The following is a 55,783-nucleotide window of genomic DNA, read 5'->3' on the forward strand; positions in this document are numbered from 1 at the left end:
GGACCACGCCATTGTGGCCGGGCGGCCCGCCCTGGACCTGGTGTCCCGCAAATGGGTCACGGACACGTTCATCCCCACGGTGTCCCAGCGGGGTGCGGCGGTGCTGCAGGCCCGCGGTGCGTCCTCCGCCGCATCCGCGGCGAGCGCGACGCTCGATCACGCCCGCGACCTCATGCTCGGTAACCGCCACGGGGACTGGACGTCCATGGCCGTGGTCTCCGACGGTTCCTACGGTGTCCCGGCCGGCCTGGTCAGCTCGTTCCCGGTCACCACGTCCGGGGGCGACTGGTCCGTGGTGCAGGGCCTGGAGATCTCCGAGTTCTCGCGTTCACGCATCGACGCGTCCGTGGCGGAACTCGAGTCCGAGCGCGACGCCGTGCAGCAACTGGGCTTGATCTGAGCCCGGCCCTGACCCGCACCGCCGTGTGCGGGGCGGGTCAGGAGTTCTCGGCCAGGGCGTCGCGGAACGCTTGCTCGGCGGCGTCGGAGAAGGGGACGAAGACGACGGTGTCCACGGAGGTGTCCGCGGCGAGGACCGTGCGCACGGCGATCCGGGCGGCGTCGTCCATGGGCCAGCCGTAGATCCCGGCGGAGACCGCGGGGAAGGCCACGAACACGGCGCCGATCTCGTCCGCCACGCGCAGCGACTCGCGGTAGCACGAGGCCAGGACGTCACTGCGATCGGTCTTCTTCGCGAACACCGGGCCCACCGTGTGGATGACCCACGTGGCGGGCAGATCATACCCCTTGGTCGCCACGGCCCCGCCCGCGGGCAGCCCGTCCGGGAGGGTCGTCTCCCGCAACTGCTTGCACTCGGCGAGCAGCTGTTTCCCGGCGGCGCGGTGGATCGCCCCGTCCACACCGCCTCCGCCCAGGAGCCTGGAGTTGGCCGCGTTGACGATGGCGTCCGCGTGGATTTTCGTGATGTCACCCCTGCGAATCTCGATGTTCATACGGCCACACTAGTCCCGCCCTGTCACCGAACCCCATGGGCCCCTAGGCTGGGAGCATGGCCGATCTCGAACTGTTCGACGATTCAGGGGTCCACACCGTCCTGTGCGTGGTGGCCCACCCGGACGACATGGAGTACGGGGGTTCGGCCGCCGTCGCCCGCTGGACCCGGCGCGGCGCGACGGTGAGCTACCTATTGTTGACCGCCGGGGAGGCGGGGATCCGGGACCGCGATCCGAGCGACGTCGGCCCGTTGCGGCGGGGCGAACAGGAAGCGGCGTGCCGGGCCGTGGGGGTCACCGATCTGCGGGTCCTGGACCTGCCGGACGGGACCCTCCAATACGGACTGGACCTGCGGCGCAGGATCGCGCGGGTGATCCGCGAGGTCCGCCCGGACACCGTGGTCACGATCGACTGGTCCGTGGAGGCCGGGTGGGGTCTCAACCAGGCCGACCACCGCGTGGCCGGGATGGCCGCGCTCGACGCTCTGCGGGACGCCGATAATCCGTGGGTGTTCCGGGAGCTGCTCGAGGACGAGGGGCTCGAGGCGTGGGGCGCCGAACGGTTGCTCGTTACGGGCGCGCAACCCGATCATGCGATCGAACTGTCCGAGGAGGACATCACCGCGGCGGTCGAGTCGCTGCGCTGCCACAAGCAGTACCTCGCCGCGCTGGACGGGCACCCGGATCCGCACGAGATGATCACGGGCATGACCGAAGGCGCCGGGCGCGCCGCGGGTGTGGACCACGCTCTCGGGGTGCGGGTTTTCCCGCTCTGACGTCCTCGGAGTTGTCCGCGGAGACGTCACCAGGGGCGACGGCGCTCGTGCCCCCGCGGGGACGCTGGCATTGGCGCCGTTCGCCTCCCCGCAATGTCTCGTAGCAGTCAGCCCCTCCCCCGGGCGAGCACGTCACGGGAACGGTCTCCCCCAGCGCGATGAGACACACCGCGACCACGTTGGTCCCGGCCACCCCGGTGAAGAACCCGAAGGCCCGGGCGGGGACGTGCAGGTCCTCGAGAACCCGCTGCGGATAGGCGACCACGCGCCACGCGGTGAGGACCACGAGCATCGCCTAGACCGCGAGTGCGAACCCCATGACCACGGTGGCGGGTCCGTGGAATCCCAGGTGGTACGCCCCCACGGAGACGATGACGGAGGCCACGACCACCGCAAAGCACGACCGCGGCAGGCTCGGCACATTGCTCTTCAGCGCACCCAGTGCCCGTCCGGTGATCCCTGCCGTGGCTGTGCCACTCACGCGTCCTCGACCGGGGCCGTGTAGAACCACCGGCCCGCACGCTTGGCGAACCGTGAGTTCTCACGCAGGACGCCCGGGCCGTCGGGACCGCGGTAATTGGTCTCGAACTCGACGGTGCCGACGGCGTCGTCCTCCCCGCCGGCCTCTGTGCGCACGATCGTGAGCCCCGTCCATTCGACCCGGGGATCGCTCGCGGTGTCCGCGGGACGGTTCGCGGGGTGCCACGTGCGGAACAGGTGGTCGTCGTCGCCCGTGGCGAACGCGGTGTAGCGCGAACGCATGAGGGCCTCCGCGGTCACGGGCCACCGCTCGTGACGCACCGCGGGGCCGCAGCACTGTTCGAACGGGGCACCGGCGGGCAGCCCACCGCAGGGACAAACACTCATGCGCGGGAGTTTACCCCCGCGCTGCCCCCACCCCTCGGGGTGCGACGTCGCCCTACCCGGCGCGTGCACGTGGCCTTCGCCGGTCGGGCCGCATGACAGCCGGGCGGTACGTCAGCGGGCGGCACGGGGGCCGCGGGTCCGACGATCGTCGTCGGGCGCATCCCGCGGCCCGCCCCGTGCGGCCATGGCTCCGGCGGTCAGCGACCCGCGATCGAGTACCCCTGGACAGGGCCCTCCGTGTTGGGTTTCCACCCGAGGGCGGGTGCCACGTGCTTGGCGAAGTTCTCGAGGATGCGCAGGTTCAGCTCGGGGCCCAGCTGGCTCGGGATAGTGAGCATGAGGGTGTCGGCGGACATGACGGCGTCGTCGGCGCGCAACTGCTCGATGAGGACGTCCGGCGAATCGGCGTAGGTGCGCCCGAACGTGGAGGTGAACCCGTCGATCACGCCCACCTGGTCGCGGGACTCGCGCGCGCCCATGTAGGAGAAGATCTTGTCCTCGGGGCCCACGATCGGGAACACGCTGCGGCTCACGGACGTGCGCGGCGTACGCGTGTGGCCCGCCTTCGCGAAGGCCTCGCGGTAGCGGCGCAACTGATCCGCCTGTTGCGCGGCGAACGTACCCTCGTTGGCCTCCGTGAGCAGTGTGGAACTCATGAGGTTCACGCCCTGCTCGCCCGCCCACTCGGCGGTCCGGCCCGAACCGGCACCCCACCACACGCGTTCCGCGAGACCCGGTGATTGCGGTTCGATGGCGAGCCGTGCTCCCGCGCCGTACTGGGCGGGATCCGCGTAGGTCATGGGCTCACCCTTGATGGCCCGCAGGAACGTGTCGAAGTGCTCCCGGGCGATGTCCGCACCGCGCGGATCCGTGGAACCCAGGTAGCCGAACGCCTCCCACCCGCGCAGCGCGGGCTCAGGTGAACCGCGGCTCACGCCGAGGGCCACGCGGCCGTCCGCGATGAGGTCCAACTGGGCCGCTTCCTCCGCGAGGTAGAGCGGGTTCTCATAGCGCATGTCGATCACGCCGGTGCCCACCTCGATGTGGCGGGTACGGGCCGCAATGGCGCTCAACAGGGGCATGGGGGACGCGGACTGGCGTGCGAAGTGATGCACGCGGAAGTACGCGCCGTTGACGCCCAGCGCGTCCGCGCCCTCGGCGATCTCGATCGCGTCCTTGAGGGCCTGACGAGCATCCGGGTCCGCGCGTCCACGCCCGGAACCGTAATGACCGAAACTCAGGAATCCGAAAGCCTTCATGACCGGTGCAACTGCGACCCCACCCCTTTTATTTCCGGTGCAACTTCTTCCGCGATGAGCACGACGCCGCTCGGTGTCAATCGCACGCCGGCGTCCGGGCATCCCGTGTCCGCAGGGGTGATTTTCCAGCGGCCCGTGCGCGCGCGGCGTCGTCGCACCCCGGAATCGGCCCCGCGGGGGCAGTTCCCGGGGTCAGGCCTCGCCAGACTCCTCCTCCCCTGAGGCGGGGGCCGCGGCGAGGGCCATGACGTCGTCGAGCATCTCACGCGTGAGCAGGCCCGTGAACGTGTTGCGCTGGCTCACGTGGTAGCACCCCACGAGTCGCACCGTGCGGTCTTCCGGCGTGCGCAACCGTGCCACGGCACCGTGGCCGAACTTCGGGCGCGGTCGGGGCACGTCCCAACCCATGCGCGCCGCGGCGGCCAGGGTCGTCTGCCATGCGATGCCCCCGAGCGCGAGCATGCTCTCGAGATGCGGGAGCAGCGCGATCTCCCGCTCGAACCAACCACTGCACGCCGCCTTCTCGTCGGGTGCGGGCTTGTTGGCGGGCGGCGCGCAGCGCACCGGGGCGATCATCTGCACGCCGCGCAGGGTCTGCCCGTCCCCCGCGGTGCTCACGGTCTCGTTCGCCGCGAACCCCGCGCGGTACAGCGCCGCATAGATCCAGTCCCCGGCACGATCCCCCGTGAACATGCGACCCGTCCGATTGCCGCCGTTCGCCGCGGGCGCGAGACCCACGATCACGAGCCGCGCCATGGGGTCCCCGTAGGACGGCACCGGGCGCCCCCAGTACGGCTCCCCCGCGAACGACGCCCGCTTGTGCTCGGCCACGTCCTCCCGCCACTCGACGAGCCGCTCGCACGTGCGACACACGCTGCACAGGGCGTTGAGCTGCTCGACGTCGCTCGCCCCCGCCGCAAGCTCACGCACCCGGGCGGCGTCGTGGGCCACGGGGGTGTCCGCTCGCGCGGGGTCCTCCGGCCACCCGGTCCCGGGCGGCACCGGGGACGGGAAGAGCCGCCCGGTGAGCGGGTGGGGCAGGAGCGTCTGGGGGTTCTCAGCCATGCGGGTGCCTGTCTCAAGGGTGCGAGTGGGTGTGGAAGGGTGCGGAAATGCGGTGACGTGCGGTGCGGAGCGGCGGGCCGCCCGAGCCGGGCCGCGCCGGTCGGGAGCGCCGTCGTCCGCACGGCCGACACTGTCGTCGGCGGAGTGGGCGACGCCGCCCGGGCCGCGAGCGCCGTCATCCCCGCCCCGAGCGGAACAGGTAGGGAATGACCGAGGCGAGCACGCGACGTCGGGCCCGCGGCTCAGAGCAGGGTGTCCTCCCCGAGCCGGCGCAGGATCTGCCGGCGCCAGCGCTGTGGGAACTCCGGGGCGCGGGTCAGCGCACGGTAGGCGTCCGGGTCCGCCATGCCGGCGTTCATGATGCGCACGACATCGCTCACGGACACCGCGCCCGACGGCCGGCTCGTGAACTCGAACGTGTCCCCCGCGGCCACGTGACCTTCGCGCAGGACCCGCAGGTAGAACCCCGTGCGGCCGGTGTCCTCCATGTCCCGGGGCAGCTGGGCGTCCTGCCACCTGCGGGACACCGTGGCGCACGGCGTGCGGGGCTGGGTCACCTGGACCACCGCGGTGCCCACCCGGTACACGTCCCCCAGGTGGACCTGATCCTCCGTGGCGCCGCGCAACGTGAGGTTCTCGGAGAACGCCCCGGGGCCCAGATCGCGGCCCTCGCGGCGCCACGCGTCGTAGTTCTCATGGGGATAGCAGCACACGGCCTTCTCGGGGCCGCCGTGCACCGGGATGTCCCCCTGCTCGTCGCCGATGAATCCCGTGGCGCTCAGGAACACCCGGTCCGCGCGGGTCTCCTTCTCCGCGGCGGTTTCGAAGACCTTGCCGCCCCAGCGCTGCCGCCGCACCGCGCCGGTGTGCAGTGCGACCACCGCGGCATCCGTGACCGTCAGTTGTGGATTCTCCATGGGTCCTCCTGATCCCGGGGACTGCTCACCGGATGGGGTATGGGCGCCGCTCGCGCGGTCCGGCCGGTCCGCCCGCCTGTCAGTTGCTTCACGACCCGCGGCGTCTCGCGCTGCCGCGTGCTGTTTCGTGCGCCGCGCGTGGCTCGTTGCTCCTTGCTCCTTGCTCCTTGCTCGCTGTGATTCATGCGTGCGCCGGGACACAGTCCGGACAGTACACCCGGGCCCCGGAGGCCGTGCAGTCCTCGCAGCACAGGAACAGCTGCCGGCATGTGGGTTCCGCGCAGTTCACGAACGTGGGTGTCGCCGTGCCGCATTCCTCGCAGCGGCCCAGCGAGCGCGCATCAGGGGAGAATTCCATGTGCATACGCTTGTCGAAGACGTAGAGGGAGCCGTCCCACAGTCCGTGGTCCCCGTACTGCTCGCCGTAGCGCACGATCCCGCCGTCCAGCTGGTACACGTCCCGGAATCCCCGGTTCTTCAGCAGCACGCTCAACACCTCGCAGCGCACTCCCCCGGTGCAGTAGGTCACCACGTGCTTCTCCTTGAGGTGATCGTACTTCCCGGAGTCGAGTTCGCGGATGAAGTCCCGCGTGGTGCCCGTGTCGGGGACGACGGCGTCCCGGAACCTCCCAATCCGCGCCTCCAGCTCGTTGCGACCATCGAAGAACACCACGTTTTCCCCGCCCCGGTCCACGAGCTGGTGCAGTTCGCGGGGTGTCAGGTGGGTGCCACCGCCCTGGACCCCGTGCTCCGTGACCGTGATGACGTCCGGGGCGTGGAAGGACACGAGCTCGGGGCGCACCTTGACGCTCAACCGGGGGAAGTCGTCCCCGCGGCCGTCCGACCACTTGACGTCCGCATCCTTGAACGGGACGTACTCCCGCAGCCCGCGGACGTACCGTTTCACGTCCTGGATGTCCCCGCCCACCGTGGCGTTGATCCCCTGTGCGGAGACGATGATCCGCCCCGTCACATTGCTGCTCCGCGCCAGGTTCAGCTGCCACAACCGCACCGCCTCCGGATCCGGCAAGGGTGTGAAGACGTAGAACAGCACGATCTTGGGGAGGGACATGACTCCAGCGTAGATCCCCGCTCCGACCGAACATCTGTGCCCCGAAAAAGCCGTTCCCGGCCGATCCCGCGGTCGTTCCGGGGCATGTGTGTTGTGGAGTGGGATTGCCGCGGGGGTGTAAGGCGGGGGATGTGGGGCGGGGTGCGGGTGCGCGTGGCCCTCGCTGGATTGGATACAGCCGTGGGGAGGGCCGCACCTGTCACCGACCCGGCGGTGTGGGGCTCACAGGTCCCGCGATCCGTGCTCCGCGCGGTGGACGCCCGACTTGATGAGCCGCCAATGACCCACCGGCGCCGAACCTCCGGCACATCGTTCTAGGGAGCACCATGTCCACCGCGTCCGTTTCCGTCGGCGCCCCCAGCGCTCATCGTGATCTTCTCCCTGCTGGCGGGTCGCAACGCGTCCAAGTTATGGACCAACGAGGCGCCCGCGAAGGACGTCTCCCCCGCCGGCTGACCGTTCCCCGCGTACCGGGACGCAGCGGCGTTGTCCGCCGTTCGCGTGAGCCCCCGGGTCCGGACCTGTCGGCGCGGTCCGCTCCGGTGTCACACCCGACGACGCCGCCGCACCCCTCCCCGCTCGCGACGCACGTGTCTGCCCGTGGCGGGTCTGCGGCGCAACCGTGCCAGCGCCCCGGGGCCGAGGTTCGCGGGGCCGGGCAGGCGCCACCCGAAACGGCGCGCTGCGACGCTGACCACGGCGCTGAGGACGATGGCCCCGGCCATACCGGCGGTCTCGTGACCCAGGCCCGCGAGCAGCGCCATGAGGCCACTCGAGAGCAGGGCGCTCGTGGCGTAGAGGGTGTTCCCGCCGAAGATGGCGGGCAACCGGCCCACGGCGATGTCCCGGATCATCCCCCCGCCCACGGCGGTGACGACCCCCAGCAGGATGGCCGGTGGCCATGCGAGCCCGGCACCCAGGGCCTTGACGGTGCCCGTGGCGGCCCAGCACCCCACCGAGAGACAGTCGGCCACGAACAGGGCGCGCATCGTCCAGCGGTGACCGAAGACCATGAGGTAGGCGATCACCGCGCCGGCGAGCGCGGAGGTGAGGTAGGCGGGGTTGGTCAGCGCCACCGGGAAGCCCTGTTGCAGCAGCGTGTCCCGCAGCATGCCGCCGCCCAGTCCGGAGACGATGGCGAGCACCGTGAATCCCACGAGGTCCATGCGCAATTGGCGGGCCACGACGCCGCCCAGGATCCCGTTGGTCAGCACGCCCAGCAGATCCACGGCGCTGAAGACGGATGCCGCCTCGATGCTCACTGCGTGTTCTCCCGTCGACCCGTTGCGTGAACGGGGACCAGCATAGGGGCCGATCGGCGCACCGGGCGGCAACCGGCACGTCGATCGGTTACGCGGGTGGGAACCCCGGCTGCCCGTGGTGCACCCCGTGGGGGTATCGGTGCACGTCAGAGCGGATCCGAAGATTCACCCGGGAGCAATCCACGGGTCACCCACGGCGCCGATCATGAGGTCATGACTCTTCAGAACGGCCCCTTGAACCGTCGTCAGCTCATGAGCGGGGCCGCCCTGGCCGCCGCCGTGACCGCCGTCCCCTCCGCCGCGCTCGCCCATGACAAGCCCTCTCGCGGGCCGGGGCTCGTGGTCGAGCGCCTCACCCTCCCGAGCGGGGTGGCCAGTGGCGACGTCACCTCCGACTCCGCCGTGCTGTGGGCACGATCCTCCGGCGCGGGGCGCTTGCACGCCGTACTGCGGGCCACCGCGGCGGACGGCACCGTCCTGCGCGGGCGCCACGCCACCAAGCTGCACCTCGTGAGCGGGTGGGCCCACCCCGGGACCGACCACACGGCCAAGATCCTGGCCCGGAAGCTTCCCGCCGGAACCCGCTTCGACGTGACGTACCGTTTCGAGGACGACTCCGGACGCATGGGTGAGCGACTCACGGGGTCGTTCACGACCGCCCCGGAGCGTACGAACCGCCGCGGTCAGTGCGCTCCCCAGTCCTTTGTATGGACCGCTGACACCGCCGGTCAGGGCTACGGCATCAACCCGGAGATCGGAGGCATGCGCGGTTATGCGGCAATGCATGCCACGCGGCCCGATTTCTTCCTGCACTCCGGGGACACGATTTACGCGGACAACCCCCTGGAGCCCACGCGCCAGGTACCGGGTGAACCGCTGTGGCGCAATGAGGTCACGGAGGAGGTCTCCAAGGTCGCCGAGACGCTTGCCGAGTTCCGGGGCCGCCACCGCTACAACATGATGGACACCAACCTGCGGGCCATGTACGCGGAGGTCCCCGTGATCGCGCAGTGGGACGACCACGAGACCACTAACAACTGGTGGCCCGGTGAGGTCCTGGACGACCCGCGGTACACGCAGGTCCGGGACGTGGACACCCTGGCCGCCCGCGGTCGGCAGGCGTGGCAGGAGTACATGCCCATCGCCGACTCCCGCGCACTGCGCCGCGGCACCGGTTTCGAGCCCGCGCGCATCCACCGCAAGATCGCCCGGGGCCCTCATCTGGACGTCTTCGCCCTGGACATGCGCACGTTCAAGAGCGAGAACACCAATGGGCTGGAGTCGCACGAGACGGAGATCCTGGGCGAGGAACAGACCCGGTGGTTGATCCACGAGCTGTGCCGGTCCCGGGCCACGTGGAAGGTCATCGGCAACGACCTCCCCCTGGGTCTGGTGGTCCCGGACGGGAAGGGACAGGAATCCATCTCCAACGCGAACCACGGTGCACCACTGGGCCGTGAGCTGCAGCTGGCCCGCGTGCTCAAGGCGATCAAGGACCACCGGATCAAGAACGTGGTGTTCCTCACCGGGGACGTGCACTACTGCGCAGCCCACCACTACTCCCCGGAGCGGGCCGCGTTCAAGGACTTCACGCCGTTCTGGGAGTTCGTGGCCGGGCCCATCAACGCCGGTTCCTTCGGCCCCAACGAGCTGGACCGCACGTTCGGCCCCCGCGTGGACTTCCAACAGGCCGGTCCGCCCATGGGCTCCCCGCGCTCGGGCGAGCACCAGTACTTCGGACACGTGAACGTCTCGGGGGACGGCAGCGCGTTCACGGTGCGCCTCATCAACGCCAACGGCACCACGGTCTACACCCGCACGCTCACGCCGCAGCGGTGACCGCCGCGTGCGCCCTGCGGCACCCACGAACACCCCGCTGGCGTGGTGTTGCGTGCTCCGCGGATGCGCCAGGATAGGAGCATGAACGACACCCTGCCCGGTTACACCGTCCTGGACGGCCCGCCCACGATCCCGGACTACCTGACGCTGCGCCGTGAGGCGGGGATGAGCCCCAAGACCGAGGAGCAGGCCGCGGCCGGGATCGGCGGCGCGTGGGCGGCGGTCCACGTGATCCACGACGAGTCCGGCGACACCGTGGGCATGGGCCGGGTGATCGGGGACGGCGGGTGGTACTTCCACGTCATCGACATGGCGGTGTTGCCGCCGCACCAGGGCAGGGGTATCGGCTCCGCGGTCCTGCGCGCGCTGCTGGATCGCATCCGCCGCGACGCACCGCCGGGCGTGTACGTGTCCCTCATGGCGGATGAGCCCGGACGTCCGCTGTACGAGCGGCACGGGTTCACGGACCCGGCGCCGCGGACCATCGGGATGAGCCTGTCCTTGGATCGTGGTGCGCATGACTGAGCGTCCCTCCGCTCGGGGAAATCCGGGGTCCGCCCCACAGGACGACGGCGACGCCGCCCCGGGTCACGCCGTTTCAGGTCGCACCGCCCCGCCCCCGTCCGACGACGCCGTCCCACCCCCGTGCGAAGCACCCACCGCACCCCGGTGGGACGCACCGTGCGGGCGGATCATCGGATGGCGGGACGGCCCCGTGGATCGTGCCACCGGGATCCGGTACGCGACCGCGGGGCGCTTCGAACAACCGACGCCCGTAGCGGCGTCGTCCGCCGAAATCCACGCGACGGACCCGGCGCCCGCGTGCCCGCAACCGCCCATGCCGTTCCTGGACGACGTCGTGGGCAGCAACATCGGCGCGCTGCCCCAGGACGAGGACTGCTTGCGCGTGTCCGTCACAGTGCCCGCGAACACGCCGCCGGACGCCGGGCTGCCCGTGATGGTGTGGATCCACGGCGGGTCGTACGCGTCCGGGGCGGGAGACGCGCCGTTCTACGACCCGCGCGCGCTCGTGAGCGAACAGCGCGTGGTCGTGGTGAACGTGACGTACCGACTGGGGCTGCTCGGTTTCCTGGGCGACGGCGCGGACATCCCCGCCAACCTCGGGTTACTGGACATGATCGCCGCCCTGCGCTGGACGCGCGAGAACATCGCCGCGTTCGGCGGCGACCCGGCCAACGTCACGGCGTTCGGTCAGTCCGCGGGCGGGGACGCCGTCGCGCACCTCATGATCGCCGACGGCGCTCGGGGCCTGTTCCGCCGTGCCGTCATCCAGAGCGCGCCGTTCGGCCTATTGGCCGGGCGCGCCAGGATGAGCGAGCTCATGGCCACGACCGCGAGCACGCTGGCCCGGGACGCGTCGCTCGACGACATCCGCTCGATGCAGCAGCGCGTGGCCAAGGCCGCCACGCGGTTCGGACTCAAGGGCCAGATGCCGTTCGGACTGCAGTACGGCCACGACCCGCTGCCGCCGGAATCCGAACTGGACCGGCACTGGCGCGAGGCCGCCCCACACGTGGAGGTCCTCGTGGGCAACACGACCCGCGAAGCCGCGCTGTTCACCGCGCGCATCCCCCCGCTACTCCGGCGGATGAACCACCCCCGCAAATCCCGCGGCGTGGAGCGGATCCTGATCAGCCCGTTCACCCAGCGGCTCTACGGCCGGGGTGCCCGCCGGTTCGCGCAACGCCATGTCCGCTCGGGTGGCACGGGCGCACGCTACGAGTTCTCGTGGGGTGTGGGGCGCAGCCCGATCGCCGCGGCGCACATCTCCGAGCTGCCCCTGCTCTTCCCTGGCCCGGCATGGGAGCGCACCCCCATGGTCGAGGGACACACGTGGGCGGACGTTCTCGCCGACGGCGCTCGCTTGCGTCGCGCGTGGGCGGACTTCGCGCGGGGCGAGCCCGTCACGAGTGATTCCCGCGCGGGGCTGCGGGTATTCCCGCCGGATACGGGTCGTGCCGTCTGAACCGGGTGGCTCGAGAACACGGGTCACTCGACGGCGTCGGGCGTGAACAGGTCCTCGATCCGACATTCGAACACGGCGGCGAGCCGGAACGCCAACGGGAGGCTGGGGTCGAACCGGCCGCGCTCGATCGAGATCACGGTCTGGCGGGAGACGCCCAGCAATTGCGCGAGGTGGGCCTGCGACCACGACCGGTCTCCCCTCCGCTCCGCGATCCGGTTGTCCACTAGGCCCCTCGCCTGTTGAGTACCGCGTAGCGGATGGCGGCATCAGCCATGACGAACACGAGCAACAGCACCAGGAGGGCCGATCCCGCGATCTCGAATTGCGTGAGGGCCAGGACGACGCAGCCCAGCCCAGCCACCACCAGGAAGTCGTGGAAGGCGCCCGAGGCCGCCTTCTCGTACCACTGGCCCTCCACGTTGTCCTCCGCGTGGGGATCGGACTTCACCGTGTACCGGGAGACGAACACGAACCAGGACAGGGCGAACATGGGCCCGGCGGTGCACACCGCGAAGATGACGAACGCCATGATCCGGTTCTCATCGGAGAACCATGCGGCCACGCCACCCAGCGCCGCCGCGGCGAGCGCACCGGTGATGAGCATGGTGACATAGGCGGACGGGGGCGCCTCCATCCGGCGCTCTGCTCGAGTGGTCATGACTGCGATCCCTTCACCCGGTCGGAGCGGGGATACCGTTCCAAATGTCGATGGCTACAGTCAAGTGTGCTTGACACCCGATGTCAAGGGTGTTTGACATCCCGAGGTTCAACGCTTCGAGGGGTGTCCTCCGGGTCGACGGCGATGCCCGCGGCGCGGGCGATGTCACCGTAGATCCGCGCGAGGTCGTCCAGGGAGCTGTGGGCGTTGAGACCGCTGGGGTTGGGTGCCACGAACAGTTCGATGCCCGGCCACGGTGAATCCTGCCGCCCCGTGACGGCCTTGGGGCGGTCGAAGGCCGCGCGGTACGCGGTGATGCCGAGCACCGCGACCACGGCGGGATGCTCCGCGCGGACCAGTCGGTCCAGCCGCTGTGCCCCCTCGTGGAACTCCTCCGCGGTGAGCTCATCCGCCCGCGCAGTGGCCCGGGGACACACGTTGCTGATCCCGATCCCCCGGTCGGTCAGTTGCGCCAGCTCCTCCGGGACGTAGCCGTCGGCGGCGTTGATCAGGGCCGGGGTGATCCCCGCGCGGTGCAGCGCCGGGTAGAACCGGTTACCCGGCCGGGCGAAGTGCGCACCGGTCGCGGCGGTCCACAGCCCCGGGTTGATACCCACGAACAACAGCCGCAACGGCTGGGGCAGCAGATCCGGGACAGTGCGATCCCGGTAGGAGTCGAGTTCGGCGCGTGAGAATCCCATGGTGGATCATGCTAGGCCGCAGCACCGACGGCCCGGATGGATGCCGGAACACAGCTGGCGCACTCGGAGCAGAACGTCCCTCCGTCGAGTCGGGGGGCGCGGCTTGACCACGCCTCCAGCGAAGCCGACAGCGCGGCGGGAACATGCTCCTTCGATGACGCGGAGCGGGCAGCGCTGCAGGAACCCACCCCTCCGACGACACAGCCCGGAGCGGCGGGAGCGGGCCGGGTCGGAACCAGCGCGCGTCATGTCCCCGGCGGCGTCGGCCCCGTGGATGGCAGACGCCCCGTGCGCACGGCCGCCGCACCGGCGAGGATCACAAGGCCCATCCCGATGATCTCCGCAGGGCCCAGCACCTGCCCCAGGATCACCCACCCCACGAGCGCGGCCACGGCCGGTGCCAGACTCACCAGGATCGAGAACGTCTCGGCGGCCAACCTGCGCAGTGACGCGAGTTCGAGGGCGTAGGGCAGCGCCGAGGACAGCAACGCCACCGCGAGCCCCACGAGCAACACGCGCGGCTCGAGCAGCGCCGCTCCACCGCTCGCGATCCCGAAGGGCGCCGCGAGTACCGCGCCCACCACCATGGCCCACGCGAGCCCCTCGGTCCCCGGGAAGCTGCGCCCCGCCTGCCGGGACATCAGGATGTACACGGCCCACATCGCGGCCGCAGCCATGGCGAAGAACACACCCGCGAGGTCGGGGACCCCGGAGCCCGGGCCCACACCGCTCAACAGCACGACGCCCGCGAGCGCCAGCGCGGCCCACAGCACCCCGCTCCACTTCCGGGACAGCACCACGGACAGCGCGAGCGGGCCGAGCAGTTCGATGGTCACCGCGACCCCGAGCGGCAATCGCGCAATGGCCTGGTAGATCAGCAGGTTCATCCCACCGAGGGCCACCCCGAAGGCGAGCACGACCCCGATCGTGTGCCGCGTGAGCCCCGCCGGGGAAGGTCGTACGACGGCGCACAACACCACCGCGGCAATGACCAGTCGCAGGAACACGGCGCCCGTGGCACCCACGTGGTCGAACAGGCCCACGGCGATCGCCGCGCCCGTCTGCGTGACGAACGCCGCGGCGACCACGAGCAGCACGCCCTGCGCGGACGAACCACCGCTCTCGCGGGCCGTCGGGGAGGTCGAGGGATTCACGGCGTCCACGCTACGCGGTGCGCCGCGATGCCGGGTCAGCTCGCGACGACGCCGCTGCGCTCGCGTCCCGCGCGGGTGTCGAGTGCCCGGGTGCCCCGGTTGCGATCCCGGGCCAAGGCGATGATCCAGATCAGCAGGATCACGGCCGCGAGGCCGAACGCCGCGGTCCCCACGAACTGGGACGCGGGTTCACCGGAGGTGCGGGCCACCCCGATCCACACGAGTGCCCACACCACGGCCGCGGCCACGGTGAAACGCGGACCCAGGAGCCGGGCGTAGACGGCGGTGAGGAGCACGGCGACCACGAGGACCGCCACGGCGATCCACTCGTCCGCGGTGCCCCCGGAGCCCCAGCCCTCGGCGGTACCGGCGGCGGCCACATTGGTCGTTGCCGCGGCGGTGACCCAGCCCAGATACAGACCGAACGTGCCGTCCACGATCACGCGTCCCACCAGGGTGGTGTGCGGGTGCTCGTGCAGTCGCTTGACCAGCACACCCAGGACCACGGCGAGCGCGAGGATCACCAGCACGCTGAGCCACAGCCAACCGCCCTGGATCACGAGCAGCCACGCGGCGTTGAGCACCATGGACACCCCGGCGAGCCAGCCGATCCGGCGCTCCCGGGTGGTCTCGGCCACGCTGGGCAGCCACTGCCGCACGGTGTATAGGAACAGGCCCACGTAGATCACGGACCAGATGGAGAACGCGGTGCCCGCCGGGGCGATCAGGGTCGCGTCCGAGTCCAGGGCCCCGCCGGCGGTGTTCGCCACCGAGGTCCCGATCACCCCGACTCCCACGAGTGTCCCGACGATGCAGAACACCCCGCTCAGGGTCACGAAGATTCTGCGGCCGAGGTCGGAGTGCATCCGGGGTGCTCCTTTGGTCGTGGAGTGTCAACCCTACCGACCGCGGCGGTGCCGCCCTCGCGTGTTAACCGCGGGTTCGCGGCATCAGTACGTCCTCGAGCCAGGAGCGGGCCGCGCGGATCGGCGGCACCGCGCGGGATCAGCGCTCCGCGAGCAGGAACGTGCGTAGCGCGGAGATGACCTCGTCCGGGCGGTCCGCGTGCACCCAGTGGCTCGCGCCGCGCACCGTGATCCGCACGGTTCGCGGGAACAGCGCGCGCATCGCGGGGACGTCGCTGTCCTGGACGTAGTCGGAACGCTCCCCCGCGATCCACAGGACGGGCCCCGTGAAGGTGCGCCCGGCGACGTCGTCCGAGGGCCAGTCCCCGATGACACCCAGCTCGGCGTGGAGCAGACCCAGGTTGGGCTGCCACCCGAAACCACCGTCCCGGTGGCGCAGGTTCTGGAGGAGGAAACCGCGCACGTGGTCCTCGGGGATCTCGGGGCGCAGCGCGGCGTTGGCCTGGGAGCGGTGGGTGACGTCGCTCAGGTCCAGGCGCTGCAGGGCGTCCAGCAGGTGCTCGAACTCGCCCCGCCCGGCACCGGACTCCTGCGCGCCCACCGGGGAGATGTCCACGACCACGAGCCGGCGGACCAGCTCCGGGTGGCGCAGGGCCAGGATCATGGCGACCTTACCGCCCATCGAGTGGCCCACGACGTCCACGGGACCGTCCGCGGCGAAGGACTCGCGCAGCTCGGCGGCCACGGTGTCGGCCATGTCCGCGTAGCCGAACTCGTCCGTCCACGCGGAGTCCCCGTGATTGGGCAGGTCCACGAGCAGACTGCGGAACTCGGGTCGCAATCCCTTGGCGATGTTCGTGAAGTTCTTGCCGCGGCCGAAGAGCCCGTGCAGGAACACGACGCGATGCGCGCCGTCTCCCACGAGCGTGGTCTTCACGAGGGGTTTCTGGTCCTGGGGCACGGGCCCAATCTACTGTGCGCGCCCACCGCGCCCCAAAGCGGACACCGCCCCGCACGCGGCGTGGATGCCGGGTACGGGGCGGTGGATCCGGGACGTCCCGGATGAGGACGGATCAGTTCTGCGAGCCCTTGAGCCGTTCGATGTGCTGGGACGCCTCCGCCTTGGTGAGATCCGCGGGCAGTTCCTCCCCGGCCTGCTTGGCGAGGGTGTCCAGGTAGGACTTCTGGGACGCGGTCATGGGCTCATCGCCGCTGACCCAGGTCGAGGGGTCCTTCTCGAGGGACGAGTCCTGAGCGTCACCGGTCGCACCGATGGTCTCGCCCTGGGGCGCGCCATTGGTCTCTCCCTGCGGAACGCCGTTGGCGGCCTGGTCGGGCAGGGCACCGTCCGGGGTGCCGTTCTCGAGCGGGGGCTGTCCGCCCTGGGGGTCCTGTGCGGGGGTTTCGGTCATGACTGCTCCTTCGCTGGGTCTCGCGCCGGATCACCGGATGTCGTGGTGTCGACGTTAGCCCCCGCTCCGCCTCCCCGCGAGGATGTTTCGCTCACGGCGCGCAAGGTCCCACCGCTCGTACCGATCCGCAGCGGGTGTTCACCGCACGATGCTGCGGTTGCTCCCGTCCTCGCGCCGCGTCCAGCCCTTGGCGTCCAGGTGTTCGAGCAGCGGTACGGCCACCCGGCGCGTGGTGCCCCACGCCTGCCGCGCCTGGCTCGTGGTGAAAGGCTGGGGCAGCCGCGCGAGCTCGCGCATCGCAAGCGCGGGCGCGGTGGGCAACAGGACGACGTCGCCGGGTAACCGCAGCACCCGACCGAGCCGCTGCGCCGCCGCGAGTTCCCTCGGGCCGAGGCGCAGCTCCTGCAGTTCGTACGCCTCGGGCGCCGCGAACGGCTCCGCGCGCAAGCGCTTCTCGAGCGCGGCGATCGCCGCCTCCGCGGTGCCGAGCCCACCGCCGCGACCGGGGACCGTGATGTACCCGTCCCGTTCCGTGAGCTGCGCCCGGGCCACGACTGTGTCCAGGAGCCGACCGCCCGGTTCGCCGAGCGCTGTGCGGGCCGCGCCTCGGGGCAGTCCCGGGGCCAGGGGGTCGCGCTCGTGCGCGGCCTCGACCGCCGCTCGCAACTGCGTGGCCCACTCCGTGAGCCGGGGCACGTGGATCCACCATCCGTCCGCCACCACGACGTCGCCGGAGGGCGTCTCGTCCGCCGCGAACCCCAGCAGCCGCAACCGCTCGGTGCTCACCGCCCCGTACTTGACGGTTTCCGCCACGGGGTCGCCGTGGTCGGCGATGCCCGCGAGCCGAGCGGCCTCCCGGGCGGCCGCACCGCGCCGGTCCAAGGTGGGCGGGTCGACGTCGAGCACACGTGCACCCCCGACCGCGACCTGCGCCCCGGGACTGCGCAGCACGAGCCGGTCCCCCGGCACGAGGGTCATCTCGTGGTCCAGCTGCAATCGGGCGTGATCGGCATTGAGCGGTCGCAACCGAGCGCCCACGCCGGCCGTTCCCGCGTGCACCACGATCTCGGCGGGCAGTTCGTCGAACGGAGCACCCCGCTCACGGCGGACCCCGATGACGCCCGCGCTCGGCCACGCGTCCGGGGTCACGAGCACGTCCCCACGGTGGATCGCGTCCTTGCTCGTGCCCCGCAGGTTCACGGCCACGCGGTGGGTGGGTCCGATCCGCGCCACGGAATCATTCTGACTCTGGATCGAGCGCACGGTGACCACTTGCTTTCCCGCTCGACCGCGCAGGGTCAACCGGTCACCCGTGTGCAGGGTCCCGGCGGTCAGGGTCCCGGTGATCACGGTCCCGGCACCGGAAATCGTGAAGGCCCGATCGATCCACAACCGGATCCTGGCGTCCGGGTCCGGGCCGGGCACGCGGGAGAGCACCGCGTCCAGCGTGTCCCGGAACTCGTCGAGTCCGGTTCCCTTCCGCGCCGAGACGGCCACGGCGGGAGCGTCCGCGAGACCCGTGTGGGCGAGCTCCGCGCGCGCCCGCGCCACGACGTCGGCCACTCGCTCCGGAGCCCGATCCGCCTTGGTCACCACGATCATCCCGTACTCAATCCCGAGAGCAGCGACCGCATCCCGGTGGTCGCGGGACTGGGCCTGCCAGCCCTCGTCCGCGGCCACCACGAAGCACACCACCGGAGCCGGGCCCACACCGGCAAGCATGTTGCCCAGGAACCGCTCGTGCCCGGGGACGTCCACGAACGCCACATGCCTCCCCGAGGGCAGCTCGGTCCACGCGAACCCGAGGTCGATCGTGAGCCCGCGTCGCTTCTCCTCGTCCCACCGGTCCGGTTCGATCCCCGTGAGTGCTCGGACCAGGGTGGACTTGCCGTGGTCCACGTGACCGGCCGTGGCCACGACGTACATCAGCCCACCTCCGCGAGCGCCGCGCGCACGGCGGCGAGCAGGTCGGTGTCCCGCTCCTCGGGGACGCAGCGGGGGTCCACGAGGCACGCGCCGTCGTGCACGCGCGGCAGCACGGCTGGCGTGCCGAGACGCAACGGGCGCGCGGCGGCCTCCGGGAGCCGCACGGCCCAGCCGGGCAGCGGGACACCGGGAGCACCACCCCCACCCACGCGACCATCGTGCTCCACGACGTCGGCCCCCACCGCGGCGGCCAGGGCCTCCGCGCGCTCACGCACGCGCTGCGGGTCCGCGTGCAGGGCGCTCGCGACGGGGGTGGGACCGCCCCGCAGGGTGGCCTCGAGGGCGGCGAGGGTCAGTTTGTCCGCGCGCACGGCCCGGGCCAGCGGGAAGCGCGCAAGGCGGCGGATCGTCTCGGTGCGCCCGAGCAACAGACCCGCCTGGGGCCCGCCGAGCAACTTGTCCCCGCTCGCGATCACGGCGTCCGCGCCGGCCTCGAGCGCTTCCGACAGACTCGGCTCGTGGGGCAGCGCGGGATCCGGCGTGAGCAGGCCGCTACCCACGTCCACCACGAGCGCCACCCCGTGCTCGTCCGCGAGCGCCCGCAGCTCCCCGAGCGGCACCGAGGACGTGAAGCCGTCCACCCGGAAGTTGCTGGGGTGGACCTTGAGGATGCACCCGGTCTCCGGACCCATGGCGTCCCGGTAGTCGGCGCGGTGCGTGCGGTTGGTGGTCCCCACCTCGCGCAGCCGCGCACCCGTGGATTCCATGAGGTCGGACAAGCGGAACCCGGCACCGATCTCCACGAATTCGCCCCGGCTGATCAGGACCTCGCGCCCAGCGGCCAGCGCGGTCGTGGCGAGGACCAACGCCGCGGCACCGTTGTTGACGATCAGCGCATCCTCGGCGGCGGGGCACGCGTCGAGCAGTGCCTGCCGCGCGGCGACACCCCGGCCGGAGCGCTGCCCGGTGGTCAGGTCCAGTTCCACGTCCACGTAGCCGGAGGCGTCCTGCAGGGCCTGGCGGGCGGCATCGGAGAGCGGAGCGCGGCCCAGGTTGGTGTGCACGACCACGCCCGTGGCGTTGAGCACCGGGGTCAATGAAGACGCGCCGCGCGCCGAGAGCTCGGTGACGACGGCGCTCGCGACGTCCTCGGGCGCGATCTCCCCCGCGCGTGCCCGGGCCTGCGCGGCCGTGATCGCGGCCCGCACCGCCGCGGCCCCCAGCCCGGCTCCCACGGACCCGATGCGAGGATCCGCGAGCAACCGGTCGGTACGGGGGATGCGGCTGCGGGGATCCGCTGCACTCACGGCAACTCCTCGGGATCTGTGGCGGGCGAGTGCTCAAAAAGTGGCGGAGGCGGACGGGAATCGAACCCGCCAGACCGAGCTGCTCGGTCTCACCGGTTTTGAAGACCGGGGCGCCCACCAGGACACGTACGCCTCCGGGAGCGAATGTATCACCGCACTCGGACGCCCTCGGTCGTCATGCCTCAGTAGCCTGTCCGTCCCCACTCCTAGACTGGTCGCATGACTTCCGAAGCCGCCCGCCCGTCCACGACCTCGCACCCGTCCGGGACCGGGATCGGCCGTCTCACGAGCTACGCCCACGGCGGTGGCTGCGCCTGCAAGATCCCGCCGGGCGAGCTCGAGGACGCCGTCAAGGGACTCACGGGCCAGAACTCCCCGGACGTCCTCGTGGGCCTGGACGACGGCGACGACGCCGCGGCCGTCCTCGTGCGTCCCGACCTCGCGGTGCTCTCGACCGCCGACTTCTTCACCCCCGTGGTGGACGACGCCCGCGACTGGGGCCGGATCGCCGCGGCGAACGCACTGTCCGACATCTACGCGATGGGCGGGACCCCCGTGGTCGCGATCAACCTCGTGGGCTGGCCCCGTGAACTGCTGCCCATGAGCCTGATGTCCGAGGTGCTGCAGGGCGGCCTGGACGTGGCCGCGCTCGCGGGCTGCCCCGTGATCGGTGGGCACTCGATCGACTCCCCCGAACCCACGTACGGCATGGCGGTCACCGGTACCGCAGATCCCGAACGCCTCATGCGCAACGACGCCGCCCGGCCTGGTCTGCCCATCACCCTGACCAAGCCGATCGGGGTGGGACTACTCAATAACCGGCACAAGACCACGGGCGAGGTGTTCCCCGCCGCGATCGAGACCATGACCGCGCTCAATAAGGATGCGTCTCGCTCAGCCCTTGCGGCCGGGGTGCGTGCGGCCACGGACGTGACCGGTTTCGGTCTGCTGGGCCACCTGTACAAGATGTGCCGGGCCTCCGGGGTGGCCGCCACGCTCGACGCCTCCGCGGTTCCGCTCGTCGACGGCGCCGCGGACGCCCTGCGGGACGGTTTCGTCTCGGGTGGTACCCGCCGCAACCTGGACTGGGTGCGCCCGTTCCTGTCCGCGGGATTGGGAATCACGGAGGACCAGCTGCTCCTGCTCGCGGATGCCCAGACCTCGGGCGGACTGCTCGTGGTCGGGGAGGTCCCCGGCTATCCCGTGATCGGGGAGACCACCGAGGTTCCCGCCGACGGCGACGCGCTCATCACCGTGCGCTGAGCGCGTCGTTCAACTCAACCCATTGCGCGAACCGTTCATCCGACCGGTTGCGAGACGGCCTGCGCGGTCGTCCCGGGCATGTGTTCGCACGTGAGCGGGGCAGCCCCCCGCCACGGCAGACTCAACCGGCGGTCGTGATCGAATCGTCGATGATCCCGGCGGCGCGGCGCTTCTCGAGCCGGTTGCGCTGCGGGATCACGGTGTACCGGGGGTCCTTCACGGATTCCTTGCCGGCCCAGAACACACCCCAGCGCGTGAGCGCGGAGGACGTCATGAGGGCGAGCCCCGAGGCTGCGGCGACCCAGCGGCGTCGTCCGCCAAGCAGAACGCCCGCGCCACCGATGACCGACAGCCGTTCGCTCCACGTGAGCCACGCACCGGGCTTGCCCTGTTCGAGCGGCTCCACGGAGACGGGGTCCATGGCGCCCTTCATGACGTGCATGGCCGCGAGCTCCCCCGCGACCCCGGCCACCGCGAAGAACCGCGCGGGACCGGTCTCCGCCACGGGCGTGGTCACGAGCGCAAAGCCCCCGGACGCCAAGGACGCCGAGCTGACGAACACGAACGGCAGGTGCGCGTGCATCTCGTGCCATGTGGGCACTGCGGTGTCCCCGAGCAGCACGGCGGTGTAGGCCGCGAGCGGCGCTCCGAGAACGCCGGAGGCCACGCTCGTGGGCAGCTCGAGCGCGTGCAGCACCGGGCGCAGGGGGCCGAGCGGGAGGCGTTCATCCGTCATCCGGTCCACCTCGATCGCGGCGGCCACGCCCGCGTTGGTCGCGAAACCCGCAAGCAACCACGAACCCAGGCTCATGGGCGAGGTGGGCTTGACCGTGCGCATCATGTGCAGGAACCGTTCGGGGCGCCCGAGGTCCGCGACGAGCGCCACGGTCCCGAGGCTCGCCGCTCCCAGTGCACCCAGGCGACCGTTGCGACGCAGTGCGGGCCGGTCCGTGAGGTAGCCGCCCAGGGACAGCAGCGCGGAACCACCCGCGAGACCGCCCAGGAAGAGGTAGGACGCGATCTTGGAGTCCCACGGCGGGGCCTTGACGATCGGGCGGCCGTAGTAGGACGTGAACTCGGGCTCCGGCACCACGGGCACTTCGCGGGAACCGTCACCGCCACCGCGGCGGAAGGCTCCCCCGCCCGGGGTGCGGTTCTTGCGGCGTCGTTTGCCGCGCGGCTCCTGCGGCGGACGGTAGGCGTCGTACGGGGAAATGCTCATGAGCGATCACCCGCCGTGAACGCGACCGCGCCGAGCGCCAGCATGCCCACCATGGCCATGCCCGCACGCTTGAACATGCGCGGCAGGTCCGCCGTGGGGACGCGGGGATCCGGCGGCAGGCCGTACACCTCGGGCTCGTCGAGCAGCAGGAAGATGGACCCGGTTCCGCCCACGCCGTCCTTGGGGTTGGCGCCGTAGAGCCGCGCCTCGGTCTTGCCCTGCTCGTGCAACTGGGCGACGCGCTTCTGGGCCGACTCGAGCATGGTCTCGCGCTCGCCGTACTTGATGGACGTGGTGGGGCACGCCTGCGCGCACGCCGGGGTCTGGTCGTCCTTCATACGGTCGTAGCACAGCGTGCACTTCTGGGCGATCCCGTCCTGGGGGACCTTCACAGTGTCCGGCATGGGTGCCGCACCGCGCTGGGTCTTGGGCTCCACGAGACCGTCGTCGCGGCGCTCGATCACGCCGAACGGACAGCCGGCCACGCACGTACCGCAGCCGTTGCAGATGTCCTCCTGGACCACCACGGTGCCGTACTCGGTGCGCAACAACGCGCCCGTGGGGCACACGTCCAAACACCCGGCGTGGGTGCAGTGCTTGCACACGTCCGAGGACATGAGCCACCGGAAGTCCGGGGTGTCCAGGACCGGGGAGTCGCCGTCCTGCGCGGTGGATGCGCCGCCGGTCGTGGCCGCGCTCCCGCACCCCCCTCCCCCGGACGAGCACCCGCAGCCACCGGACGCGGGTTCAGCCGACGACGACGCCGCGGGCGGACCCACGCGGGGCATCCCCAGGTCCACGAGCGCCCGCCCGGATTCCCGGGCCTGCTCGATGCGGTCCCGCGACTGCTCGATGAATGCCACGTGCCGCCACGTGTCCGCGCCCAGGCCGCCCGTGTTGTCGTACGAGGAACCCAGCAGCTCGTAGTCGGAGTCCGCGGGGTTGCGGTTCCACTCCTTGCACGCGACCTCGCACGCCTTGCACCCGATGCAGATGGAGGTGTCCGTGAAGAACCCGCGGCGCTCGTGCGGATGATCCCAGTGGGAGTCGTCCGCGAACCTGTCAGTGGGTGTCATCCGATCCGTGCTCACTCGTCCTCTTCCCGTTCCCGCACCGCGGTGCCGGCTCCTCGGGCCGTGGAACGCCCCGCGGACTGGCCCTCGCCGTGGGGACGCTTCGGATCCTCGTTCAGTTCCCGCTGCGGATCGGTGATCCGCTCGTTGCCGGTCCGGACGGTGAGCCCGGCCCGCTCCTGGTACTCCTCGATGAGCGCGATGCGTTCGGCACCGCGCGGCCGGCGGCCGGGGCGGATGTCGCACGAACCCGTCTTGAAGTTCTGGATCTGGACGTTCGGGTCCAGGGTGATCCCCAACAGGTCGTTGGCGGCGTCACCGCTGACCACGGCGTCCTTGCCCACGGCCCAGTGATAGGGCAGCCCGATCTGGTGCACGGTCTGCCCGCCCACCCGCAGCGGCGTCATCCGGTCGGTCACCAGGACCTTGACCTCGATGGCCGAGCGCGGCGAGATGATCGTGGCCCATCCAAAGGGCTCCAACCCTTGCTGTTCGGCGAGCTCCGGGGAGATCTCGCAGAACGCCTCGGGCTGCAGTTCGGACAGGTACGGCAACCAGCGGCTCATGCCACCGGCGGTGTGGTGCTCGGTCAGCCGGTACGTGGTGAACACGTACGGGTAGACCTCGCTGCCGGGCGCGCCCGCACTCGGCGCGGAGAGGTTGTCCTTGCGGGGGAACATCACGCGGGCCGGGTTCTGCTGCTGCGAGTACAGCGCATTGGCCACCGGCGACTCCTGGGGCTCGTAGTGGGTGGGCATGGGCCCGTCCACGAGACCCTTGGGGGCGTACAGCCACCCCTTGCCGTCCGCCTGCATGATGAACGGGTCGTCGCCGTGCAGCGAGGCCGCGCCACCGAGCTCCGGGTCAGGCCGCGCGCCGGGATCCTTGTCCACCGGGAAGTCGGGCACGTCCTTGCCGGTCCAGCGCCCGGACTCCTCGTCCCACCACACGAGCTTCTTCCGCTCGCTCCACGGCTTGCCCTGGGGGTCCGCCGAGGCGCGGTTGTAGAGGATCCGTCGGTTCGCGGGCCACGCCCACGCCCACTTGGAGGCGATCTCGTCCTGCTCCCGCCCGGGCACACGATCGGCGGCGTGGTTGATCCCGTCCGCGTAGATGCCGGTGTAGACCCAGCACCCGCCGGACGTGCTGCCGTCCGCCTTCATCTGGGTGTAGGAGGACAGCGGCTTCCCGGCATCGGGGCCGGTCTCGAACCGGCCGTTGATCTCCGCGAGCACGCTCTCGGGATCCGGTTCGCCTTCCTCGGTCAGCGGGTAGTCCCACGTGAGGTCCAGCAGGGGCCGGTCGCGGGGATCCGTGGACTCCGCCAACCGGCTGCGCAGTCGCCGGCCCAGGTCGTAGAAGAAGTCCAGCTCGCTCTGCGCGTCACCCGGCGGGGAGACCGCCTGGTGGCGCCACTGCACGAGGCGCTGGGTCTGCGTGAACGATCCCGACTTCTCCACGTGGGTGGCCGCCGGCATGAAGAACACCTCGGTCTGGATGTCCTCGGTCTTCAGCTCCCCGGACTCGATCTCCGGTCCGTCCTTCCACCACGTGGCGGATTCGATCATGTTCAGGTCGCGCACCACGAGCCACTTGAGGTGGGACATGGCCGTGCGCTGCATGCGCCCGTTGGACGATCCCACCGCGGGGTTCTGCCCCAGCAGGAAGTACCCGTCCACCTTGTCCTCGAGCATGGCCATCAGGGTCTGGTACGTCCCGTGCGGACCGTTGATCCGCGGCATGTAGTGGTACGCCCAGTCGTTGTCGTCGCGCGCGGCGTCCCCCCACCATGCCTTGAGCAAGTTCACGGTGTAGGCGTCCGCGTCAGCCCAGTAGCCCTTCTGCGTCTTGGAACCGATCGTGCCCAGGTACTCGGTGAGCGAATCGGACTCGACCGAGGGCATGGGCAGGTAACCCGGCAGCAGGTTGAACAGCGTGGGGATGTCCGTGGAGCCCTGGATGGACGCGTGCCCGCGCAGTGCCATGACGCCCCCGCCGGGACGACCCACGTTGCCGAGCAGCAACTGCAGGATCGCGGCCGTGCGGATGAACTGCGCGCCCAGCGTGTGGTGGGTCCACCCCACGGCGTACGCGAAGCACGTGGTGCGCTCGCGTCCCGAGTTCTCGGTCACGGCACGGGCCAGGTACTCGAAGTCCGCGGCGGAGATGCCGCACACCTCCTCGACCTTCTCCGGCGTGTAGCGCGAGAAGTGGCGCTTCAGGATCTGGAAGACCGTGCGGGGGTCCTGCAGGGTCTCGTCGCAGCGCGGTTCGGACGCACCCGTGGGCGCGCCGCCGCTGCCGAACTTGTCGCCGCCGGCTTCCTCGCGTTCCTCGTCGCCCTGTTCGTGCTTGTCGGTGCCGTCACCGGCGTCGTCGTCCTCGTCGTCGTAGGCCCACGACGAGAGGTCGTACGCGCCCTTCTCGACGTCGTAGCCCGAGAAGATCCCGCCGAGGTCCTCGGTGTCCTCGAAGTCCTCGTTGATGATCGTGGCGGCGTTCGTGTAGGACACCACGTAGTCGTGGAACCACAGGTCGTGCGTGAGAACGTAGTTGATCAGCGCACCGAGCAGGGCGATGTCCGAGCCCGCCCGGATGGGGACGTGCTTGTCCGCGACCGCAGAGGTGCGCGTGAAACGCGGATCCACGTGGATGATCTTGGCGCCGCGCGCCTTCGCCTCGGAGACCCACTGGAATCCCACGGGGTGGCACTCGGCCATGTTGGATCCCTGGATCACGATGCAGTCGGCGTTCGCCATGTCCTGCAGCGACTGGGTGGCGCCGCCGCGGCCGTACGAGGTTCCCAGACTGGGAACCGTGGCGGAGTGTCAAATCCGAGCCTGGTTCTCGATCTGCACGGCCCCCGCTGCAGTGAACAGCTTCTTGATCAGGTAGTTCTCTTCGTTGTCCAGCGTGGCGCCGCCCAAGGACGCGATGCCCATGGTGCGGCGCAACGGCCGGCCCTGCTCGTCCGTGTCCTGCCAACCGCGGCGTCGGGCTTCCAGGAAACGATCGGCGATCATGTCGATCGCGGTATCCCGGTCCAGGGGCTGCCACTCGGCGGCACCCGGGGCGCGGTAGAGCACCTGGGTCTGACGGCCCGGGGAGTTCACGAGCTGCTCGCTCGCCGACCCCTTGGGGCACAACCGACCGCGGGAGATCGGGGAATCCGGATCACCCTCGATCTGGACCACGCGCTCGTCCTTGACGTAGACCTTCTGGCCACACCCCACCGCGCAGTACGGGCACACGCTCTGCACCACGCGGTCCGCGCTGCTGGTGCGCGGCGTGATCTCACGCGTGCGCTGTGATTGCACCGCGGAACTGCGGCCGGTGTGATCCCCGGTCCGGAGCTGGCGGATGACCGGCCACTCGAGCGGGCTGAATCGGGACATACCTCAAGAATAGACCGTTTACCGCGCGCGTCCAGGTGTCAGGTGTGTCGCGACGGCGACGACCCGCGCGGCCCTCGCGGCGGCATCGGTCCGGGTCACGCCGGGATTCGGCCCGCACGGCGACGACCCGCGACGACCGGGGGCCACACGGGCCACCCGGACGCCACGGGTCGTCGGTGGTCTGCGACGGCGTGTCGCGTCAGCGCTCGTCCATGGGGTCCACGGTCTGGTCCGCGCCGTCCCGCAGCGAGCGGTTGACCTCGCGGTCGGCCTGCGGGTCCTGCACGAGGGCCTCGACCTCCGGGTCCTGGGTCTCGGAGGTGGTATCGAGCTCGGGGATCGTCTCCTCCTGCGCCACCTGCTCCACGTCGGCTTCCTCGGGGTGGGTCAGGGGATCCTCGTCGGCACCCCACTGGGCGTCGTCCTCCTCCCACGCGGAGTCCTCATCACCGGTGGTGCCGATCAGTTCGTCCTCGCGGAACGTGTCGTCCGAGGCCTCGGGGTTGTCGAGCGGGTTGGGGTCCGGGATGGGCTGCGTCATGGGTTACTCCTTGCCAGGTTCTCGACGAGCGCGCTGTCACGCGCACGGTCAGACTACGGTGCCGCGGCCCCGCGCCTCCACCGGACCCCCGGCCGCTTCACGCGCAGCGGACCGCTCCGGGGCGGCTCACACGAGCGGCCACGGGTAGCGCATGCCGGAGGGGTCCTCCGGGAGCCTGCCCAGCAGCGCGAGGGCACGGGCACGACGACGCAGGGCACGCGTCTCCTCGGTCGTCAGCAGCTCGGCCACCTCCGGCGGTGCGCCGTTCTCGGCGAGCGCCGCAATGTCCGCCACGAGGTCCAGGGGCAAGGGGTCGCGCGCGAATTCCCAGATCACGGTGCGCAGTTTGAACGCCGCGGCGAAGCACAGTCCGTGGTCGATCCCCCAGACCCGCCCGTCCCAGCCGCGCAGGACGTGGCCGGATTTGCGGTCGGTGTTGTTGGTCAGCACGTCGAAGGCGGCCATGGCGCGCAGCACCGGGTGGGTGTCCGGGTGGTCCTCCACAATCGTGAAGTAGTGCTCCCGGGGGTCCGCGGCCACGAACAACTGCAGCGATCCCGTCCCGAACGGGGCGTCGTCCCGGATCACGGTGAGCGGGACGATCCCCCAGCCGAGCGCCTCGCTGAGCAGGTACGCGGCGCGCTCCCGGCGGTACAGACCCGGCGGGAAGTCGTGCAGGGGCCGCTCCCCGAGCTCGGGTTTGTAGATGGCCCAGCATGCCGTGTCCGAGTCCGGCGGACCGAACGACGTCGCTGCGGGAGCTGCGTTGTCGGGGCCGGGTGCCGCGACGGGTGAGCCGGCCGGAGCGGCGTCGTCGCCGATCGTGGGAGCCGAGCAGGCCTCGGCGGCTTCAGGGTCGGGGACCTCGCCGGCACGAGCGTCGCCGTCGGTGCCGGTGACCGATTGCGACGCCAGCGCGCGCACCTCCACGAGGAACGTCTCATTGCTGCTGCGCGCGAGCTGCCCGAGCAGCGTGATCTCCCCCGTGCGCAGCAGCTCGTCCGCTCGTTCGGCCCTCACGACGCCGCCCTCACGACGACGCCGTCCCGCCGCCCCCGCGCCCGCTCCGGGTCGCGCCGGACCGGCCCGTCACGACGCCACCAGCTCCCGCAAGGAATCCCGCGTGGAGTTGACCGTGAGCACCACCGGATTCGTGTCGTCGCCGGAGGGCTCATCCGCACCGTCGGGCGCCGCGGGATAGGACAGCACCGAGATCGAGCACGGCCCCACGCTGAGCCGCTGGAAGTTGTCCAGGGGCGTGCCCATCGCGTGGGCCAGCAACCCGCGAATGGGGTCCGCGTGGGAGAAGCACACCACGGTCCCACCGGGGTGGAGCGTGCACAGGCGCTGCACGGCATCGACCATGCGCTGCTGCATCTCGGGGAAGCTCTCCCCGTCCGGGAACCGGAACGCGGAGGGATTGTGCTGCACGGTGCGCCACTCGGGCAACCGGTTGAGGTCGTTGAGCGCGCACCCCGTCCATTGCCCCACGTCGAGCTCCAGGAGTGCGGGGTCCTCGCGGACGGGCAGACCCAGCAGCTCGGCACTCGGCTGGGCGGTCTCCCGCGCGCGTTCGAGCGGCGAACTGTACAGCGCGCTCACGGTCAGTTCCGCAATCCGCTCGGCCGCGGCGCGCGCCTGCTCCCACCCCTGCTCGGACAGGTGCAGTCCCGAGGAACGCCCCGGCAACAGCTCACCCGTCGTGGGGGTGCGGCCGTGACGCACGAGCAGGACGGTGGTCGATCCGCGGGAGTCGCTCATGCTTCGTCAGCCTAGAACGCACCCGCCCCCGCGTCACGGGCCCCGCCCCGCACGGCTCCCCGCCCGTCACACGACGTCACCGAACCGCCCCGGGGGCTCGACGCCGCCGCCCACCGGGCGTAGCGTGACGCGCGTGAACGCCCAACCTGACATCCGCACCCTGGGTGACCTGCGCGCGTCGGGTCATGAGCTGAAATCCCTGCGCCGGGAGATCCGCGACAACTTGCTCGCGGCGCTCGCCGCGGGGGAGAACCCGTGGCAGGGACTGCACGGCTTCGAGCGCACCGTGATCCCCCAGTTCGAGCGCGCGCTGATCGCGGGGCACGACGTCGCGCTGCTGGGTGAACGCGGCCAGGGCAAGACCCGCTTGCTGCGCACCCTGCCACGGCTGTTGGACGAGTGGACGCCCGTGATCGCGGGCTCCGAACTCAACGAACACCCCTACGAACCGCTCACCGCTGAGTCCACCGCGCGGATCGCCGAGGAGGGTGACGACCTACCGATCACGTGGCGCCATCGCGACGAGCGTTACGTGGAGAAGCTGTCCACCCCGGACACGTCCGTCGCGGACCTGATCGGGGACGTGGACCCCATGCGGGTCGCGGAGGGGCGGCGGCTCGGGGACCCCGAGACCATCCACTACGGGCTGATCCCGCGCGCGAACCGCGGGATCGTGGCGCTCAACGAATTACCTGACCTGGCCGAGCGCATCCAGGTGGCCCTGCTCAACGTCATGGAGGAGCGGGACATCCAGATCCGCGGCTATGTGCTGCGCTTGCCGCTGGACGTCATGGTCGTGGCCTCCGCCAACCCGGAGGACTACACCAACCGCGGCCGGATCATCACCCCGCTCAAGGACCGCTTCGGGGCGGAGATCCGCACCCACTACCCGCTCGAACTCGAGGACGAGATGGCCGTGATCCGCCAGGAGGCCGAACTCACCGCCGAGGTCCCCGACATCATCCTGGAGATCCTGGCCCGGTTCACACGACAACTGCGTGAATCCAGCGCGGTGAACCAGTCCTCGGGTGTCTCCGCGCGCTTCGCGATCGCGGGAGCTGAAACCGTGGCGGCCGCCGCCCGGCACCGAGCCACGGTGCGCCCCGGTGACCCCGCCGTGGCCCGGCTCGTGGACGTGGACACCGCGGTGGCCGTACTCGGCGGGAAGGTTGAGTTCGAATCCGGTGAGGAAGGCCGCGAGGACGACATCCTGGAGCACTTGTTGCGTACCGCGACCGCCCAGGCCGTGCGGGAACACTTCCGTGGCCTGGATCTCTCTCCCCTGGTCGCCGCGTTCGACGGTCAGCGCACCATCACGACCGGCGAACGCGTGGGCGCCCAGGAGTTCCTCGACGCCCTGCCCGCCCTCGAGGACTCCGAGCTCTACGACCGGTTGGCCGAACGCGTGGGCGGTGAGGGGCCCGGGTACCGCGCGACCGCCGTCGAACTCGCCCTCGAGGGGCTGTTCCTGACCCGGAAGCTCTCCAAGGAGTCCGGCGACGGGGAAACCGTCTACGGATAGGCCTCCCATGCGCACACCCCGGCATTCTTCACGGTACGGTCGTTACTCAGGCGGCCCCGATCCCCTGGCCCCACCTGTGGACCTCGGGGAGGTCCTGGACGCCGTGACCGAGGACGTCATGGCCGGCTACTCCCCCGACCAGGCCCTGCGCGAATTCCTGCGCCGCGGCGGGCGCAACCAGCGCGGACTGGACGATCTGGCGCGCCAGGTGCATCAGCGGCGTCGGGACCTGCTGAGCCGGCACCGCCTGGACGGCACGGTGCAGGAGGCCAAGAAACTGCTCGACCGCGCGCTGCGCGAGGAACGCGACCAGTTCCTGCGGGACGCGCGCATGGATCCCACGGACCGGCAGTTCCGGGAGATGCGCCTCAATGCCCTGCCGTCCTCCACCGCGGCGGCCGTGACGGAACTGTCCGACTACGACTGGCAGTCGGACGCCGCACGGCGCAACTACGAACAGATCAAGGACCTGCTGGGCCGCGAACTGCTCGAGCAGCGCTTCGCGGGGATGAAGAACGCGCTGCAGAACGCCACGGACGAGGACCGCGCCGCGGTCTCCCGCATGCTCGAGGACCTCAACGAGCTGCTCGAGAAGCACACCCGCGGCGAGGACACACCCGAGGACTTCGAGCGGTTCATGAACCGGCACGGGGACCAGTTCCCCGAGAACCCCCAGGACATCGACGAGCTCATCGACGCGCTGGCCGAGCGCTCCGCCGCCGCGCAGCGCATGATGCGCTCCATGACCCCGGAGCAGCGCGAGGAGCTCATGGCGCTGTCCGCGCAGGCGTTCGGCTCCCCCGAACTGATGTCTCAACTGGGCCGCCTCGACGCCGCGCTGCAGGGTCTGCGTCCCGGGTTGGATTGGTCCGGTTCGGAGCAGTTCGAGGGCGATCAAGGCCTCGGTCTCGGGGACGGGACGGGTGTGCTGCAGGACCTCGCGGACCTGGACGCCCTGAGCGAGCAGCTGTCCCAGTCGTATGCGGGTTCCACGCTCTCGGACCTGGACGTGGCCGCGCTGGCCCGGCAACTGGGCGACGACGCCGCCGTCGCCGCGCGCACACTCACCGAGCTCGAGCGCGCCATGCGGGACAGCGGCTACCTGCGCCGCGGCACGGACGGCGAACTGCGGTTGTCCCCGCGGGCCATGCGCAAGCTCGGCAAATCCCTGTTGCGCGACGCCGCCGGGAGACTCTCCGGTCGCAGTGGCCGCCGGGACACCCGGCTCGCCGGCGCCGCCGGTGAGCAGACCGGCTCGTCCCGCCCGTGGCAGTTCGGGGACGTGGAACCGTGGGACGTGACCCGCACGGTGACCAACGCGGTGACCCGCACGGCGGCGTCGGGCGCGGACCCGAGTGCGGGTCTGCGGATCGACGTCCAGGACATCGAGGTGCGCGAGACGGAGGCGCGCACGCAAGCGGCGGTGGCGCTGCTCGTGGACACGTCCTTCTCCATGGCGTTGAACGGGCGCTGGGTCCCCATGAAGCGCACGGCGATCGCCCTGCACCAATTGATCTCCACCCGCTTCCGGGGTGACTCACTCGAACTCATCACGTTTGGCCGCTACGCCCAGACGATGGACATCGGGGAGCTGACCGCGCTGCCCGCGTGGCACGAACAGGGCACCAACCTGCATCACGGCCTGCTGCTCGCGCAGCGCTTCTTCCGCAAGCACCCCACCATGCACCCCGTGCTGCTCGTGGTCACGGACGGTGAGGCCACCGCCCACCTGGAACCCGGCGGCGAGGCATGGTTCATGTACCCGCCCGATCGCGAGACCCTGCGGCTCACCGTGGCGCAGCTGGACGCCGTGGCCCGGCGCGGCACCGAGATCACCCTGTTCCGGCTGGGGGATGATCCCGGGCTCGTGCGCTTCATCGCGGCGCTCGCGCGCCGGGTGCGCGGTCGGGTGGTCGCCCCGGATCCCGAGGACCTCGACGCCGCGGTGCTGGGCGAATACATGCGTTCACGCTCCCGGAACGGCTCCTGGGGTGGGCCGGGTGACAGCTTCGCGAACGACGACGCGTGACGGTCTTCGGGACGAATGCCCTGGTCGCGGGCTGATTCTTTTGCATCTACATAGAAGTATTGCTTAAGTGAAGACAAGCCCTCACGCTAGAACCACCCGTGGACATCGGGGAACGGATGAGACGAGAGGATTCGTCATGCACCGCACACGCACGGTGACCGCGGCAGCCGCCCTCCTGGTCCTGTCACTGGGCGGGCTCACCGGATGCAGCTCCTCGCTCGCGGAACAACCACAGTCCATGGCCACCTCCTCCGAGATCGCCAACGGGCCCACGTCCGGCATCCGCTCCCAGGCCGGGAGCCCGCAGGCCGGGACCGACGCCGCGGCGACCGGCCAGGCGACCGCCGCGGCTCCCGTGTCCTCGCCCGCCGCGCAGCCCAAGAGTCACATGACCGCGTCCGACACCCCCGCGCCCGGGTCGCAGAGCCCCGCGGCGACCACGGCGTCGTCTGCGACCCCCGAACCGTCCGGGTCGTGCGCGAACACCTCCGCGGAGCAGGCCGTGAACGAGAACATCGACAAGGTGGGCCCGGCGTTCCCCCAGGGCAACGTTCCCGACGCCGAGTGGGTGGCGATCGACACCGAGACGTACGACCCGTGCGCGGACCTGTCGTGGGTCACGCTGACGATCCGCGGGGGCACGGCGTCCTCCCCGTCGCAGCAGATGCTCTTCCACGACGGCGAGTACCTGGGCACGACCACCCAGGAGGGCATCGCCTTCTCGCCCGCGACCGTGCGGCTGTCCAACTCCGCCATCCAGGTCACCTACCGGTGGGCCAAGGAGGGCGAGAGCAATGCCGGTGCGAGCGGGCGGGCTGTGTCCACGTACACCTGGAACCCGAACACCGAGTCCGTGGACCACGCGGGCGAGTGGCCCCCGGGTATCGGCTGAGCCGCGCCCCGGCGCCCGGCTTCGACAACGCCACCACGCGCCGTCGCCCCCGCACTCCATCGGGACGGCAGCGCGGCCGCGTGGCTGGACACCATGGCATGCCACGTGTGACACGATGAGCGCACGGGACGCACCCCACCGGCGAGGAGAGTCATGAACCTGCTGCGCACGCTCGTGACCGCATCCGCCGGTGCATACACCGCCAATTGCGCGCTGGGGGCGTCCGTGGCCGCCCGGTGGGTGAACACCTCGAACGTCCGGTGGATCCACCACGGTCTGTACATCACCACGTCCGCCGTGACCGCGGCGGCATGCGTGGCCGCGGTGCGTGAGCGCTCCCCAGTGGCGGCGGTCCTCGCACCGGCGGTCGTCCCGCTCTTCCTGTTGCAGCGCCACGGTGCGCACCCGCTGCGACGTCACACCCGAGACGCCCTCGCGGCGGCTCCCTGCTACGTGGCCGGCCTCGCGCTGGCCTGGAGGTGAATCGTGGAATTCCTGAATGCCGTGTTCAACCGCCGCACCACCAACGGCCCGTTCCGCCCGGATCCTGTGAGCCCCGAGCACCAACAGTTGCTGATCCGCGCGGCGGCCGCGGCTCCCTCCCAGTTCAACAGCCAGCCGTGGCGGTTCGTGCTGATCGAGGACCGGGACACGATCGAGACCGTCGCCCGGATCAGCGGGGAGAGCATGACCGAGGTCATGGGCGCGGGCACGTTCTTCGACCGGTACAAGAAGTACTTCCGGTTCAGCCAGAAGGAGATGGACGCCCAGCGCAGCGGCATGCTGTTCGACAAACTGCCCGCGCTGCTGCGCCCGTTCACGTCCAAGGCGTTCACGCCCTCCGGGCAGAGCCTCATGAACAAGCTGCGCGTGCCCCAGACCCTGGGCGAGGAGAACCGCAAGCTCGTGGCGGGGTCCCCGCTGCTGATCGGCGTGATGCTCGAGCGCGGCGAATACCGCCCGGAGGAACTGTCCGGGTTCTACTCGGTGTTCAGCATGGGTGCCGCCATGGAGAACCTGTGGCTCACCACGGTGGAGTTGGGTATGGGGATCCAGTTCGTGTCCTTCCCCATGGAGGCACCGCACCAGTGGCAGCGGATCGTGGACGTGCTGCGCGTTCCGGAGGATCTGGAGCTCATGGCCGTGTACCGGCTGGGCTACGTGCCCGAGCGCACCCACCGCCCGGCGATCGACTGGTCCAGCCGCGAACGCAAACGCCCCTCCCAGTACGTGTTCCGGGAAACGTGCGAGACGCCTCAGCAGGGCTGGGATCAGGACGTGCGTCCCGGGTCCGACTGAGTCCGGTCCGCCCGGACCGGCTCCGCGTCCTGGCCGGTGTGCACCGCCAGCAGCCGGAAGAACCGCTGTTGCACGGCCCGCCACCCCGGGGGCAGCGCCTGGCGCAGCTCTCCGGGGCGGTAGCTGCGCCGGATGGACAGCAGACCGTCGAAGCGCACGAACACCCTGGCTCGTGCGAGCGGCAGCGTGGCCACCCAGTACAGCAGCCAGGCCGCGCGGCTGCGGCGCAGGTCGTTGTGCACCGCTACCCCACGGGTCAGCCGACGTGAGTCCGCCAGCACGGCGGACAGCTCCTTCCGTGTCAGGTGGTGGAGCATGTGGTTGGAGATCACGGCGTCGTAGCGCTCCCCCGCTGCCACCAGATCGTGGCTCGCGAGCGTCCGGTAGGTGGCGCCCACTCCGCGGTCGTGCGCGGCCGCCCACCGGGTGGCCCGGGCGTCCGGGTCGATCCCGGTAATCCGCACGTCCAGCCCGTCGCGAGCGGCCCAGCGGGCGATGGCCCGGGCGACGTCGCCCCCGCCGCACCCGATGTCCAGCACGGTGCCGGGGCGACCCTCTCGGGCAGCGGCACGCAACGCGGGACGTACATACCGGCGGTAGACGGGCCACCAGGATGCAACGAGCGGGTTGATCACCCCGAACAAGCGGTAGGTGTTGTCCAGGGCCACCGGATCGCAGGCCGGATCGTCCATGAGCTCCGGCTCGTCCACGCTGCGGTGGCGGAGCAGGGGGTCGCGGCGGCCCAGGACATCAGCGTGCGGCAGAGGGTTGTTGCGCAGCATAGGCTTCATCGCTCACCTCGTCTCGGACGCGGGACGGACCCGCAGCAGGGCGCTCTCGATGCTCAGGCCGGGGCCGAACGCGAGCGCCGCCACGGTGCCCGGGTCCCCCGCTCGCACAAGGCGCTCGAGCACGAACAGGATGGTCGCGCTGCTCATGTTCCCGGCGTCCGCGAGCACTCCGCGGGACGGGGCCATCTGCTCGTCCGTGAGCGCGAGCCGTCCCTGCACCTTGTCCAGGATGCTGCGTCCCCCCGGGTGCACGGCCCACAGGGGGATCCGGTCCGCGCTCAGCCCCGCGCGGTCCAGCAGGGGTGCGAGTGCGTCCGTCACGTGGTCGTCGATGATCCGCGGCACGTAGGTCCCCAGGATCATCTCGAAGCCCTCGTCCCCCACGCTCCACGCGAGTTCCTCCTCGCCCACTGGGGCCAGGGTCGTCTCGAAGTCCACGAGCTCGAGGGTAGCGCCGGGAGCGGCGGCGTCGCGCCCGGTCACCACCGCGGCGGCCGCACCGTCCGCGAACAGGGCGTTGCCCATCACGGTGTCGGGATCGTTGCGCACGTGCAGGTGCAGGGTGCACAGCTCCACGCACACCACGAGCACCACGGCGTCCGGATCCGCGCGGCACGCGGTGTACGCGGCTTGCAGGGCGGGGAACGCGGCATTGCAGCCCATGAACCCCAGGTGCATCCGCTTCACGTCCGCGGGTAGCCCCAGGTCCTTGGCCACGCGCACATCCGGGCCCGGTGCGAAGAACCCGGTGCAGGACACCGTGATCACGTGGGTCACATCCGCGAGCTCGATCCCGGGGGCCGCGGCGTCGAGGGCCGCCCGGGCGGCTGTCACGAACATCCGTTTGGCGTGCTCGGTGTAGAGCTGGTTGCGTGCGTGCGTTCCCGGCGAGCGCAGGTACCGGGTCGTGGGATCCACGAACGGCGACGCCGCGGCGTCGCCCCCGTCAACGGTCCCCGATGCCACAACGCCCAGCTCGGGCAGGACCGTGTGGCGTGTGCTCACCCCGGCGCCCGCGAAGGCGGAACGCACCACACGCGTGCCGAGCCTGGTCATCCCCGGCTGCTCGGCGAACAGCCGGGACACGTCCTCCTGCCGGATGACGGTGTCGGGGACGGCGGTCTCGATCGACAGTAGGCGTACGGTCATACTCCATGGTAGGCGCGCGGGCCCCCGCCCGGACGAGGCGCCCCGTGCCGGACGAGCCCCGACATGCGCAACGGCCGCCCGATCCATGGGGATCGAACGGCCGTCGGACGGGCGGTTCGGATCAGAGATCCACGACCTTGTTCTCGCCGTCCACGGTGTCGCCCTTGACCTTGGACTTGATCAAGTTGGCCACCTGGGTCACCTTGCTGTTACCCGGGCTGTCCCAGTACTCGGCGCTGTGGCCGTCGATCTCGATGAGGATGTTGTTGGGGTTCTCCGGGCCGCCCTGGAGCCACGAACCGGTGAAGCTGCTCCACAGTTCCTTGAGCTTGGCCTCGTCGTTGACGATGCGCGCGGTGCCACACACTGACACCCACGAACCGGAACCCGAGTAGGCCACGTTCACCTCGGGGCGCTGCTGCAGGGCCTGCGCCTGCTCGGAGTCGCGCTCCGCGATGAACCGCACGGTGCCGTCGAACTCGACCTCCTGCGTGGCCATGGGCTTGGACACCAGGTGACCATCCCCGTCCACGTGGGTGAGCATGGCGATGCGGGTGCCCTTGATGATGTCCCGCACCTTCTGGATGTCGTCGGTGTTCTCCGCCATGGCACTTCCTTTCGTCGAGGCTGTGAATGCCCACCAAACCGTGGGGTCTGCCACCGCGATGTGGCGTCGATTGTCAGTTTATTTACTAGTGACGGTGCGCACGAGAGAGTTGGCCGGGAGCGGAATTCACGCCGTCGTGAGCAGCACGGCCGCGAACGATCCGGTCGTGGGCGGCATGATGTCGGACGACACGGACACAGAGATCCAGGCAGGGAGGGACGCATGACGCGATCGCACGAGGACACCGTGCACGTGCTGTTGGAGCGCCACGGCACCACGTACGCGCAGGACGCCGGCATCGAGCTGCGGGACACGCCCGCTCCCCTGTTCCAGCTGCTGGTGCTGGCCAATCTGCTGTCCGCGCGCATCGGGGCCAAGGTGGCGGTCACCTCCGCGCGCGAGCTGTTCACGGCCGGGTACCGCACCCCGGAACGGATGCGCGCGGCGTCGTGGCGGCAACGGGTTCAGACGCTGGGTCGCGGCGGCTACAAGCGTTACGACGAGCGCACCTCCAGGATGCTCGGCGACGGCGCCGCCCTCCTGATCGACGAGTACGGAGGGGATCTGCGCCGCGTGCGTGAGCGCGCGGACGGTACCGACGACGTCCTCGAGGCGCTCCAGCAGTTCCCGGGGATCGGCCCCGCGGGCGCCGCGATTTTCGCCCGGGAGGTACAGGGTGTCTGGCCCGGCCTCGCGCCGTTCTTCGACGCCAAGGCCCTGGACGGCGCCCGGCGGATCGGTCTGCCCGACGACGCCCACGACCTCGCGGACCTCGTCCCGCCCGAAAAACTCCCCATCCTGGCCGCGGCCCTGGTCCGGGTCGCGCTGGACCGCACCAAGGGTGACCCGCTGGAGTAACGGACCGGGTGCGATCCGCCGGAGGTGCATTCGGCGGCGGACGCCGGGTTAATACACCGGCTGTGATCCGTGGTGCCGAGTTAACACCTCGGTCATCGGGGTGCTCCACAGCCGTCATGTCCCCCCGCGACCATGGGTTCGGCCCGTTCGTCGGTCATCACCACGCGACCGGCAAGGCCATCTCCGTACGGCAACCCGTGAGAGGCTCTGGATGCGCACCCGCACGACCCCCCTGACCGACCGTCTCGCAACGGACCCCCTCCGCTGGATCCGGCCCACGGCCCTCCCGACAGCACCCCGCGGGCGGGAGGACACTGCGGGAATGACCACTGCGCCGGCCCACCTGTTGGTCGGCCACCGCGGAGCCGCGGGGGTCGCACCCGAGAACACGGTGGCGGCGTTCGAGGTGGCCCGTTCCTCGGGTGCGCAGTTCTTCGAGCTCGACGTCCAGCTCTCCGCGGACGGTGTGCCCTTCGCGTTCCACGACCCCACCCCCGCGCGCACCACGAACGCCGCCGAGGTGTTCCCGGGCCGGGAGAACGACCCGGTCACGTCGTTCACATGGGCCGAATTGCAACGGCTGGACGCTGGTTCGTCCTTCTCCGGCGCATTCCGGGGCGAACGCATCCCGCACTTCGACGACGCCGCGGAGGTTGCGCGCGACGCGATCGGCGTGTTCATCGAGATCAAGTCCCCGGACACGTCCCCCGGTATCGAGCACATCATCGTGGAGCGTCTGCGATCGGATCCCCGGTGGCAGCGTCTGGTCCGCGACGGGCGAATCGAGGTCCTGGGGTTCGACGCTGCTTCCAATCAGCGCTTCGCGGTGCTGGCCCCGGAGGTCCCCCTGCAGCAGCTCGTGTACCGGGTTCCCGATGCCGAGACCCTCGCGCGGATCTCCACCTACGCGGGGCAGGTGGGGTCCAACCACCGCTGGCTCAATGCGGCCGCGGTGGACCGGGTCCGTGCGGCAGGGCTGGGCATGAGCGTGTACACGGTGAACGCCGAGCGCAATTTCAACCGCATGGTGGCCCTGGGCGTGGATCGGATCACGACCGACTTCCCCGTGGAGTTCTCCCGGAAACACCCCGCGACCGTGGGTCACGCCGTGGCCGTGCGGTAGCGCCGACGGTCGCCGGACCGCAACCGGGCCGCCGCCGCGCTGCCCTGCCACCGGGGATCCGTTCGCAGCCGTCCATAGGTGTCCACGTCCACCCGCGGCCACGGACAGCCTCCGTCATCCAGTAGGAGAACCAGCCGTTCCGGTTCTGCTCGTCCACCGCGATGCACACGAGCCCCACGGGCCCGTCCCCGTGGCATACGGCCCACGCGACCTTGCTTACGCCCGGGTCGGTGAGCCGGTGGACGTACTCCTCTGCCTCTTCCGACGTGGTCACCGTGCCCTGCCGGGACATGGCCGGGTCGGAGCAGAACGCGGAGAGGACGGCAGCGGCGTCGTCGGTGTGGAGTGGCCGCAGGGGGGGCGGCGCGGTGACGATATCGGAGGCCCCGGTGGCGCCGGGACCGATATCGGCCCCGACGGACGTCATTCCTGGGACGCCGAGAACGACCACATCACGCCGTAGCGGTCGAAGACCTGGCCGTACCAGTCGCCCCACGGGGCCTTCTCGAACGGCATGCCCGTGTGGCCACCGCCGGCCTCGAGCTTCTCGATGAGGGCCCGCGCCTCCGTGGCCGTCTCCGTCGTGTAGAGCAGGGAGTAGGCGGTCCCGGTGAGCGGGTAGTCGTCGTCCCCCATGGCGTCACCGGCGGCGATCACCCCGCCGGGCATGGTCAACGTCGAGTGGGCCACGGCCTGGGGATCCGGTTCGAACGGCATGCCCTGCAGGTCCATGTCGCCGTAGCGCAGGATGTGCAGGTCACCCCCGAACACGTCGTGCCAGTGCTCCATGGCTTCGGCGGTGGTTCCGGGCAGGGCGATGTACGTGGCGAGTGAGGGGGTCATGTGAGGCTCCTTCGACGAACGCATCCCGGATGATTCGGTCCCAGTATGGCCGTCGCGAGCGGATTCGGGAACCTTTTACTCCGGCGCCCGGCGCAGTTGCTCGGGCAGTTCCTCGAGCAGCCGCAACCACAGTTCCGAGACCGTGGGATAGCTGGGCACCGCGTGGCGCAGCACGTGCACCGGTACCTTCCCCGTGATCGCGATCGTGGCCGCGTGCAGTTGCTCGCCAGCGTCCGGGCCCACGAACGTGGCACCCACGAGGCACCGGGTCTCCCGGTCCACGACGATCTTGGCCTTTCCAGAGATGGTGTCACGCAGCAGCGCCGCGCCGGCCGCACCGTTGTAGGGCACCTCCGCGGTGACGACGTCGATCCCCCGGTCCCGCGCGGAGGCTTCCGTCAGTCCCGTCTGCGCGACCTGCGGTTGCGTGAACACGACCTGGGGCACCGGCGGATTCTCCACCTCGTACGGCGCGGGCGCCCCCGTGGCCGCCGCCTTGATCCTGGCCCCGATGACCCGGGCGCGGTACTTGCCCCAGTGGGTCAGGGGCACATCGCCGCTGGCATCGCCCACGGCGTGCAGCCATGCGGGGAGCTTCTCATAGAGGACGTCGTCCGCGCTCAGCCCGACCGCGTCGAGTCCCACGTCCCGCAACCGCGGGGTACGGCCTGTGGCCACGAGCACCTCGGCCACGTCGACGGTCCCGGCGGAGGTCTCCAGGTGGACCTGCCCGCCGTGGACCCGGCCCAGCCCCGTGTCCTCGGCATCGCTGCGGGTGCACTTGGTGACGGATGCGTCGAGCACCACTTCCACGCCGCTGGCGCGCAACCCGTCCAGGACGGTGTCCCCCGCGAACGGTTCGTTGCCGGACAGCAAACCCGAGCCCCGCACGAGCAGGGTCACCCGGGATCCCAGGGCGTTGAGCCACACCGCGGCCTCACATGCCACGACTCCCCCGCCCACGATCGCGATGCTCTCCGGCGTCTCGACCACGCCGGTCGCGTCCGCGGACGTCCACGGGTGCGCTCCGTCGAACTCGGAGGGGATGCTCGGCTCGCTGCCGGTCGCGAGGATCACGGCGTGCCGCGCGGTGAGGGTGCGCGCGGCGGCGTGGTCGGCCTCGATGCGCACCGAGCGCTCGCCCACGAGGCGGGCGTGGCCGCGCACCACGCGGATGCCCGCGGACTCGGCCCACTCGACCTGGGAGGAGTCGTCGTAGTCGGAGACGAACGAGTCGCGCCGCGCGAGCATGCCGTCCCGGTCGAGCCGCGTGGGGACGACGCCCTCGAGGTCGTCCGTCAGTCCCGTCACGTCGACCGGGCGCAACAGCGCCTTGCTGGGCATGCACGCGTAGTACGAGCACTCCCCGCCCAGCAGGTGACCCTCCACGATGACTGCGGTGAGGTCCGTGCCCTCGATCGCGTACTGCGCGGCGTTCTCTCCCACCGCGCCGCCGCCGATCACGATCACGTCCACCGACTCCTGCGTTGCTGACTCCGTCATGTCCTCACAGTAGCCGCCGGGGTGCCGGATGTCGGCCCGGGGGCACCCCGTGCTCGGTGCGGAACCGGCCTCCCACCTGGCAATACTCCCGATTGTGACCCTCGTCATGTGTACGGTGGAAGAGCCACCTCCGTTGCATGGTCGGCATCACGACCCTTGCCGGCCCAGCGGACCGACGATGAGGAGATGCCATGAACGCGAGCGCAATGACACCCCCGGCCACCGACGAGCCCCCCACCACCCATCGCCCCTTCCGAGCCCGCGGCGGACTGGCTTTCCTGGGGCTCGCGGGCATGCTGACACTGGCCGCGTGCGGCGAGGGCAATGACGCCACCACCGCGGATCCGACGGGTGGGCAGGGGGCCGCGACGGCGGCGTCGAGCCCGGGTCCCCTGGCCACCGCCACGGTGCGTCATGCCGAGGGAATGGAGGTCGGCACCGCGCAGTTCACCGAGGCCGACCAGGATGCGATGCGGGTTTCGGTCGAGTTCTCCGGTCTGGAACCGGGGTACTACGGCCTGCACGTGCACGGCAACGGCGTGTGCGAGGCGGAGAGTTCCGCGCCGGACGATCCCTCCGAGACCGGCGCATTCCTGTCCGCCGGCGGGCACCTGGGTGGCGACGACGCTCGCCATCCGGAGCATGCGGGTGACCTTCCCGCGCTGCTGGTGACGGAATCCGGGCGGGCGGCCATGTCGTTCGAGACGGACCGGCTCACGGCCGAGAACCTGCGGGACGACAACGGCTCCGCGCTGATGATCCACTCCGGCCCGGACAACTACGCGAACATCCCCGAGCGCTACGCCCCGGAGGGACCGGACGAGGACACCCGCTCCACGGGTGACGCCGGCAGCCGCCTGGCGTGCGGTGTGATCGAGTAACCCGTCCTCGTCACACGGACGTTCGGCCCCCCGCCCGGGTGAGCGCCAGGACGACCACGACGATCAGCGCGGACGTTGTGCCCGCGATCATGTCGGTCATGGTGTCCAGGTTGTTCACCTGAGCGTTGCTGTCCGAGACCAGATCGGTGACGAACTCGGCGACCTCCCACAGGAACGCGATGAAGGCGCTGAACGACACGATCGCGAGCCCCCACAGCCACGTGGGCAGGACGAAACCATGCCGCCGGGACAGGATGCGCCACGCGTGATCGGCGCCCAGCGCGATCAGGATTCCCGAGAAGAAGTGGACCACGGTGTCCCACGGCGTCCACACGCCGTAGACGTGCAAGTACGTTCCCAGGAACGCCCCGCCGAACAACAGCACCGCGTACAGCAGTTGCAGGGTCATGGGGATGCTGGCGCGGGCGATCGGCTCCAGGGCGAGCGGGACGAGCGCCGCGAGGACGAGTGCGGACAGCAAGAACACGGCCGGGCCGTTCTCCCGGGCGATCTCGAAGATCAGCGTCCCCACGAGGAGCACCTCCAGCACGATCAAGGGGACATGGCGGCGCAGTCTCGTGTCGTGGGGGATCATGCATCCGACCCTACGCACGGGCCCTGACACGGTGGGTTGGGACGCGACGGCGTTGAGGAGGCTCAGTCCGTGAGGATCAACGACAGCCCCCGATCGAGGGCCTGTTCGGTGCCCTCCCGAACGGATTCGGGTGCGTTGAGGTGATCCAGGGCCAACCCGTTCACGAGTGCCGTGACCAGGGGCGCGGCGGTGTCCGGGGTCAGCCCCTCACGTAGCTTCCCGTCCTCCTGGGCCCGCCGCAGGACGTTCAGGACACCCTCGTGGAAGATCTGCAGGTTCTGCCAGTACACGCTCGCGAGCCAGTCCCGGGTGGAGGCGGCCGCCCCGAAGCTGACCCACACGGCAGCGTCCTCCCTCCGCACGCCCTCCAACGGCAGGAGTTCACGCAGGGTGCGAGCGAGGGATGCCCGATAGCCGTTCAGACCCCGCGCAGCCATGACCCGTTGGGTTTGTCGCTCCACGGACCTCTCGAGGGCGGCGAGCAGCAGATCGCGCCGCGTCTTGTAGTGGTATTGAACGGTCCCGGGGGAGATCCCGGACTCCTGGGCCACGGTGCGCACGCTCACCACGTCGAAACCTTGCTGGGCGATCACGCGGATCGCCGCTTCCGCGATCATGACCCGGGCGGGGATCATCCCGCGACTCTCGTTCTCCTGTGGCATCTGACCACCCCCTCTCATACAAGTGTATGGTTGCGGTATGGCATACGTTCGTACGAGACAAGGCGGCACACATGGGTGACCTTCTCGCACTGCTCGGATTGGCCCTGCTGGACAGCATGAGCCTCGGGACCCTGGTGATCCCCCTGGTCCTCGTGATCTCCCGGCGGCGCGTGGACGCGGTCCCGCTGTTCTTCTACTTCGCGACCGTGGTGCTCCTCTACTTCTTCCTGGGGATCGCGATCGCCCTGGGGTTCGACCTCCTCTCCGACGTGGCCGGGAGGATCTGGGACAGCGAGCCCGCCCAGTGGTTCAAGGTGGTCGCCGGGCTGGGTCTGCTCGCGTACGGGATCTTCGCACCGGACCCCGTGAAGCGCGAGGGGCACCGCGCACCGCCCAGGTCCCTGCATCCCGGTGCCATGGTCGCCCTCGGTGCCGGCGCTGCTCTCACGGAGGCCGCCACGATGGTCCCCTATCTCGCGGCCAACGGGATCATCACGAGTATGGACATCGGCTGGCCGCTGCGACTGGCCCTGCTCGCCGCCTACTGCGTCGTGATGATCCTGCCCGCGCTCGTGCTCATCGCGGCTGCAGCATTGGCCGGCCGGCGGATCTGGCCGCGCCTCGAGAGGATCGTCCCCACGCTCGAGCGGGAAGCGAAGGTCACGCTTCTGTGGATCGCAGCGATCGTGGGGGTGTGGATGGCCGGGAGCGGATTGTCCGCCGTGATGAACTGACCTCCCCCCTGTCCGCGGAGGACCCCCGGAAGTGATCGAACGCCGCTCGGTGCAGTACTCCGGTGTACTACATTGGCATGCCCGGTGGGGGCGGCTCGTGTTCATCGCGGTCACGCTGGTCGGGTTCGGGCTGAGTTTCCTGCCGTTCACCGAGCTCGTGACCAAGGTCTTCCCCGTGATCGGCTGGCTCGGTGTCCTCTTCGTAGCGGTCCTACTGGTCACGTGGCTGGTCAGCGCGCGCCCCGTCATTGCCGAGGAAGGGTTGCGCGGGGACCTGATCCGTGCCCTGCTCTACCGCCTGGACCCGAACCGCCGATGGACGCCCCGCCACGCGAATGCCCTCATCCAGGCGGTGGACGAGTCCAACCTGTGCGCCAAGCACCTGGTCGACGTGATGAGCGGTGACCTCTACCAGGAGGCCGAGCGGACCAGCGGGGTCAGCGCGCCGCCCGAGGAACAGGAACAGCTCGGCGAGAAGCTGTCGCGGTTGCAGAAGTCCTGCCGTTCCCAGCGCACTCCCGGGCCCCCGCGCCGTTGATGGCGTTGCCCGATTTCTAACGGCAGTACGACGACGGCGGACGGTCACCTTCGCGCTCGAGGTGGCCGTCCGCCGTCGTCAGATGTACCGCCTGGATCCCGGGAACGGGCGGCGAACTACGAGGTCGTCAGCCTCCGAAGCCAATGTCCAGGGACACGACGCCCACGCCGATCACTATGGCGGTGGCCAGCAGGAACGCGAGCACGATCAGAATGAGCCCCCACGGGGTGCCCTTCTGCGGGTTGCTGGGCTGAGTTTTGGGCGTGTCTTCCATGATCTTCCCTTCGTGTGGTCGGAGTTAAAGTCTGGCAGGTCGCGGAGAGTTCGGGGGAAAGTGACATGGGGCGGGGCGGTTGCCGCTCTTGCCCTGGCGTCTGTGCGTGCTGTTGTGGCCATGAACACTTTCTTCAACTCCATGCGCAACCTCGGCTTCCGACGCGGGTTCCCGCGAGCAGCGTTCCCAACCGTTCGCCACCCCCGGTCCCGAGGTCCACTGATCGGGACGCACTGCGCACGGCCGCGAGACAGCCTGCCTCGACATCCCACGGTGGCTCAGTAGCGGTCAGTCGGCCTTCCAACCGTGAGAAGTCCCAGCCAACCATCCGGGTGCGGTCGTAAACGGCGCGCAATGAGTCGATCGTCATGCTTCATTGTGGTCTCCCACCGCGCCCCGTGAGGCTGTGTGTTCTCAGCTGCCGGATCTCTCTGCCCCATCGAGTTCCTCGGCGGCGGCGTCGAAGCGCGCCATGACGTCGTGGCCGTTCTCGTCCGACCCGGGGATCCTCGAATCAAGGCCGCCATCCGCCCAGCTCAACGCTGATTCCAGATAGGTCTCGATCGAATCGTGGTCGTTGGCCATTTCCAAATCCCCGGCACCGATCTCACGCAGACCCTCACGGATCTCGGTCGACAACTCGCGCGCATCCGCGAGCGGGGCGGCCGTCTGCTGGGTGCGCACGAGGTTGGAGGCGTAGATCGCACTGATGGGCTCACCCGCCAGCGCCTGCACGAGGGCCCGCGCCTGCTCACGCCCCAGGTCGGTGAGGTCCGCGCCGGGTGCGGCGGTGTCCAAGTGATGGCCCACGTTGGACGAGGTCTGGCCATGACGCACCAGGATGAGTCGCACGGGGATATGCACCTTTTCAGTTGCCGGGGGTCTTGTAGGTCCTACCCGGTCCACGGTAGCTCAGGGAGGAATCCGCTGAGCCACGCACCACGACTGCGGGCCGAGGAGCGACCCTGGCCGTACTGGCCGTCACGCTGCTCACCGGGTGCGAGGGGCGGGACGCCCCGTAGCGCAGGACCGCCCCGGAGCCGAGCCACTCCACGACCCGGTCTGCCAGCAGACGGCCGATCGTCATGCTTGCGGAGAAGGCACCGCAGGCGACGGCCGCGGTGCCCGCGGAGGTGCCGAACGCGTCCTTCAGGCTGCGCTCGCGCGGAGCTCCACCCGATTGCCACTGACTCTTCCGCCCCCGAGACGGACGTGGCGTCCCTGCGTGCGACGTGAGCCACCGTCACTGTGACGGCCCAGGGCTGAGCCGCTGGAAATACCGTAGAGTAACTTCTATGTCTGACCACCGGAACTCCCCCGGAGCCGGCATCCGCCGCGAAAACCTGAGCATTCCCGTCGCCTCGGACGCCGTGGCGGGCACGCTGTGGCTGCCCGAGGGCGAGCCGCGCGGCGTCGTCGTCATCCACCCCGCCACCGCAACGCCCGAACGGTTCTACGCCGGGTTCGCCGAGTACGTGACGGGCCGCGGTCTCGCGGCGGTGACCTATGACTACCGCGGCACGGGCCGCTCCGGCGAGCCCCGGAAGAACCCGCACCTGCGCATGCGCGACTGGATGGGCGGGGACGTCCCCGCCGTGGCCGCCTGGACCCGCGCACGGTTCCCCGGGCTTCCACTGCACGCCGTGGGTCACAGCATCGGCGGGCACGCCATGGTCCTCGGCCACGGGCTCGAGGGCCTCGACCGGTTCGCGGTGGTCTCCTCCCACCTGGCGCACACCCGCACGATCGCCCCGCGGAAGGAGCAGCTGCGCGTGGCCGCCATGCTGCATGTCGTGGGCCCGGCGCTGAGCCGGACCCTGGGGTACATGCCCGGCAATCGGCTCGGCATCGGAGAAAACATGCCGACAGCCGCGATGGTCGAGTGGGGGTCGTGGGCGCGGCGTCCCGGCTACTTCTTCGACGACCCGTCCATGGACGCGACGGCCCGCGCGGCCGCGGTCACCCAGGATGTACTCGCGCTCGGCGCCTCCGACGATCCCTGGGCCAGCCCCGCGCAGATGAGGGCCCTGACCGGGCGGCTCACCTCCGCCGCGGTGGAGCACCGCACGTTCACCCCGGAGCAGCTGGCCGTTGCGCGCATCGGCCACCACGGCCTGTTCCGCCGCTCCGCCGCCGACGCCGTGTGGCCGGGCCTCGTGGACTGGCTCACCGCGCCGTCACCCCAGGGCTGAACGGCCCCGGCTTCCCGGGACTGCACGCTCCGGGTGGAGAAGGACAGCCGCGACGTCGCCTTGGGCGCTCAGGCGTTGACGGGCCGGTGCACGGGCCTGTCCGCCGGCTGGCGCCACACGAGGGCCGCCACTGTCAGCATGAGCACCACGGCGATGAGACCGAACGGCACGGGCATATTGGATCAACGGGGGTTCACTCGGCCGGAACCGCCGAGGGGCAGTCGCTCTCCTCCTGCGGCATCTCCCAGCTGACCCGATGCACCGAACGACCCACCCGCGAGGGGGTCGTGGCCCGCCTGAGGACGCGCCCCCTCAGACACTCACCCGAGGGTTGCTCACACGAGGGCCAGCACGAACGTCCACACGCACACCACCGCGAGCATGCCCAGGCTGTAGGCGATGGAGCCGCGCATGATCTCACTCTCCCGCCCGTTGAGACCCACCGCGCCGGCGGCGATCGCGATGGACTGTGGGGAGATGACCTTTGCGGTGGTGCCGCCTGCCGTGTTGGTCCCCACGAGGAGGGACGGGGCGGCGCCGATGCCCTGCGCCGTCGCCACCTGCAGCGGCGCGAAGAGGGTGTTGTTGTTGACCACCGAGCCCGTGAGGAATACCCCGATCCAGCCGATCACCGGGGCGATGAGCGGGAAGATGGGACCGACCGCGGCAAGCGCGGTGCCCATGGCGGTGGAGCCGCCGGAGTAGTTGGCGATGTTCGCGAGCACCAGGATCACGGCGATGAGCAGGATGGCCGGGCCCAGCGCCTTGAGTGCGCCCGCCAGCTCCTCCCCCAGTTCTTTGGTGTGCAGCTGCGGGGTGGTGAAGAACGTGATGAGCACCGCGATCAGGATGGCCGTTCCGGTGGCACCAAGGATCGAGAAGGTCCAAGTGGCATTGACGACCGTTCCGGCGGCGGTGGTCACGTGACCGGTGAGCCCGGGCATGGGCACCTTGAAGGTCGTGAAGCTCAGCGCACCCTTGGTGAAGAGGTTCTGCACGGCGGGCATGGACCACAGCAGGATCACGGCGGTGAGGATGTAGAAGGGGCTCCACGCGCGGATCACCTCGCTCGCGGGATGGCTGGCCTCAGCGGTCTCGGGGGCCTCCGGGGCACGCGAGATCCGGCGCGGGGACCACACGTGGCACACCGCGAACAGGGCGACCATGGCCAGCAGGCCGGCCGCGAGATCTGCCAGCTCGGGGCCCATGAACCACAGCAGGCCACCCTGCACCGCGCAGAAGACCACCGAGGAGACGAGCGCCGGGAGCCAGGCCTCGCGCAGGCCGCGCACCCCGTCGACCATCCACACGAGCAGGAACGGAACGAGGAACGTGAGCGGCTGGAGCAGCAGCACGAGGGCTCGCGAGAGTTCCTGCGTCTCCATGCCGGTGACCTGCGCGCCCACGAGCACGGGCACGCCAATGGCGCCGTAGGCACCGGCGGCCACGTTGGCCACGAGGCACAGCACTGCGGCGCGCACGGGCGGGAACCCCAGCTGCACGAGCAGTGCCGCGCAGATCGCAATGGGCACGCCGAAGCCGGCCACGCCTTCCAGGAACGCGCCGAACGCAAACGCAATGAGCAGCACCTGCACGCGCTGGTCAGCGGAGACCGCGGCGATCGAGGAGCGGATCACGTCGAAACGGCCCGAGCGCACGCTCAGCCGGTACAGCCACACCGCCATGACGATGATGTACGCGATGGGCCACAGCGCGGTCAGCAGCCCCAGCAGACCTGCACCGGCCGCGGCGGAGACGGGCATGTGGAACACGAGCAGTGCCACCAGGATCTGCACCACCAGCGCGATGAGCCCCGATGTCAGCCCCGTGAGCTTGAACAGCATCATGCAGGCCAGGAACACGACTATCGGGATCGCGGCCACGAGCGCGGTGAGGGGCAGGCTGCCCAGGGTGTCAAGAGATTGGGTCCACATTGGAGCCTCCACGACGTCCGGCGGGTGAGCAGTCCTCAAGGCGGGCTCGCGACGTCGCCGCGGTGCGCGCCGTCGTCGGCCGCCGGTCGCGCAGCGGGGCGGGTTCCGGGAGCCAGCGGACCCTCGTACCACCGCCTGCCACGCGCCGTAGCGACGCCTTGATCACAGGGTCAACGCTAGTCCTGAACCGGGCAATTCGGGCGGGAACCCTCCGCGGAGAGTGACGGGTGCGAGGCGAGACACTCGGCTGCGGACCCCCTGGGGAACGGTACAGCCGCCCAGGGGGTCCGGAACCCCGCGAGTGGGAACGGGACACCGTAAAAAGACCCACACTGTGAAATTACGATTGGCAAACCTTAGTTATTCTCAATGCCCTCGGCACCCGCCACAATCCTTTCTGGCGGTAGTACCGGAAACGCCTCGGAACACGTCCCGCAATGCCCCTCCCAGCGTAGAATTGAGGGCGATGAACTCCCGGAGTTCAGCACTCAGTTCACCCACTGACGAGGGGTAACGATGACGGCGACCATTCAGCGAAAACAACGCACGTCAGCCCCGCCGCGCACACGGCTGCCGGTGTCGAACTTCGCCGCGAAAACCACCATGGCCGTCACCGGTCTTATTTTCGTCGGATTTGTGTTCGTGCACATGTACGGCAATCTGCACATCTTCCGCGGCCAGGAGGAGTTCGACCACTACGCACACTGGTTGCGCGAGATCCTGATGCCGCTCATGCCCTACGAGGGTGTCCTGTGGGTGCTGCGCGTCGTGTTGCTGATCAGCCTGGTGCTGCACGTGGGCTGCGGGCTCCTGCTGTGGACGCGCGCCCGTCGAGCCCGCGGGCCGTTCAAGCGCACCGGGTTGCGTCGCGGCGACGCCCTGATGGCGCGCTCGATGCTCGGGACCGGCCTGGTGATCCTGCTGTTCGTGATCTTCCACATCCTGGACCTCACGCTGGGTGTCCATCCGGCCGCATCCGGGGCGTTCGAGAGCGGATCGGCGTACGCCAATCTGGTCGCCAGTTTCCAGCGGCCCGTCGTGGCCCTGTTCTACATGCTCACCATGCTGGTGCTCACCGTGCACGTGGCCCACGGGACGTGGACCGCCGCCAACGACCTCGGCGCCACCGGCAGGCGGCTGCGGCAGCTCGCCGCGTGGGTGGCAGGGCTGGTCGCCATTGCCATCTGCCTGGGCAACATCTCGATCCCCGTCTTGGTTCTCCTGGGAGTGATTCAGTGATGACAGCATCCTCGACCACCCAGCCGCAGGCCCTGCTGGACGAGCTGCGCACCGTGGGCTCGGACCTCCCTGGCCTGGGCTCGGACGTGCCCCCGTCCCAGATGTGGGCGGACCGGCGGCTGCACTACCGCATGGTGGGCCCGCTCAACCGTCGGAAGTTCACCGTGGTCGTCGTGGGCACCGGACTCGCCGGTGCAGGTGCGGCGGCGGCCCTGGGCGAACTCGGCTACAACGTGGAGTCGTTCACCTTCCACGACGCCCCGCGCCGCGCCCACTCGGTGGCCGCCCAGGGCGGCATCAATGCCGCACGCGCCCGCACGGTGGACAACGACTCGATCGCCCGGTTCGTGAAGGACACCGTCAAGGGCGGCGACTTCCGCGGCCGCGAGGCCGATGCCTGGCGGCTGGCCGAGGAGAGCATCCGGGTCATCGACCACATGAACGCGATCGGCGCGCCCTTCGCCCGCGAGTACGGGGGCGGGCTGGCCACCCGCTCGTTCGGCGGCGTACAGGTCTCCCGGACCTACTACACGCGCGGGCAGACCGGTCAGCAGCTGCAGGTTGCCGCCGCCCAGGCGCTGCTGCGTCAGGTCTCCACGGGACAGGTGAACCTGCACACTCGCACGGAGATGCTGGACCTGATCGTCGCGGACGGCCGCGCCCAGGGCATCGTGGTGCGCGATCTTGTCACTGGAAAGATCTCCGCGGTCACCGGCGACGCCGTGGTGCTCGCCACCGGCGGCTACGGCAACGTCTACTACCGCTCCACGCTGGCCAAGAACTCGAACGTGACGGCCGCGTTCCGGGCCCACCGGCGCGGGGCGCTGTTCGCCAACCCGTGCTTCATCCAGTTCCACCCCACGGCACTTCCCGTCTCCAGCGAGTGGCAGTCGAAGACCACTCTCATGAGCGAGTCCCTGCGCAACGACGGCCGAATCTGGGTTCCCGTGAAGGCCGGGGACCACCGGCCCCCGAACGAGATTCCCGAGGACGAGCGCGACTACTACCTCGAACGCCGATACCCGGCCTTCGGCAACCTCACACCGCGCGACGTCGCCAGCCGGGCCGCGCGGACCGAGATCGACGCGGGCCGCGGCGTCGGGCCCCTGAAGAACTCCGTGTACCTGGACTTCCGGGACGCGATCGAGCGGCTCGGAAAGAAGGTGATCGCCGAGCGCTACGGCAACCTCTTCGAGATGTACTCGGACGCCACCGGTGAGGACCCGTACGAGGAGCCCATGCGCATTGCGCCCGGCGCGCACTTCGCCATGGGCGGGCTGTGGAGCGACTACGACATGATGACGTCGATCCCCGGGCTGTTCGTGGGCGGCGAGGCCGGCTGGGGCTACCACGGCGCCAACCGCCTGGGCGCCAACTCGCTGCTCTCCGCGTGCGTGGACGGGTGGTTCACGCTCCCCTACTCGGTGCCCAACTACCTGGCACCGCTGCTGGGCAAGCCGAAGCTCTCACCGGACGACGACGTCGTGCGGGCCGCGGTTGCCGAGGCCGAGGCGGGCGTGCAGGCGCTGGTCGAGATCGGCGGCACGCAGGGCCCGGAGCGCTTCCACCGCAGGCTGGGCGACCTGCTGTACAAGAAGTGCGGGGTGACGCGCACCGCCGAGGGGCTGGCCGAGGGTCTGCGAGGCATCCGGGAGCTGCGCGAGGAGTTCTGGACGGACCTGCGCGTGCAGGGCCGCCCGGACGGCTTCAACCAGGAGCTCGAGCGCGCCGGCCGCGTGGCCGACTACCTGGACATGGCCGAGCTCATGTGCCTGGACGCGCTGGACCGGGACGAGTCCGCCGGCGCGCACTTCCGCGAGGAGCACCAGACCGAGGGCGGCGAGGCCCAGCGCGACGACGAGCACTGGCTGTTCGCGTCCGCGTGGGAGCGTGCTGATTCCGGCGAGACCGGCGAAAAGGGACCGCGCTACATCAGGCACCAGGAGCCCCTGGAGTTCCCCAGCGTCCCGCCCGAGACCCGCGACTACCGATGAGAGGACCATCCTCGTGAAACTCACGTTGAAAGTCTGGCGTCAGGAGTCCGGCGCCGAGAAAGGGCACTTCCAGGAGTACCTGCTGGAGGAGGTCGGACCCGAGTTCTCCCTCCTGGAGGCGCTCGACAAGCTCAACGACGACCTCGTTACCCGTGGCGAGGAGCCGATCGCGTTCGACTCGGACTGCCGCGAGGGCATCTGCGGGGCGTGCGGCGTGACCGTGGACGGCAGACCCCACGGCCCTCAGGAGAAGACGCCGTCCTGCCGGCAGCACCTCCGCTCCTTCGAGGATGGCGCCACCGTGCAGCTCGAACCGTTCCGCAGCGGCGCGTTCCCCGTGGTCAAGGACCTCGCGGTGGACCGCAGCGCGCTGGACCGGGTGATCGAAGCCGGTGGTTTCGTCTCCACCTCCGTGGGCAGCGCCCCGGACGCGGACGCCGTCCCGGTGTCCCACGAGTCAGCGGAGTGGGCGCTGGACCTGGCCGCGTGCATCGGCTGCGGTGCGTGCGTGGCGGCGTGCCCCAACGGTTCCGCCCAGCTGTTCGCCGGGTCCAAGACCATGCACCTGGCCACGCTGCCCTCCAGCCAGAAGGAGCGCAGCCGCCGAGCCAAGGGCATCACGCGTGCCGCCGAGGAGGAGTTCGGTCCGTGCTCGGTGTACGGCGAGTGCGCGGAGGTGTGCCCCGCGGGCATCCCGCTCACCGCGATCGCCGGGCTCAACCGGGAGAAGCTGCGGCAGGTGCTGCGCAACAAGGACGACTGACCCGCTCCCCCGTCGACAGACGACGACGCTCGGTGCCCCGGGGAGGGCACCGAGCGTGGTCGTGCGGGGAGGGTTCGCCGGGCGGGCTACATGGCGAGGTCGCCGAGGACCCACATCCAGCCCGTGCCCACCACGGTCCAGATGATGATGATGGCCACGGACATGATGAAGGCGACCTTGAACCACTCGGAGACCTTGACGTACCCGGAGCCGTAGACCACGCCGGACGGGCCGGACGCGTAGTGGCTGATGGCGCCGAAGAGGTTGCCGATGTAGCCGAGGGCGAGGGCCGCGAACATCGGCGGGGCACCCGCGGTGATGGCCGCACCCAGGAAGACGCCGTACATCGCGACGATCTGCGCGGTGTTCGAGGCGAACATGTAGTGCGCGTAGAAGTACACGAGCGCGAGGATGGCGAAGGCGACCGGCCAGGACATGCCGCCGACGGCACCGGAGACCACCGAGCCGATCCAGGTGATGACTCCCAGGTTGTTCAGGTTCTCCGCCATGCCCACCAGGACCGCGAAGAAGATCAGGGTGTTCCAGGCGGAGCCGTTCTTGGCCATGTCGTTCCAGGTGAGCACCTTGGTCACCAGCAGCACCGCAATGCCGACGAAGGCCGCCGTGGTGGCGTTGACGCCAATGGCCGTGCCGAAGACCCACAGCAGCAGGAGCAGTACGAACGTGGCCGCCATGATGATCTCACCGCGGGTCATGGACCCCATCTTCTGCAGCTCGCTGTGCGCCATGGTAGGTGCTTCCGGCGTGCTCTTCAGCGTGGGCGGGTAGACCTTCATGAGCAGCCACGGGACCACCGCCAGGCTCACGAGGCCGGGGATCAGGGCGGCCAGGGCCCACTGGCCCCAGGAGATGTGCACGCCGAGCTTCTCGGCGGAGGCCACGGCCAGCGGGTTGCCGGCCATGGCGGTGATGAACATGGCGCTGGTGATCACGTTGACGTGGGCGGCGGTGAACGTGAGGTAGGAGCCGAGCTTCCTGCGGGACTCGTCGGTGTCTGGGGTGGAGCCCTGTACCTCCGCGACGGAGCGGACGATCGGGTAGATCACACCACCCGCGCGGGCCGTGTTGGACGGGGTGGCCGGTGCGAGCAGGAGGTCCGTGACGGCCATGCCGTAGGCGATGCCGAGGGGCGACTTGCCGAGGACCCTGAGGAACATCAGGGCCACGCGGCGCCCCAGCCCGGTGAGCAAGAAGCCGTCCGCGATGAAGAACGCCGCGACGATAAGCAGCACGGCGGAGTTGGAGAAGCCGCTCAGTGCCTCCCCGCTCTTCACGTCCATGGCGCCGGTGATCATGGCCGTGGCTAGACCGATCAGCGCCACCGACGGGGTGGGCAGAGGCTGCAGGATGAGCCCCAGGATGGTGGCAACGAAGATGCCGAGCATGTGCATGCCGCGGGGGTCCACGCCCTCAGGTGCCGGGATGAAGAAGATCACCGCGCCCACCAGCACCATCAGTCCGAACTTCCAGAGCATCGAGACGGTGCCCCGGCTCATGGTTCTGGATTCGTGGGTGGAATCAACCTGATGGCCGGACATTTCTGCCTCCGAGTGTCGCTCCGGTATGAGACTCTTCTCCCCTCAATTTTAGGCCCGTGGCCAGCGAAAATACGGCTCCCTGGTCATGTGGAGGCGACCGGTCTGGTGATTCCCGTCACCGTTCATTAGGTGACTATGGTCACCGGGTCAAAGGTCGGGTGCGGGTCTGATTTCAGCCGACCGTAGATGTCGGCGTGGAGATGTTTTCCGTCCACCAAGAATTTCTGACGCTGGGTTCCTTCCTTGACGAAACCGACTCTCCTCGCGACGACGCCGGAGGCCGGGTTGTTGACGCGGTGGCCGAGTTCGAGACGCTCCAGTCCGCGCTCCGCGAGGGCCCACTCGGCGACCGTTGCCGCCGCTCGGCTCATGACTCCCCTGCCGCGCGCTCGGTCGGTCATCCAGTACCAGAACCAGCCGCTCCTGTTGTCCTCGTCCACCGTGACGCAGACGAGGCCGATCAGTGCGTCGGACTCGACGACGGCCCAGGGCTCGTGGGGCGAGTCCGGGCTCACGAGGCGGGCGA

56 protein-coding genes, 1 tRNA gene and 1 pseudogene (2 of these 58 cut by a window edge) are annotated in these 55,783 nt (G+C 70.2%); 20 read left to right on the forward strand and 38 right to left on the reverse strand.

Annotated elements, in window-relative coordinates:
* On the forward strand, positions 1 to 400 hold the 3' portion of the coding sequence (locus tag IE157_RS00275) for a malate dehydrogenase (RefSeq protein WP_193518806.1). 587 nt of this gene lie to the left of the window's left edge; only the last 400 of its 987 coding nucleotides appear in the window; the start codon falls outside the window, past its left edge; its stop codon occupies positions 398 to 400.
* A 37-nt stretch (positions 401 to 437) separates the two neighbouring features.
* Here the strand turns inward: IE157_RS00275 and IE157_RS00280 are convergent, their stop codons facing one another.
* Entirely contained in the window at positions 438 to 953 is a 516-nt protein-coding gene (locus tag IE157_RS00280) for an O-acetyl-ADP-ribose deacetylase (protein WP_193518807.1), read from the reverse strand.
* Positions 954 to 1,009: 56 nt separating this feature from the next.
* Here IE157_RS00280 and IE157_RS00285 point away from each other — a divergent pair, with 56 nt between their 5' ends.
* On the forward strand, positions 1,010 to 1,729 hold the full coding sequence (locus IE157_RS00285; protein ID WP_193518808.1) for a PIG-L deacetylase family protein: 720 nt from the start codon (positions 1,010 to 1,012) through the stop codon (positions 1,727 to 1,729).
* Between the two features lie 295 nt (positions 1,730 to 2,024).
* On the opposite strand, the gene IE157_RS00290 is transcribed toward IE157_RS00285, so the two are convergent.
* From IE157_RS00290 to IE157_RS00320, 7 genes are all read right to left on the reverse strand, one after another.
* The gene (locus IE157_RS00290; protein WP_193518809.1) at positions 2,025 to 2,210 is read right to left on the reverse strand and encodes a hypothetical protein; all 186 of its coding nucleotides are present in this window, start codon (positions 2,208 to 2,210) and stop codon (positions 2,025 to 2,027) included.
* Positions 2,207 to 2,596, reverse strand: a complete 390-nt coding sequence (locus IE157_RS00295; RefSeq protein WP_193518810.1) for a YchJ family protein — start codon at positions 2,594 to 2,596, stop codon at positions 2,207 to 2,209. The genes IE157_RS00290 and IE157_RS00295 overlap by 4 nt, the downstream gene beginning before the upstream one ends.
* 197 nt (positions 2,597 to 2,793) lie before the next feature.
* On the reverse strand, positions 2,794 to 3,855 hold the full coding sequence (locus IE157_RS00300) for an LLM class flavin-dependent oxidoreductase (protein ID WP_193518811.1): 1,062 nt from the start codon (positions 3,853 to 3,855) through the stop codon (positions 2,794 to 2,796).
* 192 nt (positions 3,856 to 4,047) lie between these two features.
* Entirely contained in the window at positions 4,048 to 4,920 is an 873-nt protein-coding gene (locus IE157_RS00305; protein WP_193518812.1) for a uracil-DNA glycosylase, read from the reverse strand.
* Positions 4,921 to 5,162: 242 nt separating this feature from the next.
* The gene (locus IE157_RS00310; RefSeq protein WP_193518813.1) at positions 5,163 to 5,837 is read right to left on the reverse strand and encodes an MOSC domain-containing protein; all 675 of its coding nucleotides are present in this window, start codon (positions 5,835 to 5,837) and stop codon (positions 5,163 to 5,165) included.
* Between the two features lie 181 nt (positions 5,838 to 6,018).
* Complete coding sequence (gene trhO / locus IE157_RS00315; protein ID WP_098054169.1) at positions 6,019 to 6,909, reverse strand: oxygen-dependent tRNA uridine(34) hydroxylase TrhO; 891 nt, start codon at positions 6,907 to 6,909, stop codon at positions 6,019 to 6,021.
* 545 nt (positions 6,910 to 7,454) lie between these two features.
* Positions 7,455 to 8,171 carry a trimeric intracellular cation channel family protein gene (locus IE157_RS00320; protein WP_064846039.1) on the reverse strand — a complete coding sequence of 239 codons (717 nt, stop codon included), beginning with the start codon at positions 8,169 to 8,171 and terminating at the stop codon, positions 7,455 to 7,457.
* 213 nt (positions 8,172 to 8,384) lie between these two features.
* On the opposite strand from IE157_RS00320, the gene IE157_RS00325 reads away from it, so the two are divergent.
* The 3 genes and pseudogenes from IE157_RS00325 to IE157_RS00335 all read left to right on the forward strand — a co-directional run.
* Positions 8,385 to 10,010: an alkaline phosphatase D family protein gene (locus tag IE157_RS00325; RefSeq protein ID WP_193518814.1), complete on the forward strand. Its 1,626-nt coding sequence runs from the start codon at positions 8,385 to 8,387 to the stop codon at positions 10,008 to 10,010.
* A gap of 81 nt (positions 10,011 to 10,091) precedes the next feature.
* Positions 10,092 to 10,535 (forward strand): GNAT family N-acetyltransferase, encoded by a 444-nt coding sequence (locus IE157_RS00330; RefSeq protein ID WP_193518815.1) that lies wholly within the window; start codon positions 10,092 to 10,094, stop codon positions 10,533 to 10,535.
* 154 nt (positions 10,536 to 10,689) lie between these two features.
* Positions 10,690 to 11,997 (forward strand): annotated as a pseudogene (locus IE157_RS00335) (carboxylesterase family protein); the annotation flags it as partial.
* A gap of 23 nt (positions 11,998 to 12,020) precedes the next feature.
* On the opposite strand, the gene IE157_RS00340 reads toward IE157_RS00335, so the two are convergent.
* The 10 genes from IE157_RS00340 to IE157_RS00385 all read right to left on the reverse strand — a co-directional run bounded on the left by IE157_RS00340 (position 12,021) and on the right by IE157_RS00385 (position 20,157).
* Positions 12,021 to 12,221 (reverse strand): helix-turn-helix transcriptional regulator, encoded by a 201-nt coding sequence (locus IE157_RS00340; RefSeq protein ID WP_064846036.1) that lies wholly within the window; start codon positions 12,219 to 12,221, stop codon positions 12,021 to 12,023.
* Positions 12,221 to 12,655, reverse strand: a complete 435-nt coding sequence (locus tag IE157_RS00345) for a hypothetical protein (RefSeq protein ID WP_193518817.1) — start codon at positions 12,653 to 12,655, stop codon at positions 12,221 to 12,223. Before IE157_RS00345 ends, IE157_RS00340 begins: the two co-directional genes overlap by 1 nt.
* An 83-nt stretch (positions 12,656 to 12,738) precedes the next feature.
* Positions 12,739 to 13,356 carry a mismatch-specific DNA-glycosylase gene (locus IE157_RS00350; protein WP_193518818.1) on the reverse strand — a complete coding sequence of 206 codons (618 nt, stop codon included), beginning with the start codon at positions 13,354 to 13,356 and terminating at the stop codon, positions 12,739 to 12,741.
* A gap of 245 nt (positions 13,357 to 13,601) precedes the next feature.
* On the reverse strand, positions 13,602 to 14,510 hold the full coding sequence (locus tag IE157_RS00355; protein WP_193518819.1) for an EamA family transporter: 909 nt from the start codon (positions 14,508 to 14,510) through the stop codon (positions 13,602 to 13,604).
* Positions 14,511 to 14,545: 35 nt separating this feature from the next.
* Positions 14,546 to 15,376, reverse strand: a complete 831-nt coding sequence (locus IE157_RS00360; protein WP_193518820.1) for a tryptophan-rich sensory protein — start codon at positions 15,374 to 15,376, stop codon at positions 14,546 to 14,548.
* A gap of 139 nt (positions 15,377 to 15,515) precedes the next feature.
* A complete protein-coding gene (locus tag IE157_RS00365; RefSeq protein ID WP_098054159.1) occupies positions 15,516 to 16,337 on the reverse strand; it encodes an alpha/beta fold hydrolase in 822 nt (273 codons plus the stop codon).
* A 112-nt stretch (positions 16,338 to 16,449) separates the two neighbouring features.
* Positions 16,450 to 16,650, reverse strand: coding sequence for a DUF3072 domain-containing protein (locus IE157_RS12745; RefSeq protein ID WP_231885531.1), 201 nt, complete (start codon positions 16,648 to 16,650; stop codon positions 16,450 to 16,452).
* A gap of 276 nt (positions 16,651 to 16,926) precedes the next feature.
* Entirely contained in the window at positions 16,927 to 18,714 is a 1,788-nt protein-coding gene (selB, locus tag IE157_RS00375) for a selenocysteine-specific translation elongation factor (protein ID WP_193518821.1), read from the reverse strand.
* The gene (gene selA / locus IE157_RS00380; protein ID WP_193518822.1) at positions 18,714 to 20,021 is read right to left on the reverse strand and encodes an L-seryl-tRNA(Sec) selenium transferase; all 1,308 of its coding nucleotides are present in this window, start codon (positions 20,019 to 20,021) and stop codon (positions 18,714 to 18,716) included. Before selA ends, selB begins: the two co-directional genes overlap by 1 nt.
* Positions 20,022 to 20,062: 41 nt before the next feature.
* Positions 20,063 to 20,157, reverse strand: a tRNA-Sec gene (locus IE157_RS00385).
* An 83-nt stretch (positions 20,158 to 20,240) separates the two neighbouring features.
* Between IE157_RS00385 and selD the strand changes: the two genes are divergently transcribed.
* The gene (selD, locus tag IE157_RS00390; protein ID WP_193518823.1) at positions 20,241 to 21,284 is read left to right on the forward strand and encodes a selenide, water dikinase SelD; all 1,044 of its coding nucleotides are present in this window, start codon (positions 20,241 to 20,243) and stop codon (positions 21,282 to 21,284) included.
* Between the two features lie 121 nt (positions 21,285 to 21,405).
* On the opposite strand, the gene nrfD is transcribed toward selD, so the two are convergent.
* From nrfD to IE157_RS00420, 6 genes are all read right to left on the reverse strand, one after another.
* On the reverse strand, positions 21,406 to 22,506 hold the full coding sequence (nrfD, locus tag IE157_RS00395; protein WP_064846027.1) for an NrfD/PsrC family molybdoenzyme membrane anchor subunit: 1,101 nt from the start codon (positions 22,504 to 22,506) through the stop codon (positions 21,406 to 21,408).
* Entirely contained in the window at positions 22,503 to 23,582 is a 1,080-nt protein-coding gene (locus tag IE157_RS00400; RefSeq protein ID WP_035965484.1) for a 4Fe-4S dicluster domain-containing protein, read from the reverse strand. The genes nrfD and IE157_RS00400 overlap by 4 nt, the downstream gene beginning before the upstream one ends.
* 11 nt (positions 23,583 to 23,593) lie before the next feature.
* On the reverse strand, positions 23,594 to 26,974 hold the full coding sequence (gene fdh / locus IE157_RS00405) for a formate dehydrogenase (protein WP_193518824.1): 3,381 nt from the start codon (positions 26,972 to 26,974) through the stop codon (positions 23,594 to 23,596).
* 199 nt (positions 26,975 to 27,173) lie between these two features.
* Positions 27,174 to 27,515: a hypothetical protein gene (locus tag IE157_RS00410; protein ID WP_035965408.1), complete on the reverse strand. Its 342-nt coding sequence runs from the start codon at positions 27,513 to 27,515 to the stop codon at positions 27,174 to 27,176.
* Positions 27,516 to 27,641: 126 nt separating this feature from the next.
* A complete protein-coding gene (locus tag IE157_RS00415; protein WP_318281227.1) occupies positions 27,642 to 28,535 on the reverse strand; it encodes an SCO1664 family protein in 894 nt (297 codons plus the stop codon).
* A 69-nt stretch (positions 28,536 to 28,604) separates the two neighbouring features.
* Positions 28,605 to 29,276 (reverse strand): histidine phosphatase family protein, encoded by a 672-nt coding sequence (locus IE157_RS00420; RefSeq protein ID WP_193518825.1) that lies wholly within the window; start codon positions 29,274 to 29,276, stop codon positions 28,605 to 28,607.
* Between the two features lie 133 nt (positions 29,277 to 29,409).
* Here IE157_RS00420 and IE157_RS00425 point away from each other — a divergent pair, with 133 nt between their 5' ends.
* From IE157_RS00425 to IE157_RS00445, 5 genes are all read left to right on the forward strand, one after another.
* Positions 29,410 to 30,798, forward strand: a complete 1,389-nt coding sequence (locus tag IE157_RS00425; protein ID WP_193518826.1) for a sigma 54-interacting transcriptional regulator — start codon at positions 29,410 to 29,412, stop codon at positions 30,796 to 30,798.
* 7 nt (positions 30,799 to 30,805) lie between these two features.
* Positions 30,806 to 32,827: a VWA domain-containing protein gene (locus IE157_RS00430; RefSeq protein WP_193518827.1), complete on the forward strand. Its 2,022-nt coding sequence runs from the start codon at positions 30,806 to 30,808 to the stop codon at positions 32,825 to 32,827.
* Positions 32,828 to 32,963: 136 nt separating this feature from the next.
* Positions 32,964 to 33,719, forward strand: a complete 756-nt coding sequence (locus IE157_RS00435) for an LppP/LprE family lipoprotein (RefSeq protein ID WP_318281228.1) — start codon at positions 32,964 to 32,966, stop codon at positions 33,717 to 33,719.
* Between the two features lie 153 nt (positions 33,720 to 33,872).
* A complete protein-coding gene (locus IE157_RS00440) occupies positions 33,873 to 34,202 on the forward strand; it encodes a hypothetical protein (protein WP_064846019.1) in 330 nt (109 codons plus the stop codon).
* 3 nt (positions 34,203 to 34,205) lie between these two features.
* Entirely contained in the window at positions 34,206 to 35,018 is an 813-nt protein-coding gene (locus tag IE157_RS00445; protein ID WP_193518828.1) for a nitroreductase family protein, read from the forward strand.
* On the opposite strand, the gene IE157_RS00450 is transcribed toward IE157_RS00445, so the two are convergent.
* The 3 genes from IE157_RS00450 to IE157_RS00460 all read right to left on the reverse strand — a co-directional run bounded on the left by IE157_RS00450 (position 34,991) and on the right by IE157_RS00460 (position 37,565).
* On the reverse strand, positions 34,991 to 35,800 hold the full coding sequence (locus IE157_RS00450) for a methyltransferase domain-containing protein (protein WP_193519296.1): 810 nt from the start codon (positions 35,798 to 35,800) through the stop codon (positions 34,991 to 34,993). The genes IE157_RS00445 and IE157_RS00450 overlap by 28 nt on opposite strands.
* Positions 35,801 to 35,812: 12 nt before the next feature.
* Positions 35,813 to 36,958, reverse strand: a complete 1,146-nt coding sequence (locus tag IE157_RS00455) for a type III polyketide synthase (RefSeq protein WP_193518829.1) — start codon at positions 36,956 to 36,958, stop codon at positions 35,813 to 35,815.
* Positions 36,959 to 37,079: 121 nt separating this feature from the next.
* Positions 37,080 to 37,565: a pyridoxamine 5'-phosphate oxidase family protein gene (locus tag IE157_RS00460; RefSeq protein ID WP_064846016.1), complete on the reverse strand. Its 486-nt coding sequence runs from the start codon at positions 37,563 to 37,565 to the stop codon at positions 37,080 to 37,082.
* Between the two features lie 222 nt (positions 37,566 to 37,787).
* On the opposite strand from IE157_RS00460, the gene IE157_RS00465 reads away from it, so the two are divergent.
* Positions 37,788 to 38,423 carry an HhH-GDP family DNA glycosylase gene (locus IE157_RS00465; RefSeq protein WP_193518830.1) on the forward strand — a complete coding sequence of 212 codons (636 nt, stop codon included), beginning with the start codon at positions 37,788 to 37,790 and terminating at the stop codon, positions 38,421 to 38,423.
* 322 nt (positions 38,424 to 38,745) lie between these two features.
* Positions 38,746 to 39,546 (forward strand): glycerophosphodiester phosphodiesterase, encoded by an 801-nt coding sequence (locus IE157_RS00470; protein ID WP_318281230.1) that lies wholly within the window; start codon positions 38,746 to 38,748, stop codon positions 39,544 to 39,546.
* Here IE157_RS00470 and IE157_RS13040 read toward each other — a convergent pair.
* The 3 genes from IE157_RS13040 to IE157_RS00485 all read right to left on the reverse strand — a co-directional run bounded on the left by IE157_RS13040 (position 39,473) and on the right by IE157_RS00485 (position 41,892).
* Positions 39,473 to 39,973 carry a GNAT family N-acetyltransferase gene (locus tag IE157_RS13040; protein WP_193518832.1) on the reverse strand — a complete coding sequence of 167 codons (501 nt, stop codon included), beginning with the start codon at positions 39,971 to 39,973 and terminating at the stop codon, positions 39,473 to 39,475. The genes IE157_RS00470 and IE157_RS13040 overlap by 74 nt on opposite strands.
* Positions 39,970 to 40,389, reverse strand: a complete 420-nt coding sequence (locus IE157_RS00480; protein ID WP_064846013.1) for a VOC family protein — start codon at positions 40,387 to 40,389, stop codon at positions 39,970 to 39,972. Before IE157_RS00480 ends, IE157_RS13040 begins: the two co-directional genes overlap by 4 nt.
* A 75-nt stretch (positions 40,390 to 40,464) precedes the next feature.
* Complete coding sequence (locus IE157_RS00485) at positions 40,465 to 41,892, reverse strand: dihydrolipoyl dehydrogenase family protein (protein ID WP_193518833.1); 1,428 nt, start codon at positions 41,890 to 41,892, stop codon at positions 40,465 to 40,467.
* A gap of 191 nt (positions 41,893 to 42,083) precedes the next feature.
* Here IE157_RS00485 and IE157_RS00490 point away from each other — a divergent pair, with 191 nt between their 5' ends.
* Positions 42,084 to 42,773 carry a superoxide dismutase family protein gene (locus tag IE157_RS00490; protein WP_082943248.1) on the forward strand — a complete coding sequence of 230 codons (690 nt, stop codon included), beginning with the start codon at positions 42,084 to 42,086 and terminating at the stop codon, positions 42,771 to 42,773.
* Between the two features lie 10 nt (positions 42,774 to 42,783).
* Here the strand turns inward: IE157_RS00490 and IE157_RS00495 are convergent, their stop codons facing one another.
* Positions 42,784 to 43,368, reverse strand: coding sequence for a hypothetical protein (locus IE157_RS00495; RefSeq protein WP_131332546.1), 585 nt, complete (start codon positions 43,366 to 43,368; stop codon positions 42,784 to 42,786).
* A 62-nt stretch (positions 43,369 to 43,430) separates the two neighbouring features.
* Positions 43,431 to 44,030, reverse strand: coding sequence for a TetR/AcrR family transcriptional regulator (locus tag IE157_RS00500; protein ID WP_131332545.1), 600 nt, complete (start codon positions 44,028 to 44,030; stop codon positions 43,431 to 43,433).
* A gap of 71 nt (positions 44,031 to 44,101) precedes the next feature.
* Between IE157_RS00500 and IE157_RS00505 the strand changes: the two genes are divergently transcribed.
* Together IE157_RS00505 and IE157_RS00510 are read left to right on the forward strand one after the other, a co-directional pair.
* Complete coding sequence (locus tag IE157_RS00505) at positions 44,102 to 44,764, forward strand: GAP family protein (protein WP_193518834.1); 663 nt, start codon at positions 44,102 to 44,104, stop codon at positions 44,762 to 44,764.
* 31 nt (positions 44,765 to 44,795) lie between these two features.
* Positions 44,796 to 45,302 carry a hypothetical protein gene (locus tag IE157_RS00510; RefSeq protein ID WP_193518835.1) on the forward strand — a complete coding sequence of 169 codons (507 nt, stop codon included), beginning with the start codon at positions 44,796 to 44,798 and terminating at the stop codon, positions 45,300 to 45,302.
* A 127-nt stretch (positions 45,303 to 45,429) separates the two neighbouring features.
* Here the strand turns inward: IE157_RS00510 and IE157_RS00515 are convergent, their stop codons facing one another.
* From IE157_RS00515 to IE157_RS00525, 3 genes are all read right to left on the reverse strand, one after another.
* The gene (locus tag IE157_RS00515; protein ID WP_193518836.1) at positions 45,430 to 45,576 is read right to left on the reverse strand and encodes a hypothetical protein; all 147 of its coding nucleotides are present in this window, start codon (positions 45,574 to 45,576) and stop codon (positions 45,430 to 45,432) included.
* 414 nt (positions 45,577 to 45,990) lie between these two features.
* A complete protein-coding gene (locus IE157_RS00520; RefSeq protein ID WP_193518837.1) occupies positions 45,991 to 46,428 on the reverse strand; it encodes a histidine phosphatase family protein in 438 nt (145 codons plus the stop codon).
* Between the two features lie 16 nt (positions 46,429 to 46,444).
* Entirely contained in the window at positions 46,445 to 46,663 is a 219-nt protein-coding gene (locus tag IE157_RS00525; protein WP_179861253.1) for a hypothetical protein, read from the reverse strand.
* 208 nt (positions 46,664 to 46,871) lie between these two features.
* Here IE157_RS00525 and IE157_RS00530 point away from each other — a divergent pair, with 208 nt between their 5' ends.
* Complete coding sequence (locus IE157_RS00530) at positions 46,872 to 47,768, forward strand: alpha/beta hydrolase family protein (protein WP_193518838.1); 897 nt, start codon at positions 46,872 to 46,874, stop codon at positions 47,766 to 47,768.
* A 335-nt stretch (positions 47,769 to 48,103) separates the two neighbouring features.
* On the opposite strand, the gene IE157_RS00535 is transcribed toward IE157_RS00530, so the two are convergent.
* Entirely contained in the window at positions 48,104 to 49,702 is a 1,599-nt protein-coding gene (locus IE157_RS00535) for an L-lactate permease (RefSeq protein WP_193518839.1), read from the reverse strand.
* A gap of 516 nt (positions 49,703 to 50,218) precedes the next feature.
* On the opposite strand from IE157_RS00535, the gene IE157_RS00540 reads away from it, so the two are divergent.
* The 3 genes from IE157_RS00540 to IE157_RS00550 are packed head-to-tail and all read left to right on the forward strand — an operon-like array spanning position 50,219 to position 53,698.
* A complete protein-coding gene (locus IE157_RS00540) occupies positions 50,219 to 50,941 on the forward strand; it encodes a succinate dehydrogenase cytochrome b subunit (protein WP_193518840.1) in 723 nt (240 codons plus the stop codon).
* Positions 50,941 to 52,935 (forward strand): fumarate reductase/succinate dehydrogenase flavoprotein subunit, encoded by a 1,995-nt coding sequence (locus tag IE157_RS00545; RefSeq protein WP_193518841.1) that lies wholly within the window; start codon positions 50,941 to 50,943, stop codon positions 52,933 to 52,935. Before IE157_RS00540 ends, IE157_RS00545 begins: the two co-directional genes overlap by 1 nt.
* Positions 52,936 to 52,948: 13 nt before the next feature.
* Entirely contained in the window at positions 52,949 to 53,698 is a 750-nt protein-coding gene (locus tag IE157_RS00550) for a succinate dehydrogenase/fumarate reductase iron-sulfur subunit (protein ID WP_193518842.1), read from the forward strand.
* Between the two features lie 86 nt (positions 53,699 to 53,784).
* Here the strand turns inward: IE157_RS00550 and IE157_RS00555 are convergent, their stop codons facing one another.
* On the reverse strand, positions 53,785 to 55,215 hold the full coding sequence (locus IE157_RS00555; protein WP_193518843.1) for an anion permease: 1,431 nt from the start codon (positions 55,213 to 55,215) through the stop codon (positions 53,785 to 53,787).
* A 167-nt stretch (positions 55,216 to 55,382) separates the two neighbouring features.
* Positions 55,383 to 55,783, reverse strand: the 3' portion of a protein-coding gene (locus tag IE157_RS00560; RefSeq protein ID WP_193518844.1) for a GNAT family N-acetyltransferase. It continues 133 nt past the right edge of the window; 401 of the gene's 534 nt are visible here — the last part of the coding sequence; the start codon falls outside the window, past its right edge; it ends in the stop codon at positions 55,383 to 55,385.

The organism is Kocuria marina (assembly GCA_014652975.1).
In the GTDB taxonomy this organism is placed as follows: domain Bacteria; phylum Actinomycetota; class Actinomycetes; order Actinomycetales; family Micrococcaceae; genus Kocuria; species Kocuria marina.

Bases quoted from the DNA above. Each gene is read 5' to 3' on its own strand.
- IE157_RS00435 (WP_318281228.1), top strand. From the start codon at position 32,964: ATGCACCGCACACGCACGGTGACCGCGGCAGCCGCCCTCCTGGTCCTG.
- IE157_RS00450 (WP_193519296.1), bottom strand. From the start codon at position 35,800: ATGCTGCGCAACAACCCTCTGCCGCACGCTGATGTCCTGGGCCGCCGC.
- selB (WP_193518821.1), bottom strand. From the start codon at position 18,714: ATGTACGTCGTGGCCACGGCCGGTCACGTGGACCACGGCAAGTCCACC.
- IE157_RS00305 (WP_193518812.1), bottom strand. From the start codon at position 4,920: ATGGCTGAGAACCCCCAGACGCTCCTGCCCCACCCGCTCACCGGGCGG.
- IE157_RS00310 (WP_193518813.1), bottom strand. From the start codon at position 5,837: ATGGAGAATCCACAACTGACGGTCACGGATGCCGCGGTGGTCGCACTG.
- IE157_RS00280 (WP_193518807.1), bottom strand. From the start codon at position 953: ATGAACATCGAGATTCGCAGGGGTGACATCACGAAAATCCACGCGGAC.
- IE157_RS00470 (WP_318281230.1), top strand. From the start codon at position 38,746: ATGACCACTGCGCCGGCCCACCTGTTGGTCGGCCACCGCGGAGCCGCG.
- IE157_RS00360 (WP_193518820.1), bottom strand. From the start codon at position 15,376: ATGCACTCCGACCTCGGCCGCAGAATCTTCGTGACCCTGAGCGGGGTG.
- IE157_RS00440 (WP_064846019.1), top strand. From the start codon at position 33,873: ATGAACCTGCTGCGCACGCTCGTGACCGCATCCGCCGGTGCATACACC.
- IE157_RS00460 (WP_064846016.1), bottom strand. From the start codon at position 37,565: ATGGCGGAGAACACCGACGACATCCAGAAGGTGCGGGACATCATCAAG.
- selD (WP_193518823.1), top strand. From the start codon at position 20,241: ATGACTTCCGAAGCCGCCCGCCCGTCCACGACCTCGCACCCGTCCGGG.
- IE157_RS00410 (WP_035965408.1), bottom strand. From the start codon at position 27,515: ATGACGCAGCCCATCCCGGACCCCAACCCGCTCGACAACCCCGAGGCC.
- IE157_RS00345 (WP_193518817.1), bottom strand. From the start codon at position 12,655: ATGACCACTCGAGCAGAGCGCCGGATGGAGGCGCCCCCGTCCGCCTAT.
- IE157_RS00330 (WP_193518815.1), top strand. From the start codon at position 10,092: ATGAACGACACCCTGCCCGGTTACACCGTCCTGGACGGCCCGCCCACG.
- IE157_RS00455 (WP_193518829.1), bottom strand. From the start codon at position 36,958: ATGACCGTACGCCTACTGTCGATCGAGACCGCCGTCCCCGACACCGTC.
- IE157_RS00485 (WP_193518833.1), bottom strand. From the start codon at position 41,892: ATGACGGAGTCAGCAACGCAGGAGTCGGTGGACGTGATCGTGATCGGC.
- IE157_RS00480 (WP_064846013.1), bottom strand. From the start codon at position 40,389: ATGACCCCCTCACTCGCCACGTACATCGCCCTGCCCGGAACCACCGCC.
- IE157_RS00465 (WP_193518830.1), top strand. From the start codon at position 37,788: ATGACGCGATCGCACGAGGACACCGTGCACGTGCTGTTGGAGCGCCAC.
- IE157_RS00490 (WP_082943248.1), top strand. From the start codon at position 42,084: ATGAACGCGAGCGCAATGACACCCCCGGCCACCGACGAGCCCCCCACC.
- IE157_RS00515 (WP_193518836.1), bottom strand. From the start codon at position 45,576: ATGGAAGACACGCCCAAAACTCAGCCCAGCAACCCGCAGAAGGGCACC.
- IE157_RS00500 (WP_131332545.1), bottom strand. From the start codon at position 44,030: ATGCCACAGGAGAACGAGAGTCGCGGGATGATCCCCGCCCGGGTCATG.
- IE157_RS00530 (WP_193518838.1), top strand. From the start codon at position 46,872: ATGTCTGACCACCGGAACTCCCCCGGAGCCGGCATCCGCCGCGAAAAC.
- IE157_RS00525 (WP_179861253.1), bottom strand. From the start codon at position 46,663: ATGACGATCGGCCGTCTGCTGGCAGACCGGGTCGTGGAGTGGCTCGGC.
- IE157_RS00350 (WP_193518818.1), bottom strand. From the start codon at position 13,356: ATGGGATTCTCACGCGCCGAACTCGACTCCTACCGGGATCGCACTGTC.
- nrfD (WP_064846027.1), bottom strand. From the start codon at position 22,506: ATGAGCATTTCCCCGTACGACGCCTACCGTCCGCCGCAGGAGCCGCGC.
- IE157_RS00495 (WP_131332546.1), bottom strand. From the start codon at position 43,368: ATGATCCCCCACGACACGAGACTGCGCCGCCATGTCCCCTTGATCGTG.
- IE157_RS00420 (WP_193518825.1), bottom strand. From the start codon at position 29,276: ATGAGCGACTCCCGCGGATCGACCACCGTCCTGCTCGTGCGTCACGGC.
- IE157_RS00545 (WP_193518841.1), top strand. From the start codon at position 50,941: ATGACAGCATCCTCGACCACCCAGCCGCAGGCCCTGCTGGACGAGCTG.
- IE157_RS00505 (WP_193518834.1), top strand. From the start codon at position 44,102: ATGGGTGACCTTCTCGCACTGCTCGGATTGGCCCTGCTGGACAGCATG.
- IE157_RS00325 (WP_193518814.1), top strand. From the start codon at position 8,385: ATGACTCTTCAGAACGGCCCCTTGAACCGTCGTCAGCTCATGAGCGGG.
- IE157_RS00300 (WP_193518811.1), bottom strand. From the start codon at position 3,855: ATGAAGGCTTTCGGATTCCTGAGTTTCGGTCATTACGGTTCCGGGCGT.
- IE157_RS00295 (WP_193518810.1), bottom strand. From the start codon at position 2,596: ATGAGTGTTTGTCCCTGCGGTGGGCTGCCCGCCGGTGCCCCGTTCGAA.
- IE157_RS13040 (WP_193518832.1), bottom strand. From the start codon at position 39,973: ATGACGTCCGTCGGGGCCGATATCGGTCCCGGCGCCACCGGGGCCTCC.
- trhO (WP_098054169.1), bottom strand. From the start codon at position 6,909: ATGTCCCTCCCCAAGATCGTGCTGTTCTACGTCTTCACACCCTTGCCG.
- IE157_RS00555 (WP_193518843.1), bottom strand. From the start codon at position 55,215: ATGAGCCGGGGCACCGTCTCGATGCTCTGGAAGTTCGGACTGATGGTG.
- IE157_RS00400 (WP_035965484.1), bottom strand. From the start codon at position 23,582: ATGACACCCACTGACAGGTTCGCGGACGACTCCCACTGGGATCATCCG.
- IE157_RS00535 (WP_193518839.1), bottom strand. From the start codon at position 49,702: ATGTGGACCCAATCTCTTGACACCCTGGGCAGCCTGCCCCTCACCGCG.
- IE157_RS00540 (WP_193518840.1), top strand. From the start codon at position 50,219: ATGACGGCGACCATTCAGCGAAAACAACGCACGTCAGCCCCGCCGCGC.
- IE157_RS00285 (WP_193518808.1), top strand. From the start codon at position 1,010: ATGGCCGATCTCGAACTGTTCGACGATTCAGGGGTCCACACCGTCCTG.
- IE157_RS00430 (WP_193518827.1), top strand. From the start codon at position 30,806: ATGCGCACACCCCGGCATTCTTCACGGTACGGTCGTTACTCAGGCGGC.